Raw genomic sequence first — 56553 nt, forward strand, 5'->3', positions numbered from 1 at the left:
AGCACGAGCAGCGCGCGGGGAGTGAGCAGGGCGTTGGCGATGCCGAGGCGCTGCTTCATCCCGAGCGAGTACGCGTGCACCTTCTTGTCGGCCGCCGTGGTCAGTCCGACGCGCTCGAGCGCCTCCTCGACACGTCGACGGCGGGACGTGGATGCTGTGTGCCGGGCGGCCGCGTCGAACCGGTGCAGATTCTGCCTGCCGGTGAGGAACGGCGCGAACGCCGGACCCTCGACGAGTGCGCCGACCTGCGGAAGCACGGCGTGAAGTGCGTCGGGGACGGGCTGCCCCAGGACGCGGGCCTCACCCGCGGTCGGGCGGACGAGGCCGAGGAGCATCCGGATCGTCGTCGTCTTGCCCGATCCGTTCGGCCCGAGGAACCCGAAGACCGAACCGTGCGGCACGTCGAGCGCGACAGCATCCACCGCCGTCTGCGCGCCGAACCTCTTGGTCAGACCGGAGGTCTGGATCGCGAGATCAGCCACCGCGGGCTCAGTCGCCGGCCGCGACGTGGGCGAGGTGATCGGCGCTGACGGCACCTGCGAACACGCGTCCGTCGTCGGCGAAGTACACCGTCACGAGCGCCGTCTCGAGCACGCGGCCACCCGCGACCGGACGGGTCAGGCTCTCGAGTGTCGCCTGCTGCTCGCTTGTCGCACCCGAGGTGCTCGTGTCGGCCGGCGACAACTCGACGACGGCGGTCCAGCCTTGGCCATGCACGATCGGCTGATGCGCGGCATCCATCCCCGTATCGCCCTGGCCGGGCGTCGCTGCGTGGTCCGGGGCCGACAGCGTCTCGTTCTCGACGGTGTATCCCGAAGCGGGAGTGTACGTGAGCGTCGCGGGGTCGGGCGCCGAGAAAGAGACGTCCGTGAAGGCGACGTCGAACGCGGGCTGGTCGGCGCCGCGGGCGGTGATGGATGCTGCGAGCGCAGCGCCCGTCTCAACGTCGATCGCGAAGCGCACCTCGCCGACGAGGCTGGCGTCGTCGTTCGGCGCGAGCACGAGCTCGTACACGTCACGGCCTGCCACGCGCCCGTCGGTTCCTACCGAGATCTCGGTCGAGTCGCCGAGCTTGGTGAGAGCGTCGTCGAGCATCTGCTGCGGCGTGTGTGCGGTCGCGCCGGGCTGCTTCTGCGGAGCTGTCGTGTCGCCGCTCGCCGTGTAGTGAGTCGCAGTCTTGGTCTCGGAGTCGACGAACCAGCCCTCCCCTGCGGTCCGGTCGATGTACACGTCGCGCTCGGCGAGGCGATCGAGCACCTGCAGGCGCGACTTGTCGCCATCGAGATAGACCTTGGCGGTATGCGAACCGGTGAGGAGGTCGATGGCGTCGGAGGCGTCGGCGCTCGAATCCGCTGTGCCCGACGGGCCTGTCAGGCTCGACAGGTCAGGCAGGCCGAGATCCGACGTCTGCTCGATGGTTCCGGTCATCGCGGTGACATCGCTCGCGGCGGCGAACTCGAGGAGCTGGGCGGGAGTCTTGTCGGGAAGATTCACCCGGGCGTCGGCGGCTGCGGGAATGACCACGGCCGCGGTGACGGCCGCGGCCAAGACGAATGCGCCGGCGATCGGGAGCCGACGAACTGGTGACCGGCGCGGATGCCGCCTATCCATGGGGAAAGGCTACGCCTCGGCGCCGGCCCGCGGGCTGGGAGATGGATAGGAGAACGCGTACCCGCTCAGATCGGCAGGCGGCGCACCCGATAGCGCAGGTGAAGCACCCGGTTGCCCTGCACAACGACGTCGGGGTCTTCCAACAGGTGCTGCGAGTCGATGAAGCCGAAGTAGCGCTTGCCGGACCCGAGCACGACCGGTGCGACGTCCATGCGCACCTCGTCGACGAAACCCGCGGCGAGCATCTGCCCGCCGACGTCGCCGGCAGCGACCTCGACGCTGCGGCCATCGGCGAGCTCCTTCGCCTTGATCACCGCCGCCTCGATGCCGTCGACGAAGTGGAACGGCGCGTCGGGGTCCCAGCCGTCGGGTGCCGGTCGGTGCGTCACGACGACGACGTGGTCGATCCCGCTCGGAGGCTTCCCGTCCCAGCCGTCGGTGATGTCGAAGACGTGGCGGCCGGCGATCGTCACCCCGATCTCATCCCAGTACGGCCGGATGTGGTCGTAGGACGCTTGCGACACGTTCAGCACGCCGCTGTCGTCCAACGGCACGTCACCGCTGACCAGCCATTCGAACAGGGGACCGGGATCGTCGTTCTCGGCCGCGATGAAGCCGTCCACCGAGACCGATGCATTCATGACAACTTTTCCCATGCCGTCCTCCTCTGTTCGGAGTCCCCAGTCTCGTCGGTCGCGAATGCCCTCCACGCTGACATCATCGCCGACGTCACCCGGCATCCGCTCGCTACGATCGGCGGGTGGGATTCGAAGGACTCGATCGCGACGCCGTCTCGTTCTACGCCGAGCTTCGCGCTGACAACACGAAGACGTGGTGGACAGCCAACAAAGCGCGCTACGACGCGGTCGTCCGCGGACCGTTCGAGGAGCTCGGCGCAGAGCTCGAGCCCGAGTTCGGTGCGGTGAAGATCTTCCGCCCGTATCGCGACGTCCGCTTCAGCGCCGACAAGACCCCCTACAAGCTGCACATCGGCTTGGTCTCGCAGGCGCGGGTTGCGCACTACCTGCAGCTGAGCGAGGACGGCCTGATGCTGGGCGGCGGCGTGTATGACGTGCCGCCCGCGGCACTGGCCCGCTTCCGCGAAGCCGTCGACGATCCGCGCACCGCCGAAGATCTGGACGCGCTGCTCGCGGAACTGCACGGCGCGGGCTTCGAACTCATGCGCAGCGACGCCCTCAAGACCGCGCCGCGCGGCTACCGCGCCGACCACCCGCGCATCGAGCTGCTGCAGCTCAAGCGACTCGCGGTCGGCAGGCGCGAGCCTCCCGCCGACTGGATGTGGACGCCCGACGCGTACGACATCATCGCCGACGACTGGCGCACCGTCTCGACCTGGTGCGCCTGGCTGACCGAGACGCTCGGCCCCGAGCTGCTCGAGGCCGCCCAGTCGTCGAGGAGGGGTGGCGGCGACCGGAGGTGACGACCGGTTCGCGGCCGTCGCGCCGACGCGCGTGAGGATTAGCTGGGCAGGTCTTCGGCCACGCGCCCTGCCTCGCCGGGGGCGTTCGTCGCAGCCCAGCTCGCGAGGAGCTTGATGCGGTCCTCGTGAGGGGTGCCCGGCTCGGCGGTGTAGAGGTTAAGGGTCCGCGCCGCGCGGTTCGGGTTGGCGAGCTCGGCGGATTGATAGGTGAGCTCGAGGTTGCCGACGACGGGGTGGCGGAGGCGCTTGAGTCCTTCGTGGCGGCTGCGCACGTCGTGAGATGACCACAGCCGGGTGAAGTCGTGGCTGCGGGTGGAGAGCTCTCCGATGAGCTCGCGAAGCGCGCGGTCATTGGGTTCGCGCCCGGCTTCCGCTCGCAGCAGGGCGACCGTGGCGGATGCGCCCCCTTCCCAGTCGACGAAGAAGTCGCGAGCGGCGGGGTCGAGGAAGTGGAAGCGGGCGAAGTTCGCCCGGTCGCCGACGGCGGTGGGGCTCTCGAACATCGGGCCGTGAAGGGCGCGGGCCAGCGGGTTGGTCGCGAGGACGTCGAGCCGGCCGTTGCGGAGGAACACGGCAGACAGCGTCACGGAGTCGATCAGCCAGCGGACCGGGCCGTCGAGAGCCCCATCCTTGGGACGAGGCTCGCGCCGCACCGTGGGGCGGGCGGCCTTGGCGAGATCGAAGAGGTATTCGCGTTCGTCGTCGTTGAGCTCGAGAGCGCGCGCCACGGCCCCGAGGACCTCCTCCGAGACGCCGGTGATGTGTCCCTTCTCGAGGCGGGTGTACCACTCGGTGCTCACCCCGGACAGCACCGCGACTTCCTCGCGGCGCAGGCCCGGCACACGTCGGCGGCTGCCGGCGGGCAGCCCGACCTGCTCGGGGGCGATGCGTCCGCGCCGGCTGACGAGGAAGTCCCGGATGTCATCGCGGTTGCTCGGGCTCTCCATTCCCCCACGGTAACCCCGGGCGCGGCGCCGTAGGGGGTGGAGCCTGTACCCCCTATAAACCCGACCTCCCGCGCCCGCGAGCGCCGGGATGTGATGGATGCTGTCGCCGCGAGATCCGCGGACATCCGAAGGAGGCGCCACCGATGACCACCGACAGCATCCAGGCCGCCCGGCCGCGAGAGACCGCCCCGTCGACCGACCCGTCGCGGACGCGGCTGCCGCTCGTCGTGTACGTGCTCGCGGTGGGGACGTTCCTGATGCTGACGACGGAGTTCGTGGTTGCCGGCATCCTTCCCGAAGTCGCCACGGATCTGCAGATCTCACTCGCACAGGCGGGAAGCCTCATCACGGTCTTCGCCGCCGGGATGATCATCGGCGCCCCGCTGATGGCGCTGCTCACGATGCGAATGTCGAAGCGACTCACCCTGATCACCGCGATGCTGATCTTCGTCGCGGGGCACGTCGCCGTCGCCCTCACCTCAGACTTCGCCATCCTGCTCGGCGCCCGCTTCGTCACCGCGGTGGCGACCGGTGCGTTCTGGGCGGTCTCGGCTGTGGTGGCCACCCGCGCGGCCGGCGCGAGCGCGGGCGCCCGCGCCCTCGGCGTCGTCACCGCGGGCGGCGCACTGGCGACCGTCCTCGGCGTCCCCATCGGCGCGTTCATCGCACAGGCGGGCGGCTGGCGCACCACCTTCTGGGCGCTCGCGGTCGCCGCCGTCATCGCGACCGTTCTCGTCGCCCGTCTCGTGCCTTCCGACGATCCGGACCAACCTGTCTCGTCAGTCCGGCGCGAACTGGGCGGGCTTCGGTCAGGCAGCCTGTGGCTGGCGCTGCTGGCGTGCATCACCACGACCGGCGGCGTGCTGGCCGCATACTCCTACATCGCGCCGATCCTCACCGATCAGGGCGGCGTCGATGCGGGCTACGTCCCGCTCGTGCTCACCGGGTTCGGCATCGGGTCGTTCGTCGGCACGGTGCTGGGCGGCCGCTACGGCGACCGTCACCCCGGCCTCGTCACGATCCTCACTCCCGCCGTGACCACCGCGATCCTGGCGGCCATCAGCGTCACCGCGGGCGCCCCGCTCGTGATGACCGGGCTCGTGGTTCTGCTGGGCCTCTTCGGACTGAGCGCGAACGGCGTGCTCATCCATCTCGTCGTCCGCTCCGCCGGGCGAGCAGCGACCCTCGGCTCCGCGCTCGCGGTCTCCGCCTTCAACGCCGGTACCGCCATGGGCACCGCGATCGCCGGTGCCGCTCTGTCCAGCCCGCTCGGCACTCACGGGCCGGCGACCATCGGAGCAGTCATCGTCGCGCTCACCCTCATCCCGACCATCGCGCTCGCGGTTCTGCGTCATCGCAGCCCGGCGCACTCCTGAACCTCAACCGCGAAGGAAACACGAATATGCGTGCCACGCTCATGTACGGTGCCGGCGACGTCCGCATCGAGAACGTCCCCGACTCCCGCATCAAAAACCCCACGGACGCGCTCGTCCGGATCACTGCATCCTGCATCTGCGGGTCCGACCTGCACCCCTATCACTCGATGGATGCTGCGACCGCACCTGCCCGCATGGGTCATGAGTTCATCGGCGTCGTGGAAGAAGTCGGGTCCGACGTCGTGACTGTGAAGAAGGGCGACCTCGTCGTCTCGCCGTTCGCGATCTCCGACAATGTCTGCGAGATCTGCAGGGACAACCTGCAGACCTCCTGCCTCCACCACGAGGCGGGCTTCTGGGACGGCATCCCCGACGAAGGCGGCCAGGCCGAAGCGGTGCGTGTGCCGCTCGCGGACGGGACCCTCGTCAAGCTGCCTGTCGCCGCCGACTCGGCGCTGATCCCGTCGCTGCTCACGCTGTCGGACGTGTTCGGCACCGGGTACCACGCCGCGGTCGCCGGCGGCGTGAAGGCCGGCTCGTCGGTCACCGTGATCGGCGACGGCGCGGTCGGACTGCTCGGAGTCCTGTCGGCGAAGCGCCTCGGTGCGGAGCAGATCATCCTCATGGGCCGCCATCAGGTGCGCACCGACCTCGGCAGGGAGTTCGGCGCGACGGACGTGGTCTCCGCCCGAGGCGAGGAGGGCATCGCCCAGGTGCGCGAGCTCACCGGCGGACACGGCACCCATGTCGTGCTCGAAGCCGTCGGGTACATGTCCGCGTACGAGCAGGCGCTCGGTGTGGTCCGTCGCGGTGGCGTGATCAGCCGCGTCGGCGTGCCCCAGTACGAGGACGCACCGATCGGCTTCGGCAGCCTCTTCCGCCACAACATCCGCCTCGCCGGCGGCCCCGCACCCGTGCGCGCGTACATCGACGAGCTGATGCCCGACATCCTCGACGGGAAGATCAACCCCGGAAAGGTGTTCGACGCCACCACCGACCTCGAGGGCGTCCCGGCCGGATACCGCGACATGGACCAGCGCACCACGCTCAAGGTCCTCATCGCCCCGTGACCCCCGCTGCAGTAGTTCGCGGCTGGTATGTCGCTCGGGGCTCAGCGACTCCTGGTCGGGTGGCGCGGAACAGAACGAGATGCTCACGGTTCGCTCGCGCGCCGAGAATGGTGGGCAGGCGCGCGATCTCCTCGAATCCGAACGCCGCATGCAACCGCAGGGAGGCGAGGTTGTCTTCGTCGGTGAAGTAGAGGACGCCGTCGGCACGCGCCCACACCCACTCGATCCGCACTCGGGTCAGAGCCAGACCGATGCCCTCTCGGCGGTGGGAAGGATGCACGGCCAGTCCGCCAAGGTAGTACCCCTCTGGCGCACCGCCGTCGGGCGTCGACTGGTGGTGGGTCTTTGCGGCGGCGACGATCTTGCCGTCGGCGACGGCAACCACAATGAGCCGATCGTCCACGTCGTCCAGAACCGCGGAGTCCCAGGCTCGCCTGCCGCATGCTTCATGGACGGCGTTGATGTCCGCGAGGTCGTCGGCTGATGCCGGCCGGATGATCACGTCGTCGAGCGTAGTCCGCGAGCGGAGGTGTGTCCGGGAGGGGAACAGCTGACCTGCGAGACCAGCGTTCCCGAGCCCGCGGAACCCACGCAATCGCCTGCTTCCCGCGAGTTCCCGCACGCCTGACGCGGGCCAGACCCAGACCTACTCCCATCCCAGCCACGCCACTAGCCTGTGGGCATGCCGTTGCTCCGAGCCGTCGTCCTGCCGGGGTTCGTCGCGATCGCTGTGTTCGCTGCGGCTGGACGGACGATGCGGCTCCTCGGCGGCGACGACCCGCGCGAGGACCGGGCCGTGCGCGCGCTTCAGGACTCGTTCGGACACCGGCCGGACGACGGAGATGCCGCCGGCGCGACTGACCCCGCCGGCCCGACCGGGCCGCGCGAGACGATCGACCGGGTCACCGCGCCGCTCTCCTGGTACTCCGGCGTGCCGCAGACCATCGCCAACGGGGCGATCTGGTGCGGCATCACCTGGCTTCTGACGCGCGACCGTCGCTCAGCGATCGCTCCCGCAGCGGCGCTCGCCCTCGAGACCGCGTGCTTCGTCGCATCCGCGGCACTCGTGGGACGACCACGACCCGAGCGGGTGTGGCGCCCGGAGCAGCCGCACGCGACGTCGTCGTTCCCCTCCGGGCACACGGCGGCAGCCTTCGCCCTCCACGGCACGCTCGCCGACCTGCTCGAGCGCCACGGCGCGCGTGGCGCTCGGCTTCTCGGCCCCTTCCTGCGGTACGGAATTCCCGGGGCCATCGCGTTCTCGCGGGTGTACCGCGGCCAGCACCACATCTCCGACACCGTCGCGGGCGCCATCCTGGGACGGTGGGCCGCTGCGGTGGTGCGGCGGGAGCTGATCTCGTCCTAGCCGGACGGCGGTCGGACGCCGGCTGACCGGCTGCGCTTCGGCGCAGGTGCCGTCGAGCACCGGCGCCGACAGAACTCAGCGACCATCCTCCGGGGTCAGCCGGGCGCTGATCGATGAGTCTCTGATGCGGCCGAACGAGGCCGACGCCGGCGGCGTCCACAGCAGCACGATGACCGCGGCGGCCACGGCTGCGCTGGCCGCCGAAGTCCAGTCCCAGCGGTCGCTCCCGAGCAGCAGCAGCACGCTGAGCGCGGCCAGCAGTCCGAACCACACGGTCACCAGCAGGCGGGAGAACCCGCTGCCCCGGCGGAGTCCAGCGGCAGCGCTGAGCACGAGCAGCCCGAGCAGGATCAGTCCGGCGCCGGTGAGTGAGAAGACGGGAATCGTCGCAGCATCGGGCGCGTCGTAGCGAGCCAGCAACACGGCCGTTCCCAGCAGCACCGAAAGCAGGGCGCCCCCGTAGGCCAACACGGCGACCAGCGTGGTCACGACCAGGGCCCCGCGGGAGCGGTGGGGCGCGGGACCTGCTCGCCCCTCTGACTCGGCCGCCGTCGTCGCTCGGGTCAGGCGGCGATGCGCGTATCGCACGACTTCGATCGCCAGGATCATCACGATCGCGATTCCGGCGATCACGGGCGCGAGATCCTCGCCCGGGTCGACCAATTCGAAGAACGTCGTCGCCAGTGGAATCGTGAAGACGCCGATCAGAGCGATGAACATCGCTCCGATGATGAGCACCTTGTAGCGATTGAGCGGGCGCGACAAGACCGCCAGCACCCAGATGCCGACGACGGCCAGGATGATCGTCGCGCCGGTGCGCAGCTGCGGCTCGCTGACCCCCAGCCCATTCGCGACGAGGGTGTACCAGGTCAGGCCGAGCGCGATGACGATCCCGGACGGGATGGCGAAGATCAGCGACCGTCGCAGGAATCCCGGGACGTAGCGCTGCGCGTTCGGCATGAGCGCGAGGAAGAACGCCGGGATCCCGATGGTCAGGCCGTCAGTGATCGACAGCTGCCTCGGCAGGAACGGGAATTCCAGCACGAGCACGCCGAAGATGATCGCCAGCGCCGTGGCGTAGACGGTCTTGTTGAGGAACAGCATCGACACGCGTTCGATGTTGGCGATGGCCTGTCTTCCTTCGGCGACGACGTCCGGCAGGTGTGAGAACTGACCGTCGAGGAGCACCAATCGGGCCACTGCCTTCGTGGCGGCCGATCCTGAGTTCATCGCGATGCCGATGTCCGCCGTCTTGATCGCCAGCGCGTCGTTCACTCCGTCGCCCGTCATCGCGACCGTGTGCCCGCGGCTCTGCAGTGCGACCACCATCCGCTTCTTCTGCTCGGGGGTGACCCGTCCGAACACGGTCTCGTGCTCGAGCACGTCGGCCAGGGCGGAGTCCTCGTCGGGGAGCTGGCGGGCATCGAACCCGTCGGGCACGTCGAGCCCCACCTCGCGGGCGATGGCGGCGACGGTGCGGGGGTTGTCGCCGGAGATGATGCGGATGTCGACGCCCTGCTGACGGAAGTACTCGAGGGTCTGCGCGGCATCCGGTCGCACGGTCTCGCGGAATGTCAGCACCATCACCGGCGCGAGGCCGGACGGCAGCACTTCCGCCGCGACCTCCCGGTCAGTGAGCACCTCTGCAGACAGCGCCAGCACCAGCGTCCGCCGGCCCGACTCGGCGAGGCGGGTGACGGTTGTGCCGAGCTCGCCGGACGCCGAGGTCGCGGCATCCTCGAAGATCATCTCAGGCGCGCCCATCACCCAAGCGCCGGACTGATCATCGAGTGACACGGCGCTCCACTTTCGCGCCGACGAGAACGGGATATAACGGGATGCCTCGAGTGAGGGATCCGCGTACACGTCGCGCATCGCCCGCGCCGTTGCGTTCGCATCGGGCGCGGCCGCGTACCATCCGAGGACGCGATCGGCCGCTGAGCGAGCCGGCTCGGGAGCGTCGCTCAGCGGGACCGCGCGGTCGAACGCGATGTCGCCGATGGTGAGCGTTCCGGTCTTGTCGAGGCAGACGACATCCACCCTGGCCAGACCTTCGACGGCCGGAAGCTCGTTGACGAGCACCTGCTTGCCGGCGAGCTTCGCCGCCCCCACCGCGAAGGCGATGCTCGTCATCAGAACGAGACCGAGGGGGATCATCGCGGTCAGTGCGGCGATGGTGTTGACCACCGCCTGCACCCAGGAACCCGACGTGAACGCAGTCTCGTAGCCTCCGGCGACCATGATCTGCGCGTTGAAGACGAGCAGCCCGACGGGCCCGATGATCCAGCCCACCCACTTCAACACACGGTTGACCGATGACCGCAGTTCGCTCGCGACCAGTGAGAACCGCTTCGCTTCGCCCGCGAACCGGTTCGCGTAGGAGTCAGCACCCACCTTGTCGACACGGGCGTAACCCTCCCCGGCCACGACGATCGACCCCGACAGGGCCTCGTCGTCGGGGCGCTTGTCGACAGCATCCGACTCGCCCGTGAGCATCGACTCGTCGATCTGCAGGGTGCGCGCACCGAGAACGACAGCGTCTGCTGCAACCTGATCGCCGGCCCGCAGCACGAGCACGTCATCGACGACGACCTCCGACGGTGGGATGTCCCGCTCGACGCCGTTGCGCAGGACACGCGCCGACGATGCGTTGAGGAGTGCGAGCCGATCGAGCGCCGCTTTGGCGCGGAACTCCTGTATGCACCCGATGATCGAGTTCGCGAACGCCGCGAAGCCGAACAGCGCGTCCTGCCAGCGCCCTACGAGGAAGAGGACGAAGAAACACGCGAACACGATCCCGTTGAAGAGGGTGAACACGTTCGCTCGAACGATGTTCCCCGCGCTGCGACTCGAATCGGGGCGATAGAGGTTCGTTCGGCCGGCGGCGACTCGCTGCGCAACCTCGGCCTCGGTCAATCCGGTCGGCTGGGTGTCGAGCTCTACGGGCGGCACGGGTTCAGGGTAGCGGCGTTCCGCAGGGGGCCGCCGAGCAGTGGGGTTCTTTGATGCCTTGACGCCGAGAGGCAGTGGTCAGGTGTGGAGCGGACTGTCAGACTGACTCGCGTGGCGATCATCGAGGTCCGCGGGCTCCGCAAGACCTATGGCTCGACGGTCGCCGTGGACGCGATCGACCTCGAGGTCGATGAGGGCGAGATCTTCGGCATCCTGGGACCGAACGGGTCGGGCAAGACCACCACTGTGGAGTGCATCGCCGGTCTGCGCAAACCTGATGCCGGTGCCGTCCGGGTGGCCGGGTTCGATCCGGTGAGGAACCGGGACAGCACAACGAAGCTTGTCGGTGTCCAGCTCCAGCAGGCCGGGCTCCCGGCGAAGCAGACCGTGCGCGAAGCGATCTCCCTCTACGCGTCGTTCTACGACGACCCGATCGACGGCGTCGCCCTCGCCGACCGGCTCGGTCTCGGCCCGAAGCTCGATACCCGCTACGGCAACCTGTCCGGGGGCCAGCAGCAGCGCCTCGCCATCACGCTCGCGCTGGTCGGCCGACCACGGGTCGCGCTTCTCGACGAGCTCAGCACGGGTCTGGACCCGCGGTCCCGTCGCGAGGTGTGGGACATCGTCGACGAGGCCCGGAATGCCGGCACCACCATCGTTCTGGTCACGCATTTCATGGAGGAGGCCCGCCACCTGTGCGACAGGCTCGCGGTGATCGACCAGGGTCGCATCACCGCGCTCGACACCCCCGAGGGCGTGATCGGGGGGATCGGAGCTCCCACCGTGATGAGCTTCGCCACAACGGTCCCGGTGGATGCTCCGCTGCTCGAAGGAGTCTTGGGCGTCGCAGCCGTGCGCAGGCGCGAAGACGGGAGGGTGGAGCTGAGCCTCACGGACGAGGCCGTCCTCCCGGTGCTGCAGGTGCTCGCGGATCGCGGCGTGCATCCTGATCGCCTCCGCATCGTGGACGCGACGCTCGACGACGCCTTCCTCGACCTCACCAGCCGCGAGGGGCAGGAGTGACATGGCTTCGTCCACACTCGCACTGCTGAAGTCCGAGCTGCGACTGTTCTCGCGCGAGCCCGGCTACATCTTCTGGATCGTCGGGTTCCCGGCAGCGCTGATCGTCGCCCTCGGTTTCGTTCCGGTGCTTCGTGAGCCGTTGGGAGCGGGCGGGGTCAGCTTCCTCGCGCTGTATGTACCCGTCGCGGTGATCTTGGCGATGCTCATGGCGTCGTTGTCGGCGCTCCCGATCGTGCTCGCCGCATATCGGGAGCAGCGGATCCTGCGTCGCCTCGCCACAACGCCGGTGAAACCACGTAGCGCGCTTCAATCGCAGTATCTGATCTACGGTGCCGCAGCGATCGTGGGCGGTGCCTTGCCGATCCTCCTCGGGTTCTTCGTCTATGGGGTCGCGCTGCCGCGGAACGCGATCGGCTTCATCCTCGTCTACCTGCTGGTGCTCGCGTCGTGCCTGACTCTCGGCGGACTCGTCGGTGGCGTCGCCCGCACGGCGAAGGTCGCGACGGCGTTCGGGACGGCGCTGCTCTTCCCGACGATGTTCACCGCGGGCGTCTGGTTTCCGGTGCAGGCGATGCCCGGGCTGCTGGGCGACATCGTGGCGCTGACCCCGCTCGGCGCGGGAGCACTCGCCCTCGCTGCCACCACGGCAGGCGACTGGCCCAGTCTCAAGGACATCGTCGTCATGGTGGTGTGGACGGCGATCCTCGGCACCGCCGCCGTCCGCTTCTTCCGCTGGGAGTAGCTCAGCCCTCGACGTGAGCCGTCATCAGTATCGACACGCGGATGCCGGGCAACTCCGGCCCCAGCCTCGCGACCGCCCGCGCCGGCGGTGTCTGACCGATCACCTGCGCGTACGCCTCATTCATGCCGGCGAAATCCGAGGGGTCCGCGAGAAGCACAGTGACCATCGTCACGTCGTCGAGGGACGACCCACCAGCTTCGAGCACGATCTCGCAGTTTCGAATCGCTTGGCGAGTCTGGTCCTGGATCGATTCCGCCAGCACACCGGTCCTGGAATCGATCCCGACCATGCCCGACACCTGAATGGTCGAACCGGCCCGGATGCCTTGGCTGAAGAGCGGGGAACTCGGGGCGTCATCCGTCGCGATGATTACTCTCGCCATGCCGCGAAGCATACGCTCGCTGTTGCCGTGTGTCCCACAGCCGCCTGGACGCTCGTCGCGCACTCTGTCAGGCGAGCCTTGACGTCGTCACCGTTCGTTCTGCCGGGGGATCACGACCTGCCGGTAGATGATCAGGATGCTCGCCGCGATCGGGATCGCGACCAGCGCGCCGAGGATTCCCAGTAGCGCGCCGCCGGCGAGTGCGGCGATGACGACGACGGCGCCCGGCACGGATACGGCACGGTTCATGATGCGCGGGGAGATCACGTAGGCCTCGATCTGCATGTAGACGAGGTAGTAGATCGCCGCGATGATCCCGGTCGTCGGTGAACCGAGACCGGGCAGGAAGCAGACGCCCACGATCAGCACCGAGCCGGTCAGGGTGCCGACGAGCGGGATGATCGAGAACAGGAACGCGATGACGGCCAGCACCGCGGGGAACGGTGCACCGATGATGGTGAGGAAGATCGCGCTGAGCACGCCGTTGATCACGCCGAGGCTCACCTGGCCCATGACGAAGTAGCCGACGGAGTCGGTGATCTGCTCGCTCAACTCCATGAAGCGCGCCCGCTTCGACGCAGGAACCAGCTGGAACACCGCCCGCTTGAGGTTCGGGACGGCCGCGGTGAAGTAGATCGTCAGGATGACGACGATGAATGCCCCGGTGAGTCCGCCCAGAATGGTGGCCCCCACGGCGATGAGTCCCCCTCCGATGGACGCGTAGTCCAGCGAGCCCAGCCAGTCCTGCATGTACTTCGTGATCTCTTGCAGATCCACACCGGGAAAGACGCTCGTGATCCACCCTTCGATGCCATCCACGAGGGCACCGGACTGGACACCCTTCGTGATCGCCTTGACGAGCTGCCCGATCTGCTGGGAGATGATCGGCACGATCAGGAGCATCACCCCGGCCAGGAGGATGAGCACGGCCAGCAGCGTGACGAGAACGGCAACCCATCGGCGCAGTCCCCGCCCTTGCAGCCACGTGACGATGGGATCCAACCCCAACGAGAGGAACAGCGCGGTCCCTACGTACAGGAGGATCGTGGAGAGCGTCTGGATCCCCCCGATCACGAAGAGCCCCACCCCCACACCGAGCGTCGCGATCAGCGCCGTGCGAAAAGGCTGCTGGAGTTTCATGTCGGCCTCCTCAGTCCTCCGCCCGAGTCGACAGTATGTCGACGGCGTGGACCTCGCCCGGGATGGCAATCGCCTCCGATCAGGCGTATAAGGCGTGCACGACCACGAGGCCGGGCGGCGAGGATGAGGAACAGGAGGGAGACCCCCCGGCCCATCTGAGCGGACGCGAACGTACGATCAGTTGATGGACGACGAGGTCTCGGAGCTGGTCCACGGCGCAGCTCCCGCGCCGGTGCGGATCGCTCGCTTATGGTGGGTGGTTTCGGCGGCCGCCGCACTGCTGCTGGTCGTGCTGTTGGGCGCGCTGATCTTCTACCGTCAGGCCGACAAGCCCTTCGGTTTCGAAGTGGAGTGGATGTCCGAGTTGGTCGAGGCGCGCGCGCCGATCTTCACCGTCCCCGCCCTCGTCTTCAACTGGATCGGTGGCGGTATCAGCGGGATCGCGATCGTTCCCCTCGTCATCATCACCGGGCTCCTGGTCTGGCGAAGGCCGTGGGCGGCTCTCTACTTCGTCTGCGCCACAATCGCGAGCGAACTGGTCGTTCTCGTCATCAAGAATCTCGTGGGTCGCCCCCGACCCACCGATATTCTCGTCGTGTCCGACTTCGGCTCTTTTCCGTCCGGCCACAGCGCGAATGCCGCAGTGATCGCGACAACACTGGGGATCATCTTCTGGCGCACCTGGGTGTGGATCGTAGGTGCCGCCTACACGCTGCTGATGATGCTCAGCCGCACGTACCTCGGCGCGCACTGGATATCAGACACCATCGGCGGGATGCTCATCGGCGTCGGCGTGGCCGTCATCATCTGGGCACCTTTCGCGTACCTGCTCTACCGCGAGCGCAGAACCCCGCATCCGCCGATCTGGATCAAGGTCGCTCCGCCCGCCCCCACCGTCGAGAACCCGCCACCCGCGCCGCAGTGACCCGGGCGAGGGTTCGCCGAGCCGTCGGCTGGGAGAGCCGCTCTACCGGCTGTCAGCTGCCCTTCTTGCCGAGTTGGGCGGCTATGTCGGGAACGTAACGGAACTGCTCGATCGGTGGTCGCTCGTAGTCGTCCGCCTTCGGGCGGTCGGGAATCTCTATCTTCGGCCGGTCCAGGTGATGGTAGGGAATGCTCTCGAGGAGGTGGCTGATCGCGTTCAAGCGCGCGCTGCGCTTGTCGTCGCTCTCGACGACCCACCACGGCGAACCAGGGGTGTCGGTGGCGGCGAACATGGCGTCTTTCGCGCGGGAGTAGTCCTCCCACCGGCGAATCGACTCCAGGTCCGTCGGCGACAGCTTCCACAGTTTCATCGGATCTTCGCGCCGCGCGAGAAAGCGCGCCTGCTGCTCGTCATCCGAGACCGAGAACCAGTACTTGATCAGGATGATGCCGTCCTCGATGAGGTGCTGCTCCATGACCGGCACCTGCCGCAGGAACCTCTGGTACTGCTCATCCGTGCAGTACCCCATGACCCGCTCCACCCCGGCTCGGTTGTACCAGGACCGGTCCATCAGCACGATCTCACCTTTGGTGGGCAGGTGCTCGATGTACCGCTGGAAGTACCACTGGCCCCGCTCGCGCTTGGACGGCTTGGTGAGCGCGACCACGCGCGTATGCCGGGGATTGAGGTACTCGGTGACCCGTTTGATCGCTCCCCCCTTGCCTGCGGCGTCACGCCCTTCGAAGATCACGACGACGCGCGCGCCCGATTTCGCCACCCATCGCTGCATCTCGACCAACTCGATCTGAAGACGCTTCAACTCGGCCTTATACAGCCGTTTGGGCGCCTGCCGCACCGGCGTCTTCGTACTGCTCTTCTTCGCCACAGCTCCCCCTGCGTTCACCCGGCGACGATCACCGCGCTTTCTGCCGCGCATCATCCTGCCCGCCGACGTCAACGCCGGCCAGGGCTTGCGCAGCGCGCCGAGTTGAGGCAGGGCAGCGCGGTCGACCGCTCAGTACGGACGACTCCCGTGAGAATGCTGGTCAGCGTGTTGGTGTCGGTCTTCAGCGACGCGGGTTGCTGGATGCTGCCACGGCGACCGGGTCGGCCGCCGTGCGTCCGATCCGATCGCGGTGGCGCTCCGAACAACCGTCGAGCACACGGCTCGTGAACCGGGGGGTGCATCGTGGCAGAACGACGACCGCGCAAGTTCTTCGCACTCGCGGCGCTGGCCGGCGTGGTCAGCGCGGTCGTGTTCCTCGCGGTCTCGGAGCTGGTCGCGCTGCTGGTTGCTCGGGAGGCCAGCCCGATCCTGGCCGTCGGTTCCTTCGTGATCGACATCGTTCCCCAGCCGCTCAAGGAGCTCGCGATCGCCACCTTCGGCGAGTTCGACAAGATCGCTTTGCTGGCCGGGCTCGGGCTTGCGGTGGTGATCGCCTCCGCGATCGCCGGGGTTCTGCAGTTCCTGCGGCCGCCCCTCGGCGTTGTCGCACTCGGTGTCGCGGGGGCGCTCTCGGTCGCGGCGATCGTGACCCGAGCAGGTGTCACTCCGCTCGCATTCCTGCCACCGGTGATCGGAGCGATCGCGGGCTCGATCGTGCTCATCGTGCTGTGTCGGCGCCTTCGAGGCTGGCAGCGTTCGACCGCTGGACCGGAGCCCAGCGCTGCGGCGAACGGGAGCCCTGCGGGGATGGATCGGCGCCGGTTCTTCGTGCTCGCCGGTGTCACCGGCGCCGCCGCGGTGATCGTCGGCGTCACCGCGCGAGCGGTGAGCATGGCCACCTCGTCAGTGGAAGCAGTCCGGCGAGCATTGCGCCTGCCGGCGCCGCGGTCGACCGTGACGCTGCCCACGGGAGCCGAACTCGACATCCCGGGCGTCACTCCCCTGATCACCCCGAACGCGGACTTCTATCGGGTCGACACTGCCCTGACCGTTCCCACCGTGAACCCCGACACCTGGCGGCTGGTCATCGACGGCATGGTCGACCGAATCGTCGAGCTCAGCTTCGACGATCTGCTCACCATGGGGTTCGATGAGTACGCGATCACTCTCACATGTGTGTCCAACGTGGTCGGGGGCGAGCTCGTCGGAAACGCCATCTGGCTGGGTGTGCCGGTGCGCGACATCCTCCGCCTCGCGGGGCCGCAGTCCGGCGCCGACATGGTGCTCTCCCGCAGCATCGACGGGTACACGGCGAGCACCCCGCTGTCGGCCCTCACCGACGACGGGCTCGACGCGATCCTCGCCATCGGGATGAACGGTGAGCCGCTGCCACTGGAGCACGGATTCCCCGTCCGGATGGTGGTACCCGGTCTCTACGGCTATGTCTCCGCCACGAAGTGGTTGACCGGACTGAAGGTCACCACGTTCGCACAGGACCAGGCGTACTGGACCCCTCGCGGCTACAGCGAACAAGCGCCCATCAAGTTCTCCTCACGAATCGACACCCCCAAGATCGGAAAGACCGTCGCCGCGGGCCGGATCCCGATCGCCGGGGTCGCGTGGGCGCAATCCGTCGGCATCGAAGCCGTCGAAGTGCGCATCGACGACGGCGACTGGCAGCCGGCGACCCTATCGACCCCGATCAACACCGACACCTGGGTGCAATGGTTCGTGGAGTGGGATGCCACACCGGGCACCCACTACGTCTCGGTGCGAGCCGCAAACAAGAACGGCGAGCTGCAACTCGAGGAGGCCGCACCGATCGCACCCAACGGCTCCTCGGGCTGGCAGCGCTCCCTGATCTCGGTCGCCTAGCACCCGGCCCGCCCGCCTACGAGATCAGCTCCTGCCGCACCACGGCGGCGCTCCACCGTCCGAGGATGGCGCCCGCGACGGTGTCGGAGATGTGGTGCTGGCCGCGGTAGACCCGCGAGAACGCGATCGCCCCGGGAATCCCGTGCCGAAGGAGGGGGCCGCGGTGTGTCAGTAGTCGTCGCGCGCCGATTGTTCGGCCGAACGCTGTCAGAGCCATCCACGGAGGCGGAAGACGACGTACAGAACGGCCCCGAATCCCACCATGATGAAGATGGCGAAAGCGAAGCCCCACGGCGAAGACAGCCACGGCATGACCGTGAAATTCATGCCGTAGATGCCGGCGACCAATGACGGCGCAAAGATGATGGCGGCCCATCCGGAGATCTTCTTCGCCTGTTCGGTCTGCCGCAGGCTCGTCTCCGTGAGCAGTCGCATCTCATCGTTCTGCTGCTGGGCGACCAACGTCGTGTGCGTCATCAAGGCATTCGTGAGCGTCTGACGGAATTCTTCCGTCTTCTCGGTGATGCTCAAGACGTGGTCGAGGACGTCGCGGAAGGAACGCCTCAATTCCAACGCGTGCGGATCATCCCGCAACTCCGACTCGAGGTCATGACGCAGCGTTGTCAGGATGGCGGTCAGCGGCCGAATCGCGCGCTGCAACTCCATGACCTCGCCCGAAAGGTCATAGATCCGCTTCGTCACCGCGCGATCTCCCGAGAACAGCTGGAACTCGATCTCGTCGATGTCGGCCTGCAGCCCCTTGACCACTGGTTCATACTCGTCCACGACCTGGTCGACGATCGCATACAGCACGCCCAGCGGGCCGCGCTCGAGCAGTTCGGGCGAGCCTTCAAGCCGGGCCCGCACCCGGCGCAGATCGGGTGATTCCGCGTGACGGATCGCAATCATGAAGTTCCCGCCGACGAACAAGTGCACCTCGCCGAACTCGACGGTCTCGTCCTCGTCGATGTACCGAGCGGGGCGCAGCACCACAAATCTGGTGTCGGCATATCGGTCCAGTTTGGCGCGCTGATGGCCCGTCAAGGCATCTTCGACCGCCAGCTCATGCAGCCCGAACTCCGCCGCGGCGATGCCGAGCTCGCGCTCATCCGGGCGGTAGAGACCAATCCACGCGAAGCCACCCAGCTCGTCGAGTGCTTCGAGGGTGCCGGCGAGGCTGGCAGGACTCGCCACCCGACGACCTTGGACGTAGATCGCGTCATCAATCAACGTCACGCCGTCAGTCTCCCACCCGCAAACCGACGTCGGGAGAGCTGAGCATCAGCGGTCATCCAACCGTAAACATCGCGGCCACGTTGTTGTGCAGGGATGCTGCGCCCCCGCCTCCGTAGTCGCATACGTTGCACGATCGGCGCACGCGTCCCGAGAGGACTTCCGGATGACGTCGCGCCCTGGGAAGGCACGACGTCTCCGACACCCGGACGAGAGCTATCCTGCCGCCATGGCCGACCGCGCGAACAAGCCCGAACTGCACGTGGACACCGTCGCGGACTGGGAAGCCTGGCTCGACTCGGACCCTGACCCGAACGGGATCCGACTTCGGCTGCGGAAGACGACCACGACCCGACCCGGGATCACCTACGCCGAGGCGCTCGATATCGCGCTGTGCTTCGGGTGGATCGATGGGCAGAAGCAATCCCTCGACGCCGACTACTTCCTGCAGACCTTCACACCCCGACGACCGCGGAGCATCTGGTCGAAGGTCAACATCGGCCACGTGACCCGGCTGATCGAGGAAGGTCGCATGCGTCCCCAGGGTCAGCTCGAGATCGACCGCGCCAAGGCCGACGGGCGATGGGACCGCGCATATCGGCAGCGCGACGGCGACCTCCCCGCGGAGTTGCGCGAGGCCCTGGAGGCGGACCCGAAGATCGCGGAAGCCTTCGCATCTCAGTCGGCGCAGAACCGGTTCGCGATGGCCTTCCGCGTCGCCAACCTGAAGCGGCCCGCGTCGCGCGCTGCCCGCGTCGCCGAGTACGTCGAGATGCTGAAACGGGGCGAAACCCTCCACTGAGCTCGTCGAAACGCCGATCCGCGGCTCGAGTGAGTTCGAGCAAACCGACGCCCTTACATGGCGGTCTGCGCGCGCTCGGCAGCGCCGTGACCCGTCAGCCGGCGTCCGTGACCGCTAGCGCGGGCGGAGAGTGAGGGTTTGTTGCGCAGTGCCGAGCGTGTGAGGTAGTCCGAGACGCGCTTCTCCCAGCGCCGTGAGCGCGCTCTGCCGCTCACCGCGTGCGGTACGCGGTGACGCTATCAGACATTGGGACTGCTTCACCTGTGGCGTCGACAAGGGCCGGGTCTCCGAGCAGCACCTGGAGGTTCTCGTCGACACCCCACATCGCGGCGACCGGTGAATCGCTCGGGCCCGTCCAGCTCGCGCAACCCGACGAGACTTCGAGGTCGATGTCAGTCACCAGGGCAACGAAGCAGACATTCTCGAAATCGACGGATTGCGCGATGAAGATCGTGTAACCGTCGATGGTGCCGACGTTGCGGATCGTGGATGGCTCGATCGGCTGGGTGTTCGAGCTCATCCCGCCGGGGAGAAGGTCCTCTTCTGTCTGTGGCGCTGCGAACTCCGGGATATCGGCGTACGCCCGCGACTGCGATGCTTCGGCGACCGGCACCGGGATGGAGGTCTGCGGGGAGGAGAAGAACGCGAAGCCCGGGATGAACGCTACGCAGAGGTAAGTCACGATCGGCGCAGCAATGAGCACGCCGGTCCCGGCCTTGGCGAGGCGCAGCCAGCGGTCGCCGGCGATCGCCGCCACCACGGTTGCCGCGTAGACGAGCGCGACGGTCATCGTGGCGATCACCGCGACACCGGTTCGGTTCTCGGGGATGCAGTAGCTCGGCATCGGGTAGATCGCCGGGCACACCATCGGTCCCCAGGGAACGGCCGCCAGCCAGATGAGCGCGATGGTCGCACCGGCGAGCAGGGTTGCCGCGACCACGAGTCCCCACGGAGCACGGGTGGTCGTCGCTGTGGGACTGGCGAGCTGATCCTTCATCGACATGCGCATCCCGATCTGCCGGTGGTTCCTCGGATACTGGCACACCAGGTCCTTGGCGTGCGACAACCTTCGGAGCTCGTTCACTTTTCGCGGCGAGGGGTTGGGCAGGCTTCGCGGCGGGCTCAGTCGTCGCGGCGCGGCGCCCCGCGGTTGATTTATCCACAACTTGCTTGGTCCGACCCATCGGAGTGAGCCCGGCAGTTACTCTCCGTCGAGAGTCGCGGAGATTGGTTATCCACCCCTGCGCGCCCACGGCGCAACGGGACGGGCTCATGGCAACTGGGGAGCGTGGGAAGTCTAATGACGAGGAGCGCTGGGTCTTGAGAAGTGTGCGCAAGGTGGTTGGGTCCGTTGTATTGACGGGCGTGCTGGCATTGACGGGATGCGCATCTCCGGGCGGCGACACCGTCGAGGACGGGGCGGCCGCTCCGAGCCCGGAGCGAAGCACGATCCCCGCGCCGGCGTCGGCCTCCGTATCCAGTGATGTGACGGATGCCGAGACGTGTCTGGCGATGGGTGACATCGTGTCAATCCGATTCAATGCCGATGTCGCGGTGAGCGAAGGGCGCATGAGCACGCAGGAGCAAAGCGGCTGGTATCGGCTCGCGACGATCGTGCTCAGTCGCGTGCCCACGCGTGGTGAGGGGCCAGTGAGCGACTCCGTGTCTGCGCTCCAGTCGGCCGTCCCGCCGGTAGCGCTCGCGGCGTATGGTCGCGGGGAGATCGGGGCGAAGGACTTGGATCAGCAGTGGTCCGCGGTCTTGCAGTCCTGCACGGAAGCGGGATCCGAGATCGCGACGGTGGCATTCACGGGAGGCTAGGGTCGGACCTCGATGTGCGGATTCGGTCACCGCACAGTTATGGCCGACGGCTGAACCGTCACGGTGAACTCGCGGGTTTCGCCGAGCTCTTCGCCATCGACTTCGAGGAGTCGCGGCGAAGGGAGGGTCACCGCGAGTGTCTCGGCCCGCCCACGTTGAAGCGATTCCGAGCTGGACTCTGCGGTCTTCTCGGTCGTGCTCATGAGGCGTTTCAGCCCGTCGTCCCACACCATGGTCTTCACCGTGCTCAGCCACTGCGCGAGTCCCTCGGCGCTGAGCACGAGGAAGTCCAGTTCGCCATCGGACGGGTCAGCATCCGGCATGATCTTCAGGCCGCCTTGCAGGGTGCCGCAGTTGCCGATCAGCAGCGTGTGCCCCTTCTCGGTCCACGGTTCTCGGCCGTCCGCGGCAATTCCGAAGGACAGAACGTCGCTCCCGGATATTGCTCGTCCGAGCGATTCGACATAGGCGAGCCAGCCCGCCCGATCCTTGAGCTGCTCATCGGTCTCGGCGATCATCTGCGCATCGAGCCCGAACCCGACCATCACGACGAACCCGTGTCGCTCGGTGCCACCCTCCGTCGTCACCTCGATCCAACCCACGTCGACCGCCCGGCCCTCACCCTCCAACGCCCGCCGAAACGCCGCCGGAGCGTCGTCGATGGGCACGTCCAGGTTTCGAGCGAACAGGTTGCCGGTGCCCAACGGGATGATCGCCAGCTCGACCTCGGCCATCGATTCAGCCAGGTACTCGGCGACGGCACGGACCGTCCCATCACCGCCCGCGACGACGAGCACATCAGTCGGAGCCTCCAGAGCCCGCGTGGCAGCTCCCCGACCAGGATCATCTTCCGTCGTCTCGAACCAGCGGACGTCGGCGGTCGGCATCCCGTCGAGCGCGTCAGCGAGCGCCGTCTCGAGAGGTTCCTTCTCTGTTTTCGATGGATTCCAGACGATCGCGATGCGCATCGGTCCCCTTCTCTCCGCGGCGATCGAGCCGGCACCCCCAGGGGTGCATCGGCCGGCGCCATCCTCGTTCGTGCTACTTCTTGCCGCCAGTTCGGCGCATCTCGACCAACTCGATCTGCAGACGCGCCAACTCCGCCGTGTGCAGGCGCTTCGGGACCCGTTTGACAGACGACCTGTGCGTGGTCTTCTTCAACATCACACCCACAGAGTCCCCGCCGGATGCCGGTCATCGGCGCCGGCGCAGCTGCCGCAAGTATGCGGTTCGCTCGTGACCTCCGTCGATCGGTGGCGCACACAATCCCGGAGGCATAAAATGCGCGCCGCACACACCGGAGTCGGAACATCGCCGAACGGCGAGTCGAGCGCGCGTCCGCGCGCGAGCAAGCGCACGCGTGCGGCTGGGATGGGACCCGGTTGATCAACTCCGGACGGACTCGGTGCGGGCCCCTGCTGGCCCGCCGCGACCTGCGGTTGGCGACTGTGTCGACGTCGAGTTGCATCAGGAGCTCCTCCACGCCATCGGGCGCGGCGGCCGCCCGGAACTGTCAAGGGCACCTTGCGATGCGCACGCAGCGGCTACCGTCGGAGGGGCTGCCGCGGGCTCGGTCGTCGCGGCGAGGAGGAACCGATGGCAGAAGCGAACGCCGACAAGACGGCGCCGCTGCTCGACGGTCGCTATCGGCTGGGCGACCTCGTGGGCGAAGGCGGCATGGCCCGCGTCTACCGCGCGGAGGACGTGGTGCTGGGCCGCACGGTGGCGATCAAGCTCATCCGGCCCGGCATCGACGGCGCTTCGTCGGAGCGCGCGCGCAGCGAGATGACGGTGCTCGCTTCGCTGAACCACCCGTCGCTCGTCACGCTCTTCGATGCCCGCCTCGTGCCCGGTCAGCCCGAGTACCTCGCAATGGAGTTCGTCGACGGCCCCACACTCGGTGCACGATTGGCCTCGGGCGGCCTGCTACCACCTCACATCGTCGGCCACCTCGGGGCCGAACTCGCCGAGGCCCTGCACGTCGTTCACAAGGCCGACGTCGTGCACCGCGACATCAAACCCTCCAACGTGCTGCTGAGTCCGCCACAGATCCCGGGCGCGCGGCCGCGTGCGAAGCTCGCGGACTTCGGCATCGCCTACCTGCTCGACACGTCGCGCATCACCTCGCCGGGGCTGGTGATCGGAACGGTGGCCTACTTGGCTCCCGAGCAGCTCCGCGGTGATGCGCCCACACGCGCGGCAGACATCTACTCGCTGGGTCTCGTGTTCCTCGAGGCGCTCACCGGCGAGCGGGCGCACCCGCAAGGCGGCGGCATGGCCGCCGCGGTGGCTCGCCTCGAAAGCAGGCCCGAGATTCCCGCCTCGCTGGATCAGGCTTGGATCGATCTCTTGACACGGATGCTGCACCCCGACCCCGCGCAGCGACCGACCGCCGCCGAGGTCGCGGCAGCGACCGGCAACCTCTCACAGCGCACTCCCACTGCCGGCACGCTCGCCGCGACGACGGCGGCCACCGTCCCGTTCACCGCGCCGACGCTGATAGCCCCGGTCGGAGGCGTCACCACGGCCGCGTCCGTCCGGCCCGACGCGGCGGCGCTCGCGCCAGCCGCAGCCGCAGCCGCAGGCGGGCACAGCGCCCGACGCAGGCGCCGGATGGTCACCCTTGCGGGCGTGCTTGCGAGCATCGCTGTCCTCGTCGGAGCGGTCGTCGGGATCGCGGCGCTCAATCAGCCGCAACCCGCTCCCCCACCTATGGTGACGACCCCTGATCCGACCGTCACCCCGCCCGCTGAGGTGAACACCGGGACGGGGGGCGCCGGCGAGGACTCGGGTCTGACCGAAGAGCAGCGCAAGAAGGCTGAGCAGGAGCAGAAGCGACTCGGGCAGGAGAAGCGCAAGCAAGCGCAAGAGGAGGAGAAGCGGCTCAAAGAACAGCGGGGCGAGAACGAAGACGACTGATCGCTGCACCGATCCGCGCCACGGTCAACGAGCAGACCGGCGCCGCTCCCCTGAGTGCCCCGCATGGGAGCTCCGACGCGGAACGCGGGAGCTCTGACTGACGGCTGCCGGTGAGCCGAGGCCAGTTCAGCCGCGCTCGTCATCGATGAGTCTCTGAAGAGTGCGCATCGCCTGCTGGAAGAAGACGGCGTTGGTCTGCTCGTAGTAGTGCGCGCCACCGATCGCCATCTCGAAGGCCCAGCCCCGTCCGCGCTCTCGTGCGGAATCATCGAGGCCCATCGCAGTGAGGAACCGACTGCGTGCGGGTTCGTCGAACAGCACCCAGGCTGGTTGCAGGTCCGCGGCTGGGTCACCGAAAGCCGGCGGCGCGACATCCACCATCCCGGAGAGGCGACCGTCGTTCGCGAGAAAGTTGCCGGGCATGGGGTCGCCATGGATGCGCGCCGCGGGACCTTCGTGCGGGCACGCTGCGAGGGCTCTCTCCCAGATCGCCGTCGTCTTGCGGGGATCGATGAGGTGGGCCGATTTCCGGATGGACTCGCGCACCCACGGGGTGTCGGCGAGTGGCCGGCCCCCACGTCCCCTGCCATTCCACGTTTGCCCCGCTACCGGGAGCGCTTGCATCGCCAGGATGAGCTCGGCAAGGTCGGCTGCCAGACGCTCATCGTGAGCCACAGGAAGGAGGTCGAGCGAACGTCCTGGCAACCAGGTCCAGACAGACCAGACGCCCGGATACCCTTCGAACGGCTCGCCGACCCCGAGTGGTCTTGGCACCGCGACTCGGAGATGATCAGCCAGGACCAGCGCATCCGTCTGTGCGCGAAGAACACTCTCGCGTTCCGCATCCGAGTCGGTCGGCACCAGCGGCAATCGGGCGACAACGTCCGCGCCCACGCGAAACGGTGCGACGACGGTACCCGCAGACTCGACACGCATGATCGACAACCCCGCGAACTCGGGGAACTGCTCTGCGATCGCCGACGCCAGCGCGCCCGTGGCAACCTCGATCTGACCGTCGTGCATCACGGGACCAATTCTGTTCGAAGACGACGGAGTCCAGGAGTGACCCCGCTTCTTGGGAGTCGCCCGCGCCTGTGGGTGTCTACGAGTGGCCTTGTGGCCCGATTCCTCCGAGGTCAAAATGGTGTCGATTCGCGCGCCTCTTTCAGGTTTGAGGAGACAGCCATGGATGACGTGTCGGTGCCGTTCACGACGGATGACTACCGAGCACGCATGAAGGGAGCGGCGCAGGCCGCCGCGGCGGAAGGTCTTGACGGGCTACTCGTAACCCCCGGCCCGGATCTTCTCTGGCTCACCGGGTATCAACCGACGGCCATCACCGAGCGGCTGACGTTGCTCGTGCTCCGCGAGGATGCCGAGCCGCAGCTGTTGGTGCCGATTCTGGAGCATCCGGATGCCGAGTCAGCAGCCGGTGCCGGCGCCGTGACCATCACGGATTGGCGAGACGGCACAGACCCGTACACCGCGGCCACGCCCTTGCTCCGGTCCGATGGGGAGTACGCGATATCCGACTCGGCGTGGGCGATGCACCTTCTGGGTCTGCAGGCACACGCACCGAAGATCAGATACTCGTCGGTCACGGAACGACTTCCCATGCTGCGGGCGGTGAAGGACCCCGCGGAACTGGCCAGGTTGGAGGCGGCGGGCGCGGCAGCGGACGCCACCTTCCGTGAGATCGTGAAGGTGCCGTTCGCGGGGCGCAAGGAGACCGACGTCGCCGCCGATCTTGCGCGACTGCTGCGTGAGTTCGGGCACGAACAGGTCGACTTCACGGTCGTCGGGTCTGGGCCGAACGGCGCCAACCCGCACCATGAGGCGGGCGATCGCACGATCCTTGCCGGAGACATGGTCGTGCTGGACTTCGGCGGGCTGATGCACGGGTACGGCTCCGACACGACCCGGACGGTGTGCGTGGGTGAGCCAACCGCGGAGATGCGGGAAGTCCATGACGTCGTGCGCGCCGCTCAGCAGACTGCGTTCGAAGCCGTGCGCCCGGGCATCGCCTGCCAGGAGGTCGACCGCGTCGCTCGTCGGGTCATCACCGAGGCCGGATACGGCGACGACTTCATCCATCGCACCGGGCACGGGATCGGGATGACGACCCACGAACCGCCGTACATGGTCGAGGGTGAGTGGCGGCCCACGGTGCAGGGGATGTGCTTCTCGATCGAGCCGGGCATCTACCTCGCGGGCCGCTTCGGCGTCCGGATCGAAGACATCGTCACCGTGACCGAGGACGGCGGGCGTCGCTTCAACGACACCGACCACGGGCTCACCATCGTCGAGTGATGCCGTCGGTGGCTCGGGAACGGCAACCGGGCATTCGGGCGCCGTAGCCACCCTCGGCTAATGTGCCGCGCCCGCCCCCGAAGCGGTCGTGGGCAGCGTGTGCGTGTGTGCAGCGGCGGACGCCGCGACATCCTGAAGCGTTCCCACCGGCATCCGGTGCCGCCTCATGAGCACCGCCATCACCACACCGGCGAGGCTGAGTCCGGCCATGACCCACGAAGCGGTCGCCAAACCCGAAGCCAGTGCATTCGACATCGACTCGCCGGCCCCCGTCTGCCCCGAGATGACGGAGGCGTTGATGGTCGCCACGAGAGCGGTGGCGACCGCGGCGCCGATATATCGAGCCATATTGGAGACTCCCGACGCGGACCCGACCTGATCCTGAGGTACGCACGCGGTGGAAGCCGATGAGGACGGACCGTTCGACAGGCCCATGCCGATCGCGATCGCGAGCAGAGGCAGGACGAAGGCTGCGTAGTTCCACGAAGCGTGGACGAACCCGACCACGCCGAACCCGATCGCCGTGATCAGGAATCCGAGCGCGACGACTCGTCGCCCCCCGATCCGAGCGGCGAACTTCGGTACCAACGGGGCGACGATCACAAGGCCCACGGTGGCGGGCAGCATCGCCAGTCCTGCCTGGAACGGCGTGAGTCCGAGGGCGTCGGGGTTCTGGAAATAGAGGCTGAGCAGATACATCAGCCCATTGATCGTGCCGGAGCCGATCAGGATCGCGACGGTCGAGACGACCAGGACGACGTTGCGGAGTAGAGCGAGATCCAGCAGCGGAACAGCGACCCGCTTCTCGACCATCACGAACGCGATGGCGCTGAGCACCGTCACCACGATGCATGCGATCGTCGGCAGCGAGACCCACCCCCATTCGCTTCCGAGGCTCGTCGCCAGGATGACGGGGGTGAGCGTCAGCGCAACCAGCACCGCGCCGAGATAGTCGATCGACTTGGGTCGATTCTCATCGCGCGACTCGTCCACTCCGCGGGCCGTGATCAGGACACACCCGAGGGCAACGACCGCGTCGATCCAGAACAGGCCCTGCCAGCCCGTGATATCGACGAGCACACCGCCCAGCAGCGGGCCCACTGCCGCTCCCACGGCGGCCGCAGCACCCCACAGCGATACCGCGCGCAACTGCGCTTGACCCGTGTTCGCCACGGTCAGCAGACTCAACCCGCAAGCGAGGATCGTTGCTCCCGCGGCTCCCTGGATGATGCGACCCAGGATCACCTCGAGTCCCGTGCTGGACAGTGCGATGAAGACGCAGGAGGCGATGAACAGCAGCAGCCCGAGCTGGAACACCCGCTTGCGCCCGAAGACGTCGCCCAGTGCGCCCGACGTGACGATGATCGCCGCGCCCATCAGGGAGTAGCAGGTGACCGCCCATTGCAGCGTGTCTACCGATGTTCCGGTGTCTTCACTGATCGCCGGAAGGAGGATGGCGACGGCCGATGTGTTGGCGTTGACCACGAGCGTCGAGATGCATGTCGCGACGAGCACGGATGTCGCGCCGCGAGCGGCGACGGTCTTCGCGGCGGTCGGATCCTGCGTCATGCGGCAACCCTCCGTGTACCGGTTCGAGCACGGCCATGCTCCGCGCGACATTCTCGCGCCCCCGTCCCCACGTCCACCAGTGGTGCCCTACCGTCAAGGCCCCCTCAGCGCTATCTTCAGCACTGATCGGCTTCTGTTTCGGTATCTCGCCACGCGGAAAGGGACGTCCGATGGTTCACTCGCCTGATTTTCGAGTTGGCGCGCGATGAGCGGCGCGGAGTCGTCGAGCCGAGGACGTGACACGGTCCGTGCGCGTGCCGCGGCCGTGCCCGCACCGGTGTGGATCTCGTGGATCGCCCTCGCGCTCATGACCACCAGCTCGGTCGCCAGCCTGCGGCCGGCGCCGACGATGGCCGTGTACGGGCTGGCGGCGGTCTTCCTCTACCTGGTCCCGGCGGTCGTCTTCCTGCTGCCCACCTCGTTGGTGGCGGCGGAGCTCGCGTCCGGCTGGAAGGGAGGCGTCTACAAGTGGGTGTCCGAGGGCATCTCGAAGCCCATGGGGTTCCTGGCCATCTGGTGCCAGTTCGCGATGACGATCTTCTACTATCCGACGCTGCTCGGGTTCGTGGCATCCACCCTCGCGTACGTCATCAACCCGGCGCTGGCATCGAATGGCGTGTGGACCGCACTCGTGATCATGGTCTGCTACTGGGCCGGTGTCTTCGTGTCGTCGCGAGGCACCAAGGGCGTGGCGGGTCTCGCGAGCTGGGGCCTGATCATCGGCACGCTCATCCCCGGCGCGGTGCTGGTGATCCTCGGCGCGCTCTTCCTCGGGCAGGGCAACCCGTCGGCCGCGCCGATGACCGTCGACAACCTGCTCCCGCAGTGGGCCGGCCTTGCCAGCCTCGTGCTCATCGTGAACAACTTCCTCTCCTACAGCGGCATGGAGATGAACGCGGTGCACGTGTCGTCGCTGAAGAACCCGGGTAAGGAGTACCCGAAGGCGATCTTCCTCGCCATGGGGCTCGTGCTGCTGATCTTCATCCTCCCCGCGCTCGCGATCAGCTGGGTCGTCCCGGCCGAGCAGATCTCGCTGACGGCCGGCATCATGCAGGCGTTCGAGGCCGTGTTCGCGACGTTCGACATCTCCTGGCTGACCCCGATCGTCGGGATCATGCTCGTCGCGGCCTCGCTGGGTGGCATGCTCACGTGGCTGGCGGGCCCGTCGAAGGGCCTGCTGCTCATCTCGCGCGAGGAGGGCTACCTGCCGCCGTTCCTGCAGAAGCTCAACAAGAACGGCGTGCAGCAGAACCTCCTGGTCACCCAGGGCGTCGTCACCTCGATCATCGCGCTGGGGTACGCGCTCATCCCGAACGTGTCCAGCGCGTATTGGATCTTCTCCGTCATCACGACGCAGGTCTACCTGATCATGTACCTGCTCATGTTCGTCGCCGCGGTCCGCTTGCGCAGGCTGCATCCCGACCACCCGCGCGGCTACCGCGCCCCGATGCTGGTCGCGCTCTGCGGGGTCGGCTTCGCCGCGTCGCTCGCCGCACTCCTGGTCGGCTTCATCCCGCCGTCGCAGTTCGGCGACCAAAGCCCGTGGATCTATCTCGTGATCGTCGGCGGCGGCGCGCTCGGCCTGGGGCTGCTCGTGCCATTCCTCTTCTACCGGTTCCGCAAGCCCTCCTGGAAGCAGCCGGCCGCAGCATCCGGAAGTGAATCATGAGCACGGATGCTGAGACCCAGAGCAAACGCGAGCGCTCGGTGATCGCCACCGTCGCGATCATCGTGCTGGTCGCGCTCGCCGTCATCGCGACCATCATGTTCGTCGGGGCCCGGCAGCAGGCCAAGGATGTCGACAAGGCGCAGGAACTGCTCGACGCGTTCGCCGACGCGGGTATCGCGGTCAGCTTCACACCGGAGCAGGTCGCATCGGTGCTCGGCGACGACGGCGGTGCGACCTGCGCCGACCCGAACTCTGCGCTGGCACGGTCGACGCTGCTCGCCGGCTTGTCCAACGGCGCCGGAGGCCCGGGGCTGCGCCCGACGCTGGTGGAGTCGAGGCTGCTGCAGGGCCAGCTTCTGATCATCCAGACGTACTGCCCGGATGAGGCGAAGGAGTTCCAGGAGTTCGTGGACAGCCTCAACACGGTCGACGGCGACGGCTCGTGAGCGACGACATCCGCGCACGGATCAGCGCGATGATGCCCGCTGCTCGCGGCGAGCTCGCCGAGCTCGTCGCAATCCCCTCCGTCGCCGACCCCCGTCAATACCCACCGGAGGAGTGCGCCAAAGCGGCCGAGTGGGTGCGCGGACGATTTGCGGCGCTCGGTTTCGATGACGCCAGGCTGGAGCGCACACCCGATGGCAGCGACGCCGTCGTCGGCAGCCGGCAAGCGGCCGACCCGGACGCGCCGACGGTCCTGTTGTATGCCCACTACGACGTGCAGCCTCCCCTCGAGGAGTCCGCGTGGCGGACACCGCCGTTCGTGCTCACCGACGTCGACGGGCGTTGGGCGGGCCGGGGCGCCGCGGACTGCAAGGGAAACATCCTGATGCACCTCCTTGCGCTGCGCGCCCTGCAGGACGAGATCCCCGTCCACCTGAAACTCGTGGTCGAGGGCAGCGAAGAGCAAGGCACGGGAGGGCTGGAACGGTTCGTCGAGGCGAATCCGGACGTGCTCGCCGCGGACGTGATCCTCGTATGCGACACAGGAAACGCCGCGGTCGGGCGCCCTGCGGCGACCGTCTCGCTGCGTGGTTTCGCGAACGTCGTCGTGCGGGTCGAAGCGCTCGCGTCGGAGATCCATTCCGGCATGTTCGGCGGCCCGGCGCCCGATGCGCTGGCCGCGCTCGTCGCCGTACTCGCCTCGTTGCGCGACGATGCCGGCAGCACGACGGTCGACGGGCTTCCCCACGACGGCACGTGGACCGGCGAACCCTATGACGCCGGGCAGTTCCGCGCCGACGCCGGGGTCCTCGACGGGGTCGGACTCCTGGGTGACGGTTCCGTGGCGGATGAGCTCTGGTCGCGGCCGGCGCTCACTGTGCTGGGCATCGACTGTCCGCCGGTGGTCGGCTCATCAGCATCCATCGTTCCGCGTGCAGCGGCGCGTCTGAACCTGCGAGTCCCGCCAGGCATCAGCGCGCAGGACGCACACGACGCCCTGGTGGCGCACCTTCAGGCCCATGCCCCGTGGGGTGTGCGGATGGATGTCGAGACTGAGGCAGTGGGAGAGCCGTTCCGGACCGCCACCGACGGCCCCGCGTTCCGTGCGTTCGCAGACGCGATGCACACGGCCTACGGGGTCGAACTGACGAAGCTGGGTCAGGGTGGGTCGATCCCGCTCTGCAACGTCTTCGCCGACACCTACCCGAATGCCGAGATCATCCTGATGGGCGTCGAAGAGCCACTCGCTCTCATCCACGCGCCCAATGAGAGCGTCGATCCCACCGAGATCCAGAACCTCGCGATCGCCGAAGCGCTGTTCCTCCGGTCCTACGCGAAGGCGACCTGACCGCGCGAACGATCAACCCGACTGCTCGCCGGTGTCGTCCATCCAGTCGGCAGCAGGCGCACTGCGGAAACCCCGAGCCGAACCCGACGCGACCAGCCCCAGCAGCACACCCAACGCGATCGACACCATCGTGGCGATCGTCGTGACGATCGCGTTGGTCCCCGTCGCCGCCCCGTCCAGAAAGCTCGCCACGCCGATGAGCCCGAGCGCGCCGGGCACGAGCAGCCAGAACGCCGGCAGGAAGCTCACCAGCGCCGGCGGCCCGGTCCGCTGGCGCGCGACGACCACCGCGACCGGCGTCATCACCGCAGCACCGACGAGTGCCGAAAGGACGCCGTCGAAGAACACGTCGCCGAGCACCTGGGCGCCGTACGCGACGTACAGCACGACCAAGATCCAGCCGATCGAGGAGGGGCGCGCGCACTGGTAGACACTGATGCCGACGCCGAACACGGCGACGGCCACCCACGGCGCAGCGGGCCCCAACGGCCATTGCGTCGCGGTGATCGCAGGAACCCCGATGAGCGCGCCGGCCGCGACGATGCCGGTCGCGAGCAGAAGCAACCGGATGGCCCCGGCAGCCAGACGAGCGGCTCCCGATACGATGTGCCCCGTCGCGAGCTCGATCACACCGATCGTCAGCAGGCCGCCAGGCAGCAGCATGATCAGTGGAGCGACGATCGCGGGGAGCACGCCGGGATCGACCAGATGCGCGACGGCGAGCATGACCAGGCCCACTCCGAGAGATGCGGCGACCACCACGAGGGCTTGATACGCCGCTTCGAGGCGTTCCGTTCCCAGCAGCAGCGCACCGACACCGATGCCGAGCGCACCCGCGGCGATCACACCGGGCCACGAGGAGCCGAGCAGCACACTGAGCGCGGCCGACAGCAGTCCATACGCCCCGATTCGCTGCACCCTCGTGAACGGCTGGGGCAGTCCTTTGACGCGAGGGAGTTGCCGGCGCACCCAACTTGCGCCGTTCGACCGGGTGCGCGCCACGCCCGCGATGCGATCCACAGCATCGACCTGGTAGAGCAGCGCGGTGCTGTCGCCCGCAGCCACCGCGCGCGTCTGAACTGAACCGGCATCTCCCGACGAGACGAGGATGGATGTCGGGAACACAACGGCTTCGGCAGACGGCAGGCCGTTCACCTTCGCCATGTCGTCCAGCGCGCTTCGGACCTGGCCCACCGGGTAGCCGCTGTCGATCATCGCGGTGCCCAACGACGCCATCGCATCGAGCACGGCGGGTGCTGACTCGGTGCCGACCAGCGCCGCGCCCGCGGCGGTGCTGGTCGGCGGCGGTTCGCGACGTGCGAGGAGCCACAACAGCACGCCGGCGGCGATGAGCACGCCGAGTGCCAGTAATACGGTCGGCAGCGTGGTCGTCGATTCCGATGCCGCGGGCGGGATGGCCGGAACGGGCGTGGCTGTCGTCGCTGGTGTCGTCGTCGGTTCCGGCGTGCTCGTGGTGGGCGTGGGGGTCGGATCGGGAGAGTCGGTCGGCTCTGGTGAGGGCGTGGGAGTGATCGTCGACGTCGGTGACGGGGTCGGCGTAGGCGTCGGATCAAGAGTCGGCGACGGGGATGGCGCCGGCGAATCGGGAACCGCGGATGAGAGGTGCGCGATGCCGCTCGCGGATGCCGGGATGGCCGATGTGAAGCCGGCTGCGCCGAGCAGCAGCATAAGGAGGGCCATAGTCGAAACGGCGCGCGGGACAGTCGTGCGCCGCCGGCGCCTCGGTCTCGTACGCATCCACGCCATCAAGCACTCATGTTGGCATCGCGAAAGCCGCGAGGCGATAGGGCACCGCTGACAGCCGACTCCCCTCACGCGCTCCCGCGAAAGGACGAGGGAGTCGGATCGATGGTTGCAGGTGAGCCGCAGCGACGCGGTTCCACGTTTCGCGATGCGTCGCGGGTGCAGCCGGGCGTCATTGGCCGCCGCGCACGATGCGCGGGGGCTTCCCGCGACGAAAACGGATAGTGCCCAGCGCCGACCACGGCACTGCGTTGCGGTTGCCTTGACGATCCCCGAGCGAGCGGCGCACGACAACGGAAGGTTCATCGTCTATTTCGGTGCTTTGCGGGCCTGCCCTGTGATGACGAGCGATCGCCACATCGAGCCCAGTTCACCGAGTACGATCGCGCCATGCACGCGCACGTGCGTCCGACACCGGCCTTGGCGGGTGAAGGACGCCGAAATCTCGTGTCCCTGGGCGTCGCCGCGGTCGTCGCGGTCATCGCCCTGCTCGCCTTCAACGCGCTCTGGCCGATTCGATTCACCACCGACGCCGTCGTCCTCACGGTCTTCGTCTTCTGGATCGCCTACTCGCTGTCGTTCCTGGCCCTTACCCAGTACACGTTCGGCCGTGTGGATGCCCCGACGCTGCGGGCCTGGCTGTCGGCGACGAACTCCCCGAGCCGCAGCCTCGCGCTCCCGGCAAGCGCGGTGCAATGGGCGGTGCTCGCGCTCGTATCCGTGATCCTCGTGCTGATCCTGCCGGGCCTGCTCGACAGCCCGCTCGCCAATGCGCTCAGCTTCGTCGTCGTGATCACGGCTTGGTTGGTGACCGTCACCGCTTACGCGATGCACTACGCCCGACTGGATTCGCAGGAGGAGTCGTTCGAACTCCCCGGCAAGAAGGGCGACGCCCCCGTCTTCGCGGACTACTACTACCTCGCCGCGCAGATCGCGACGACCTTCTCGTCGGCCGACATCAACGTGCTCACGACCCGAGCGCGATCGATCGTCACCGGGCAGACATATATCGCCTTCGCCTTCAGCACCTTCATCATCGCCCTGCTTATCAGCGTTCTCTTCCTCACCACCTGACGGCAGGAAGTGCTCGGATTCCCGAGTCGCTGCTTCCTCGTCGCCGATTGGGTCCCGTAGCGTGCGACGGGCGAAAGCCGGACGACCGTCGCGCATCAGCCATCTGGCGATGTCGATTGGGTCAAGCGCTTCACGTATGCCGCAAGCCGAGAGTTGGTCTGGACCCACACGGCCTCATCGCTGGCGATGATGTCGCCGCCTTGGACGCCGCTCGGTGCGGCATCGCGATTGGAGTTCGCTCGTGTCTCGATGTGATTCCGCGGTCCTCAGGTTCCGAGGTGGGGGAACGCGTCCTTCACAATGACCTTGAGGTGGGCGAGGGCTTCCTGCCCGTCCATCTTGTCGAGGCCCTCGATGAGGGGCACGTCGGTGTTCAGGCCGTGGAGGAGTTCGGCGGATCCGCCGACGAAGGCTTTCGCGAGCGGTGACAGCGGAGCGTCGAGCGGGATCATCGATTCGTCGAAGGGCGGGACCGGTTGCGGGTGCACGGCCGGCCACTCCGCCGGCTGCCGTGGTTCATCCCGGGTGAGGATCGCGGCGAGATCGGGCGCGTCGGCGTCGCGGGCGGTGAGCGGGTCGCCGAGGTTCCAGCGCTCCCGCAGCGTGCGGATCACCGAGGTGTGGTGGTGCACGCCGTTGATGACGGTGCGTTCATCGATCCACGGTGAGATGGCGATCGCGGGCAGCCGGATACCGAGCCTGTCGAACGGGAACTCGTACTGGCCGGTGCGGGCCAGGGCGGGCGCTGCCGCCAGGGGTGGCGGCACGTGGTCGTAGGTTCCGCCGTGCTCATCGAAGACGACCATCAACAGCGTGTTGGACCAGTTCGAACCCTCTTCGCTGGCCCCGTCCCGGATGGCCTCGTACACCTTGGCGAGGAGCGCCTCGCCTCCCAGCAACGACGAGGGGGCGTCGAACGACAGTCCGGGCATGAGCATCGACACCGGCGGGTGCATGTCGTTGTGACCGTGGAACAGGTTGGGTTCGATGAACGAGTACGTCGGAAGGTCGCCGCCTGCGGCGTCCGCGTAGAACTGGTCGGTGGTGAAGAAGTTCGTCGCGAACCGCTCCTTGAGCCGCGGGCCGTGGATGAGGGCGGTGAAGGATGCCGGGGCGGCCGGGTCGACGTACACGCGCCAGGTGAGGCTCTTCGCCTCGAGGCGCTCGAAGATCGTCTCGGCATCGTTCTTGCCGGGGAAGGTGCCGTAGGGTGCGTTGACGACGAAGCCGGACGCGGTCGCCGCGTGGAAGAAGGACCGGTTCGTGAACGTCTGCGACGGCACCTCGGCGAACCAGTGGTCGAAGGTCGCGAAGCCGCGTGCCAGCGCGGAGATCACAGGCATCTGCTGGGGCGTGTACCCCTGCATGATCTGGGCGTACTCGTCGTAGGTGGGTTGCCTGCCCATCTCGGCGGTGAACGCGCTGATGTAGTCGGTGACGAACCCGCTCATCGGCGGCGGCGACAGCGTGTCGGCGGGCGCGTTGTAGGGCGCGGTCATCTTCTCGGCCAGCACACCGCGATTGCTGGGCGGGTCGATCTGCCCCCACAGCTGCGTGTTGACGTGCTGGTACTCCTCCCCGGGGTCGGGGTTGGGGGTATCCATTGTCTTCGCGATCCCGTAGGAGATCGAGCCGTGCTCGGCACCGTGCTCGGCCCAGTCCGGGATCGGGTTCGACAGGTCCTTGCCGATCACCCCCTCGAAGGATTCCACCTCACCCGGTTCGTAGAGCCGTCCGAGCAGGTTGTCGAAGGAGCGGTTCTCGAACATGATCGCGACGACATGGTCGAGGGCGTTCCGACGGTTCGGGCTGGACACGATTCTCCGTTCGGCGAGGGTGGAGGTCACGACTTCGTGGGGTCGGCGGGCTCCGTATACAGGTCGCCCTGGGCGGCAGCGGAGCCACTGCGGCCGCCGCCGTACCCACGGAGCACGAACGCGAGCAGCACCGCGATGGCCGCGCCCGCGATCGGGCCGGCGACGTACACCCAGTAATCGGTGAAGTCCAGACCGGCCAGGTCGGGGCCGAACGTGCGGGCCGGATTCATCGACGTCCCGGAGATCGGGCTGCCCCACAGCCCGGCCAGCGCGATGTAGGAGCCGACACCGACGGCGCCGATGACACCGATGTTCTGGGCCCCGGACGCGGTGCCCAGGATGACGCTGACAAGCCCGAGCGTGAGCAGGGTCTCCATCCAGAACGCCTGGAGCGACGTGTAGCCCTCGGCCGGGTAGTTCGACCCATACGTCGCCGATACCCCGATCACGGCCTGCAGCATCCACGCCGCGAGGGTCGCACCGATGAGCTGCACGAGGATGTAGCCGGGCACCCGGAGCCAGGGGAAGTCGCCGCGTGCCGCGAATGCGAGTGTCACCGCCGGGTTCAGATGCGCGCCGGACACCTTCCCCATGAACAGGATGATCCCCATCACCATCAGCCCGGGTGCGACCACGGCGGCCGTGCGGCTGATCTGGCCCGGAAACGCCTGCCCCATCATCCCGCCCCCGGCCGCGACGACAACCAGCAGGAAGGTGCCGTACAGCTCGGAGAACAGCCGACGCCACTCCTGCCGCGGGTTCTTGAAGTCCGCCATCGGCTCGACCACCTCGAGCTCGAACCAGCGCTCGAACCGGGAGCCGCTGGCCCCACGCGATTGCTCCACCATGGCTCTCCTCGACCCACGACGCACGACAAGCGCTCGCACGTGCCGGGCGAGCGGCTCGGCACGGACGATATACCCACATCCCACCCCACCGAAAGACTCCGCGATGCACCGCCCCCATACCGGTTCGTCGACACGGCACACCGAGACACACGGATCGCCACGCCGGAGTGCCCGCGCACGGATCGATCGTCGTCAGCGAATCTGCATCACCACGGTCCCCGCCGTCGGCACAATCGGCCTCACCTTCGCCGTCGGCGCCTGGGACGGATTCGTGACTCGCAAGCCGACTGAAGATCCGCAGTCGTCGGGTCGGCGCGTCAGTCGCCCGATACGGGCGTGGCGAGCCTTGGCCGTATGCCCGCCCACACCTGTTCCAGCGCGCCCCGCAGGTCGGCCCGATCCACACCGGCCATGTACTGCAGAACGATGCCGTCGAGTGCCGCGAAGGTGGCGCGCGCGATCGCGTCCGTGTCCCCTTCGACGCCATGCTGTCGAAGACTCTCGGCCACGACCGCGTGATAGCGGGCGTACAGCCGGGCCACGGGCGCCCGGTACAGCTCGTTCCGCCGGGCCTCGAGAATCATCTCGTACTGGAACGCCTGCAGCTCGGGGCGCACCGAAATCGCCTGCAGGAGTGTGTCGGCGAACGCCTTCTCTGACGCGAGCTCCAGCAGGTCGGTGGTCTCGATCGACTGCTCCACCGCCCAGTCGAGAGCCGCAGCAAGCAAGGCCTCCCGCGTCCCGAAATGATGCGCGATCAGGGAGTTGTTGACGCCAGCACGCTCGGCGATGGCTCGGAACGTGAGGCCGCGTAAGCCCTTGTCCGCGACGACGTCGACGGTCGCGGAGACCAGCAGGTCTCGCCCCTCGCCGTATGCCACACGTCCCACGCCTTCATGCTACTCACCGCAAGTTGCCTCTTGCGCAGAGAACTAAGCATTTGCTTAAATCTCCTCAGCGCACCGCAGCGCCCCACTGTCGAGGAGGACAACCCATGTCTGAGCAGTTCACAATCGCCGGCACGATCGACCGCACCGCCGCTGAGCCTTTCCAGGTCGGCGTCGTGCAGTGGGTGCGCCGCCCCGGTGAGGGCGGGCGGGAGCAGCTGTCCGCCGGGTACTGGTTCGTGTCCCCGGATGAGACGCCCGGTCCGATGCTCGTCGTCGGCCACGCGGACGAGACGGTGCACATCGTCGAGGGCCGGGTGCGCATCGAGCCGGAGGGCGGCGAGGCGATCGAGCTCACCGCCGGCGGCTCCGCATCGCTCAACAAGGGCGTCCCGGCGACCTGGACCGTGCTCGAGCCGACCGTCGAGTTCTTCGTCTACTCCTGAGTGGACGGGCAGATCACCATGGACAACACGTACGACGTCATCGTCATCGGCGCCGGCTTCGCCGGCCTCACCGCGGCCCGCGAGCTCGCTCACGCCGGCAAGCGGGTGGCGGTCCTCGAGGCCCGTGACCGCATCGGCGGGCGCACCTGGCTCGACGAGCGGATGGGACTGAACCTCGAGCTCGGCGGCACCTGGGTGCACTGGACGCAGCCGCACGTGTGGGCCGAGCTGCGCCGCTACGGCATCGGCCTGGCACCGAGCCCCGTGCCGCAGAACGCGTACTGGTGGAACGGCGTGCGCACCGTCGCAGGCAGCCCGGACGAACTCTTCGAGCTCCTCGACCGCCCCAACGAGCTGCTCGCGGCCCGCTCGCGCGAGGTGTTCCCGCAGCCGTTCGCCCCGCTGGACTCGGCACTTCTCGCCGACTTCGACGGCGTCTCGCTCCTCGACGAAATCGACCTCCTGCCCATCCCCGCCGAGCAGCGCGCGCTGCTCGAGTCGTTCTGGACGCTGAACTTCAACGGCCGCATCGAGGATGCCGCGTTCACCCAGGCGCTGCGCTGGGTCGCCATCACCAACGGCGACTGGAAGGTGATGTTCGAGGCCTGCGCGACCTACAAGATCGCTGGCGGCACCAAGGCCCTCGCGGAGGCGATCCAGGCAGACACGGCCGCGGACTTCCGCTTCTGCGCCGACGTGCGCAGCATCCGTCAGGATGACGACGGTGCGGTGGTCGCCACCGCCGACGGCACCGAGTACCAGGCGCACAGTGTGATGGTCGCGGTCCCCATCCAGACGCTTCCGCGTATCGCATTCACCCCTGCGCTCCCTGTCGCCGTGCAGATCGCAGCCGAACAGGGACAGCTCGGCTTGGGCACCAAGGTGTGGTTCACCATCGAGGGCGAGCACCCCGCGTTCGTCGCACTCGGCGGCGCCGACTGGCCGCTCAACTTCTTCCAGTCCGAATACGTCGCCGACGGGAAGACGTTCGTGATCGGATTCGGACCCGACGCCCACGCCATCGACCCCGCAGACACCGCCGCGGTCCAGGAGCTGCTGAACCGGCTCGTTCCGGACGCGAAGGTCGTCGAGAGCGTCGGCCACAGCTGGGTCGACGACGAATACGCCCAGGAGACCTGGCCGATGCATCGCATCGGGTTCCTGACCGAGTCTCTCCCTGCCCTCCAGCAGCCCCACGGCCGGATCCGCATCGCCGGATCCGATGTCGCCGACGGCTGGGGCGGCTTCATCGACGGTGCGATCGACAGCGGCCTGAAAGCCGCTCGCGCCATCCTCACCACCGCGCAACCCGTCGCGGTCTGACATCCCACGCACTACGAGATCAAGGACGATCCTCATGTCGCTCAAGCAATCCAGCCCCGTCCCGACCACCGCATCCACCGACCTGCGCAAGGGCGCCGTCGGGGTGCTCGGCATCCTCTTCTTCGTGCTGTCGGCGCAAGCCCCGCTCACCGGCATCGCCGGTGCGCTCCCCCTCACGATCCTTCTCGGCAACGGCGCGGGCGCGCCCGGCGCCTACCTCGTCATCGGCGTCATCATCGTCATCTTCGCCATCGGGTTCATCGCGATGAGTCGCCGCGTCGACGGCAAGGGCGCCTTCTACGCCTATGTCGGCGCAGGTCTGGGAAAGCGAACCGGCACCGGGTCGGCTTGGCTGGCGCTGGTCGCCTATGGCACGGTCCAGGCCGCGATGTACGGGCTGTACGGCGCGAGCGTCAGCGGCCTGCTCGCCGCGCTCGGCGTGAACATCCCCTGGTGGGTGCCGGTCATCATCACGATCGTCGTCATCCAGCTCCTCGGCTCGCTCAACATCGAGCTCGGCGCGAAAGTCCTCGCGGTACTGGTCGGGCTCGAGGTCGCCATCCTCCTCGCCTTCGCGCTCGGCGCGCTGTTCACCGGCGGCGGCGGCCCGGAGGGCAGCATCGACTTCGCCGCGAGCTTCTCCCCCAGCGCCATCATGGCCGGCGCCCCCGGCGTCGCCCTGATGTTCGCGGTCGCCTCGATGTTCGGCTTCGAGTCCACTGCCATCTACTCGGGAGAGGCGAAGGACCCCCAGCGCACGGTCCCCCGCGCCACTTACCTCTCGGTCGGTGTGATCGCGATCTTCTTCTCGTTCGTGTCGTGGATGTTCATCTCCTACTACGGCGCCGAAAACGCCGTCGCCGCGGCCGAGACCGCGGTCATGTCGGGCGACTCGACGCAATTCGTGTTCCAGGCTCTCGACGGCGTTCTGGGCAGCTGGTCCGGGGTGGTCGCGAACATCCTGCTCGTCACCTCGCTGTTCGCCGGGATCCTGGCGTTCCACAACGGCATCAACCGTTACCTGCACGCGCTCGGCAGCCAGAAGTCGCTGCCGCAGCGGCTCTCGCACACGAACCGGCATCAGGCCCCGCACGCCGCCGCCTGGGTGCAGTCGATAACAGCGGTGCTGCTCATCGCCCCGTTCGCGATCCTGAACCTCGACCCGATCCTGACGCTATTCTCCTGGTTCAGCGGCCTGGCCGTGGCTGCGCTCGTGACGCTGTACGTGCTGTGCTCGATCGCCGTCGTCGTCTACGCGGTGCGCACCCACGCCACCGACCCGTGGCAGACCCGCGTCGCTCCCGCCATCGCGGCACTGCTGCTCATCGGCGTACTGGTGCTCGTCGTCGCCAACTTCACGTCACTGATCGGCGGCGAGGTCATCACCGCCGTCATCCTCCTGGCGTTCGTCCCGATCGCCTTCCTGGTCGGTTTCATCACCGAACGCCGGCCCGACCAGTTCGTCAGCGCCGAGTAACCCGAGAACGGAGCATCCGTCATGACTGCCACCACGACCATCCTCGAATCGATCACCGTCCCCGAAGCCGAGGGGCGGGCGATCCCCGACGCCGCCACCCGCGACACCATCGGGTACGCGCCCGTCCACACCGTGACCGACCTCGAGGCCACCATCGCCGCCGCACGCGCCGCCCAGCCGGCATGGAACGCGCTCGGCCACGCCGAACGCTCCCGCATCCTGAACGCGATCGCCGATGACCTCGAAGCGAACTCCGAGGAGCTGGCCACCATCCTCTCCCGCGAGCAGGGCAAGCCGCTGGACGGCCCGAACGCACGCTTCGAAGTGGGCGCCTGCGCGGCCTGGACCCGCAACGCCGCCGACACGGTCCTTGAGCCGGAAGTCGTGTTCGAGGACGGACCGGCCCGCGCCGAAATCCACTACGACGCGCTGGGTGTCGTCGGCGCCATCGGGCCGTGGAACTGGCCGATGATGATCTCGGTATGGCAGATCGCCCCGTCGCTGCGCATGGGAAACACCGTGGTCGTGAAGCCGAGCAGCTACACGCCGCTCTCCGTACTCGCCCTCGTCGAGGTGTTCAACCTGCACCTGCCCGACGGGGTGCTCACGGTCGTCTCCGGCAACCGTGAAGTAGGGGCGGTGATGGCCTCCCACCCGGGCCTCGACAAGATCATGTTCACCGGCTCCACGGAGGCAGGCCGTCGCATCGTCGAATCCTCCGCGAGGAACCTCGCTCGCCTCACCCTCGAACTCGGCGGCAACGACCCCGGGATCGTCCTGCCGGGCACCGACGTGTCGGCGATCGCCGAGAACCTCTTCTGGGGATGCTTCATCAACACCGGTCAGACCTGCGCGGCGCTGAAGCGACTGTACGTGCACGACTCCGTCTACGACGAGGTCGTCGACACCCTCGCCGGCCTGGCAAAGGCCATGCCGATGGGCCGCGGGCTCGACGCAGGCAACGTGCTCGGACCGCTGCAGAACCAGAACCAGTTCGACATCGTCCGCGACCTGGTCGATGACGCCCGCACACGTGGCGCCCGCATCGTCGCCGGCGGCGAACCCGCCCGCGACCTCGGACCCCTGTTCTACCGCACCACCATCGTCGCCGACATCGACGACGGCGCGCGACTCGTCGACGAAGAACAGTTCGGCCCCGCCATCCCTGTGATCAGATACACCGACCTCGATGACGCGGTCCGCCGCGCGAACGCCTCCGAGCAGGGGCTTGGTGCATCCGTGTGGGCCAGCGATACCGACGCTGCGATGGACGTCGCCAAGCGCATCCAGGCCGGCACGGTGTGGATCAACCAGCACGGCGCCCTCAACCCGGTCGTGCCGTTCGGCGGCACCAAGCAGTCGGGCTACGGCCAGGAATTCGGCGTCGCAGGCCTCAAGGCGGTGGCCGCACCCAAGGTCATCAGCCGCTGAACACACGTCCGATCCGAGTGACTCCCGGGTCGGCCAGAGGGGCCGTGGTGGGGACCACGGTCCCTCACCCCTTGGCGTCGCGGCGGCAACGGCCTCGGGGGCATGCGATCCACCGCGCGGCAGGGGTCGCGCCGACCTGGATCCCATGGCGGGCGATGAACGAGGGCCGAGCGATGAGCGTGCATCAGGACGACCGGCGCTCCGCGACGACCTGAGCTTCGGACAACGAATCCAACGATCGAGGCTTGACCAAGGGCACGGCGCAGCGCGGAAGCCGGGCCTCCTGCGTGCGTCCGCCTCTCCGTCAATGCAAGCGGATCCTGTTAGCTCCGGTACACGGCGGGCGGCTGCCAGGAGCCGTCGAGGATGCTGTCTTCCGGCCAGTACGCGCGCAGGTACAGCGTGAACTCGTCCGCGGGTGCGGGGAGCCAGTTCGCCAGCCGGGTCGGATCTGCCGGCGCGTTGCCGCCGACGGTGAGGGTCAGGCTGCCGTCGTCGCCGAGGGTGAGGTTCTTGTTCTTGGTGCCCAGCGAGTACCGGTCCAGCTCATTGGGGTGGAAGAAGTGGTGCTTGTTGTAGACCGTCAGCGACCAGAAGCCCTGCACCGGCGGGATCTGGTCGGCGTCGAAGCGAACCGTGTACGTGTTCGTGCCGTCCAGGCGGTTCCCGGCGGCGTCGAGGTCGAGGTAGAAGTACGAGGTCTCATTGGGGGTGTTGACGAAGATGTTCGACTTCCCCACCGCGGTGCGCATCAGGTAGTCCGTGCCGAACCTGGCTCCAACCCGCTGCGTGGTCCAGTTCGCCGCGAGCGGGATACCGTAATTGCGGAACTCGAACAGGTCCTTCACGGTCGCATCGGCATCGAGCGCGGCCTGCTTCAGCGCGGCCGCGACCTCCGGATCGGTCGTCGCCGCGTCGAGCACCTCACGGATCCAGGCGTAGAACGCCTCCTCACCGGCACGGGCGGGGATCTCGTCGAGCACCGTCGGGAGCTCGGCGAAGAACGTGGTCGGGTCGACCCACTGCGTCTCCTCCTCACCGTCCGTGGCATCGGCGCTGCCGAACGAAGGCACCTGCGAGTAGTCGAGGGTCTTCATGCTGCCGTCGAAGTCGGCCAGCGGGTAGACGAGGATCTGATTCACCACCGGCTGCACCGCGGCACGGTCCTCGGCGGTGTCGTCCTGGAACACCCGCGGGATCACGATCGCGATCCGGGTGTCGTACCGGAACACCCCGGCGATGCCGTCCGGCACCTCGCCGTCCCAGCCCTCGTGCGCGAGGAGGTAATGGCCCGGCTGGGTGCCGTACATCTTGCCGAGCTCGACGAACGAGTCGGTGCGCTGGTTCACGACCTGATACACCCAGAACCGGTCACCGAAGTCGGGCACCTGCACGACTGCGGGTCCGCGCTCGGCGTCCAGCGCCCCGAATCCGTACACGACGTCCTGGTTCGGGCACGCCACGACCCGCTCCTCGGGGCGGATGTAGTCGTGCAGCATGCCGATGTGGTTCGGCGGCCCGGCCGGGACGATGCCTTTGAGCAGTCCCGGCTCCGGTACCTGTTCCATGATGCTGAGCCGGTTGCGCATGTTGACCAGCGGCCAACCCCACACGTACGCCGCACGTCCCACCTCGGAGGCGTACGACACGGCAACCTTCTGACCCGAACCAGACACCCGAACCTCCGCTCAACCAGCCACTCCTCGCGACACTAGCGGTATCTCTCCAGCGCTCGCCAACGCGGACCCGCCGCTATCCACGCTCGCGCACCCGAGGTGGCCGAGGATCCCCTTGCGAGCGAGGAACGAATGCCGGGCCGTGTCCGCGCAACTCGGCTCGATCATGCCCATCGACGACTAATCGTCGGTACCGGAAACCAACGATCGATCATCGATCCCTTTGCGTGCGATGCCCGGTGAAGGGGATTTGTCCGCGCGCGGCGGGCTTACTCCCCGGGCGCCGAAAGCTGTCGTGTCCTGCCCACGGTGGGGGTCAACTCGCGGTTGTGGAAGTAACCGCGGGGCTCTCACTACCCGCGTCGCCGGTAGCGAGGCGGCGGCGGGCAAGCAGCCAGGCCACGATGATGGCCAGCAGAAGGACAACGGTGGCGTAGATGCTGCCCTCGGTGCCGAAGCTTCCGCCCGAGAGCAGGTCTCGCCCAGGGACAGGCTCGAAGTGGATGAGACTGTTCTCGCGTCCTTCGCCCGATACCGCGATGCCAAGCACGTTGCCCTGAACGAAGTTCCAGCCGGCGTGGATGCCGATGACCAGCCAGATCGAGTTCTGCCAGATCACGATGACCGCGGCGAGCACGCCGAACAGCGCGACGTTGAGCTTTCCGATGCCCCAGGCGCCGGGGTGGACGGCGGCGAACACGACGCTGGTGACGGCGATGGCCAGCCACGTCGGCCAGGAGTAGAGGCTGCGCTGCAGGAGGAAACCGCGGAAGATGATCTCCTCGGATCCGCCCTGGATGATCCAGATCGGGATGGTTGCGAGCACGATGCCCAACACGGCGAGCCCGCCCGGGTTCGAGGAAGCGTCGGCGTCGCTGACCACGACGTCACCGGCGATGATCGCAGGTGCGGCAGCAAGTGCGATGAGTGCTCCACCGACCACAACACCGAGGAGCATGACGAGCCAGCCGCGACCGCCGCGGAGCCCAAGCGAGCTCACCCGACGTCGCTCGAACCACGCCACCCAGGCGAAGATGATCAGGATCGGCACGAGGTCGGTTACGCCCTCGATCAACTGCGAAAAGAAGCTCGATACGTCCTTCTCGGTGCCGGTCGCGACACGAATCCCCGCACCGACGATGATCTGGACGGCCAGCACCGCCACGAGCACCGCGAAAAGGTACGCGATGACGATCGGGGTCTTCCGCTTGCCGGTGTCAATCTCCCGGACGAAACTCAGGTCGCGAACACGCATCTGGGCTTGAGCCTTTCACCGCTCGCACCGAGGGTGGTGGACCTCATCCGTGGTGCGAGGAAACACGGACGCTCCTTCAAAGTATCGGATTCGCCGAACGCGACTCGCGGTGGGCGAAAATCGGTTCTCGCGGTGGACCACGAGGCAGGTCTGCACGATCCCCATGCGGGCATCCGCATGGGGACGGTCGCCGCGCATCTCGGCAGGTGAGCGCGAGACCCCCTCGAGATGAGCAGCGGACACCGCGGCTCATCTCTCTTCCAACACCGCGCCGGAGGGGTACCGCTACGGGCGATCAGCTCGCTGAGTACCGGAGTGCTCTCTCCCACTTCCGGATGGGGTGCTCCAGACTCCTCGTCGCGGGCAATGCCGCTGCGGTGGTGTCGCAGCGTGCAGTGCAGTGCGCGGTCGATCGTCGCCGTAGGGCGCTACTTTGCATATGTGATCGACAATCCGGTCCCCGACATCTGGGAGATCGCGGCTACTGCGGCCGTGCATCTTGGTCTGCCTCTTGCCGGAGGGCTGTCTCTGCTCGTGGTGGTCGGGGTCGTCGGTTACATCCAGCTCGGGCTGAAGACTGCCAAGCTGTCCCGTGAGACGGCGGGCCGCATCAGCGTGATGTACGTCTCGTTCGCCGCGCAGTATCGGGGTCGGCTCGTGATCCTGGCGGCGGCGTGGCTAAGCGTCATCGTCACCGTGTACATCTGTGCCCGCAATAGCAGGTGGTTCCTGTTCCGGGAGCCACGGGAACGCAGGCCCGATGAGGGCGCTGCCGATTGGTTCGTGTTCGTGCTGACGCCGGTGGGGCCGGACACCGTGGAGGCGGCTATCGGATCGGTCGCGCTGGTCGTCACGACCCTGCTGGCGATCGCAACGATCTTCCACCTGCCGATCCTGTTCCATGTGGCCTTTTGGCTCTGCGGAGGACCCATGATCCTCGTCGGTTCCCTCGCCGCTCTGGTTGCGCTCGTCAGCCTGCTGGGGGTGATATTTGGCCTGCTGAGTCCGACAGGACTGTTTGGCGTGGGACCCGCCGGCGAAGCGACGGGCATCGTCGGGGGCTGGATGGTGCCGCTCATTCTCTCGGCGAGCGTCGTCGCTGCGGCTGCGAGCCTCTGGTGGTTGACCAGCCACTCAGACACCATCTATTCAGCCATCGGCGAGATCCGCTCCGCCAAGTCCTGAACCAACGTTTGCGGTGCCGGTCTTAGTGCAGCACGAGAGATCACCGCCATGCTGGCGACGCGGAATGGTCCTTGCGGCCCCCGGATCCATAAACGGGCACGGGGCGGTTGAGGGGGCTCATCGTGTGGTCAATCCGTCATAGCCGCTAGATTCACGAGCATGAACCGAGCAGCCAAGGTCACCACGGTCGTCGTCGCCTGCGCGGCAGCCGTCGTGGGGATCGGTTTCGGCGCAGCAGCCATCACGTCGGGCATCGGCTTCGCGCCGGACGCAACCGCGGCTGGCGACTCGATCGACACCCAGGGCACGAAGAACAAGACGAGCGTCGTGGCCGCCGGGCCGGAGTCCGCGGTCGTCGCTGACGAAGCACTGTGCGCCTCCCGCGCCCACATTCCTTGGGTGCAGAGCGAGTTCCCAGCGCTGGTCGGCACGCTGGTCGACAACGGCCCGACGGAGCTCGCCGACGGGCCGGTCGGCTACGACGCCGAAGGACAGATCGCGACCTACACAGTGCAACCCGGCGACGCCGGCGAGTCGATCGGTAACCGCTTCTGCATCGACTTCCTCTCCCTGGCGAGCTACAACGGCCGCAACGGCCCGAAGGTGATCCAGCCCGGCGATGTCCTCGTGCTGCACCCGACCAAGGAAGACTGGGCTGAGCGCTCCGCCGCACTCGTCGCCGCCTACGATGCCGCCGTCGCCGCGTGGGGACGTTCACTGCCGACTGGCTACACGTGGCCCACTGCTACGGACCGGATAGCCAGCGTGGAGAGCGCGCCGCGGACGGTCGTCTACGACTGGCTCTGCGCGACCGCTGACGCTGCCGCACGCGGCGACGCTGCGGCTGCCGCTGCGCTCGTTGAGCACCGCAATGCCCTCGTAGTTGAGTTCGCCGACGTCGGCGCGGACATCGACGAGGGCGACTTCCGCGCACTCCAGCGGCACTTCGCCATACCTGTCGAGATGCGCCCGTAGCTGCCTTCATTCAACGGTCGGGCCTTCAGCCTGTGGACCCGCCCGTCGGAGCGGTACGCGCCGCCTGACCCTCGACCACAGGAAACGGGATAGCAGTAACAGCACACCACGGGAGTTGATCGGCGCCGTGCGGAGATCATCCCTCTGCGGGCAAGGAACGAAAGCGGGGCCGGCAGCGCGCAGTTGGCGTTGTCGCGATCGCCGAGCGTGGGACCTCCGGCCACGGGAGTCCCTCGAGCTGTTCAGGTCGGTTCGGAAGTCTTGCGCGAATGGGCGCGTCTGCGCGCGGCTGGACGACGGGTGCGGGGTTTCGATCTGCCACTCATCGCCCGTGTCGACTGGAGAGGCAGGGAAGTCGGGGCCGCCCGTGTCGGCGGGGAGTACAGCGTTGGTCAGTCGGAAACTGCCGGTCGGCGGACCACATGCGCGTCGATGGACGTTGGGTGTGATCATCGGGTCGAGATCGAGATCACTGAGGCGATGAAGGCGGCGAGAGCGGCCAACGTGGCTATGGCGATCAGGACCCGCCCGATCAGGATCCCGATCCTCGACGCACGCGCACCAAGCACCGACGGAAGCAGACGGGGAAACACAAGCACCACGACCCCCGCGAAGGCGAGGAGGATTCCCAGCGGCCACAGCACAACGGCCGGGAGCAACGGGGCGGACGTCGCCGGCCAGTTGCGTCGCGACATCAGCGCGAGGCTTCGACTCAACCGTCCCGCGACGGCAGTGAGGAACGTGCCTTGGAGAACGGCGAGCCCGGCGAAGAGGAGGACCGCCATCCATCCAGGTCCGACGATGTCGAAGTCGATGTTGTCGGCGCGCAGCGGATCGACGAAGGGGGACACGGTCACCAGCAGCAGAGCACCGAAACTCGGGCCGCGCAGTCGACCCGGAGGGAGCCAGGGTTCCACGATCAAGTAGAGCGCCGCCGAGGCGAACGCGAACGGCATCGCTCCGAAGAGAAAGTAGCCGAGCGTTCCTTCCAAGGTGATGAATCCGACGAGCTCACCCGCTTCGGTCAGACGCCCCCTGGCTTGCGGTGATGTGACCGCAAGAAGGCGCATGATGAGCCGCCCGCCCGCACCGGTGACGAGGATGCTCGAGCCCGTGGCCACAACGAGGAAGAGCGAGATCCACCACACGTAGTAGCGCAAGCCGATGCGATGAATCCGTTGGGGTGCGTCCGCCCCCGGAAACGCCGGCACGGTCAGCCGCTCGCCGTTCCACAAGATTGCGAGCACCAGCCCGGCGGTCAGCAGCACCCCACACACGATCACCAGGATCATCAGACCCCCGCCTCACACGCACCGAACGGCTACCGCGAAGCTACAGCCGAGCATCCCGCCGCCGGTAGGGCCCTCCCCCGGACCGCGGCGCGCGCGACGTCGTGAACGATCCCATGCGAGCGAGGAACGAAGGCGGGGCGGTCAGCGCGCATCCCGTCGATTGCTGACCCACGCTGAGCAACCGTCGGTACCGGAGACCAACGCTCGGTCTTCGATCGCGCGCGGGCGTGAGCGCGCGCGTTTGGCATTACGGACCCCCGCCACAGCGCCCGTCGCGGATGCCCGGGCTCCGCGGCCGGCGTGCACTGCGTCTACCCTGGAAACAGGAGGAGGTGACATGTCGATGATCGTGCTGGCGCAACGCCTGCGCCCGGGCTCCCGCGGGCTGGGCAGCTCGCTGCTGCTGCTCATCGCTGTCACCGCGGCGATCATCGCCGGACTGCTCGCAATGCACTCGTTGAGCAGTCACACCGAGCCCGCCGCGCTGGCGGCCGCGTCCTCAGGGCACGAGCACGGCGTCGCCGTCGATGAACACGCCGCTGCCGCGGTCGTCGGGCCCGGCACGGTGCAACCGGTCACGGACGGTGAGTGCGCAGACTGTGGCTGGCTCGCCAGCATGTTGGCGATGGGCTGCGTCCTCGCGCTCCTGATCGTCTCGCTGCTGGTCTTCCTTCCGCGTGTCGGCATCAGCTGGGGCGCCGCGCTCCGCGCCGGCCCCGCCCTGATCAGCCGCGCCGCTCTACTTCCGCAACCTCCTTCTCTTCGGGTTCTCTGCATCAGTCGTACCTGAACAGTGCTCCCCGACCGACCCCTCGCGGGTGGGCAGAGCACACGCGCGCCCGGGCACCGGCTCGTGCGCCTCACACATGACTGAGGAGAACCCAATGAAGAACCGCGCTGCGGCGACCGCCGCGATCACCCTGACCGCCCTTCTTGCCCTCGCCGGTTGCGCCGGCACCACCAACAGTGGCGGGATGGACAACATGCCCGGAATGGGCTCATCCGCATCGGCATCGCCTGCCGCCGACGTAAACAACGTCGACGTGCAGTTCACGATGATGATGATCCCGCACCACGAACAAGCCGTCGAGATGGCCGACATGGTCCTCGCCAAGGACGGCATCGACGAGCGTGTCACCGCCCTCGCCGAGCAGATCAAGGCCGCCCAGGGCCCGGAGATCGAGCTGATGGAATCCTGGCTTGATGACTGGGGCACCCCGATGGGCGACATGGATGGGATGGACCACGGCGGGATGATGTCCGACACCGACATGGCAGCCCTCGAGGCCGCCACGGGCGTTGAGGCATCCCGCCTGTTCCTGGAGCAGATGATCGTTCACCACGAAGGTGCGATCGAGATGGCCCAAGACGAGGTCGACAACGGGCAGAACGCCGATGTGATCGCCCTGGCGGAGAACATCATCGCCTCCCAGACCACCGAGATCACCACCATGGGGGACTTCCTCGCGACACTCTGACCGGCAGGGGCCGGCCGCACCCGACGGCCGGCCCACTGTCCGCGGAGACCGCGCGGTCACCACGATGAATGTCGAGGAACTTGTCGCCCACGGGGATGGAACCTTCCGCGCGATGATCACAAGCAACACCGTCAAGGGCAAGTATTCGATCGAGCGGCGATCCTGGCCTTCACGACGGCTGTGGAGTTCTCCGGCCGGCGCAAGATGTCACCCGGTGATCCGACTGCATACTTCCCCGGTGAAACCCCGGGGAGGTCACCTTCCTAGCCCCGGAGCAGCCTGTAGCCCATCCGCATACGGGCGGGAGACGGAAGCCCCCCCCATCGCGCATTCGGCCTGAGCCGGGACGGGTCGGCCCCTTCAGCCAAATGGCTCAGTCGGAGCCGCCTTCGCCCCCGGCGCTCGATGCGGTCCCTTCTTCGAGCGATCGTCGGTAGCGGCGTCGAAGCGACCCGCGAGTGGCCGGGACGGTCGATCGCGTGGCCGGCCGGCGGCGACCGCGCCAGCGTCGACAACTGGGCAGGGTGATGTCTCCCCACGAGGCCGCCTTGAAGAGCATGTAGCCGACCCAACCCAGCAGGAGGGCTCCCGAGAGCCACGGCCCTACGCCGGTCAGCCCTGGGGTGTGGACGATGTTGTTGGACTCGTCGCTGATGATCGCGGTGGGCTGATAGCTGGCCCGCGTAGTGCCCGTATCGTCGGTCCAACCGTCCAAGTAGACCTCGCGCTTGACGATGTCTCCGTCGTCGCTGACCCACGTCCCGACCGGACGACAGTCACCGCGCGGTCGCGGCTCGCAGTCCGTCTGCGTGAACGTGCCCCAGATCCGTGGCTGCGCGAGGTCAAGCACGCTGGCAACAAAGAGCGCCGCGACGATGACCGCCAAGCATCCGCCGAGCACGTAGCCCAGGACCTGACCGAGCCGACGCCACCGCGCGCCCCATCGACGCTGCCGCTCCATGTAAAGGTCGTAAGCTGCGTGCGGATCCGGCGCACGCGTTTCAGTCACGGACGCGACTCTAGCCGGAGCTGGCCCCGCACCCCACCGCGTGTGGGAAGCACCGCGCAAAACCCGAGTTCGCCGAAGCCGTAAAGGCGGGAGTTGTCTCGAGGACGCCGCCGCGGCTGCAAGTCGCAGTTCCGCATCTACCAGCGAGACTTCAGCCGCGACGAGAGCGATGGCGATCCCCAAGCGGGCACGGAACGAGAGCGCAACGCCTGTCGAGCGGCCGCTCCCGCCGGGACAGCGGAGGGATGAGACTAACAGTTAGCCCGCGTAGGTGGGTTCGTGGAGCCGGAACGGCTCTCGCGTCCATACACCTACCCGTGACGGCTCGATTGCGTACCACTTCCGAGAGAGCCGCCGTATCGCGTCCTCGCGGTCATCGAAGGCGTCTCGCGCGTGGACCATTGCTAGGTTATCGACTACCAGGCAGTCGCCGGGCGCCAACTCCTCGGACTTCGCCGACGACGCGACTGTCCGCGTGAAGTCACCGAACCATGAGGCCACTTCGGCGCTCGGGGTGATGGCGTATTCGCCGCCGTCCCCGCGAAAGTGCGCCGCCGGAATTCCGCTTTCGTCGATGTAGAACAGCGGGCCCGTGACGCTTACGTGCTGCTTTCCTGCGAGACGTGTCACGGTGAGCGCGTCAGGCTGCGTGGCGTCAACGAAGCGATCCCAATGCGTGTCTGCGAGCAAGAGGCCGTGCGCGAGAACGTTCGAATAGAGCTGCCGTCCTCCCGCCCGGGGTCCAGCGTCCAAGCACATCGCGACGTATCGGATTGAGCCCGCCGAGCCGAGGCCGTCCTGGTGGAAGGGCATCGCTTCGGAGCTGAGGGCCACACCAGATGAGGGCACAACCCGGACAGTCATCACCGACTTGTACAGCTGCGATTCATCTCGAGGATCTAGCTCGAGCGGATGCTCGATTTCCTCGCCAAGCTGCAGAACGCCGTCAGCGGCTCGTAGTGCGTTCACCATGGGATGAACTTGACCGAGTGCTGTCTCGGCCATTTCGACATGGAACCGGAAGCGACCTGTAGGGGATCGCAGGGCCGATGCCGCAGCCAGAAGTTCATTCGGCGCTTCAAGATCGTACGCCGATGACGATGTGCCGTCCTCGAGCCAAGGGGTGATTTCGGCGGGTCTCGACAGCGCGTAGGTAGTGAGAATCCTCTCGAGGACCAACTCGGCGATCGATTCCCTCTGGCGGCGACCCGTGCTCATAGAGGTGCCCCCGCTAGTTTGTCCAGCAACGTCGCGCGATCGATATACCACACGACATTGCTAGAGCTGTGGATGGGCTTCATGCCGGTCTTTTTCATTAGCATCTCACCGTCATGGGTTGCCGGTCTCGCCAGAAGCATAGAAGGCGATTCAGCGGTCGAGAAGAGTTCGCGTAGTCGTTCAATTGTCGTGGCGATCATTGCCCGCCTGGCGACGGGATCCGAGCCGTAGAGCATCGTGATGTAGGCAGCCGCGGGAGCGTCAGTGACAAGGTCGTCGTCTTGAAGGTCGAGCGCCGATCGGTATTCGCCGGTGAGAAATCGCGCCAACGCCTCGGCCGACAGCGTCCAACAGGCCAGATAGCCGACGACTTCGTCGCTCACTCGCGCGCGGTTGGATCGACGGACTAGCACATGGACGCCGTCGGGACATCTGGCCAGACGGTCCCTCATCGTATCGGCGTTGGCATGACCGTCGCCCATTACCGAGCGACCAATGTCTACGACGCGTTCGATATAGGAGCCACGCAAAATGGCGCGCTTGGGTACCAACGACTGGACGGCACGCCGCCGCATCCAAAGTCTGACGGGCCACTCGGTCAGAAGTAGGAGCAGCGCGCCGACCGCAATCCAGAAGAGGATTTGCCCGATGGTTGAGTTGGTGCTCCACGGTGACAGCTGCCACAAAGTGGCAGCTACGCCAACCGACGTCGCGAGGACGATTCGAAGCACGCGGGTCGACTTCGCCGTCAGCCACTCCGCGGCCGCCCCCGTCCATTCCCTCGCGCTCACCAACACTCCTGCCGAATTCGATGGCTGGGGCGCGTACGGGTATCGCGTTGAGTGCTGGCTGACTCCGCTTCCCCAGAATGACGGCCGGCCAGGCGACCAAACTATCGCATGGACACATGAAGTTCGGCACCCAGAAACTCCTATTTCGCGTTCCCACCGCCGCGGCTCGCCTATAGGAATGGCTCAATCGAGTTCATGAACTCTCGCCGAAAGCTCGCCAGCTTGACCCGCGTCCTATCGGGGTGAACCCGGTTGGTGAGCAGAACGGCCGCCCAGCCCGCGTCTGGATCCGCGATCCACATGGTTCCGGTGAATCCGGTGTGCCCAAAACCGCGTGCAGAACCGATCGACGCCGCATCGCCTATGCGCACTCCCAAACCATGATCGAACGCGGCGCCATGGCTAGGGCGAAGCGATGGCGACGTCATCTCTTGCAGAGCCCGCCCCGAGAGAAGTCCGGGAGCAAGGAAGCTCTCTGCGAACTTGAGGACTTCCTCTACTGGTGCGAAGAGGCCCGCGTTCCCGGTTCTACCGCCTAAATACCAGCTCAGTTCGTCATGTACTTCTCCGCGGACGAGCCCGCGGCCGACATGATGCTCGTACTCAGTTGCGACCGCCATGCTCCGTGGGACAGGGCCAAATGCGGTGCGCTTGGCCCCAAGCGGCGTTAGGACTTCGGCTTGGAGGACCTGTGAAAGCGGCGCGGCCGTCGCGGCTTCAATCACCGCGCCGACGGCCACATAGCCCGGGCATGAGTATGTGAACCTCGTATCTGGTGCTGCTTCCAGGCGTGACCTAAGCAGGTCACGCATGCGGTGCCCGGGGGCAACTTCTGCGTCCCGCCATATCTCGGAGATAGCCGGCAGACCGGATGTATGACGAAGGAGCATGCGCAGTGTGATTCGATCAGCCCCGGGACCGACGCCGATTGGAAGGATGTCAGCCACCGGGGAATCCAAGTCCATCGTGCCTCGGTCAGCAAGCGCGACGGTGGCGGCAGCGACATATGTCTTCGTTAGTGATGCGAGATCGAAGAGACTGGACGCTGTTATCGCCCCGGACTCGCCGAAAGCGGGTGTTCCGACTGTGGCGATAACGCGATCACTTTCACACCGAACGCCGACTGCGGCCGCGCTGAATAGGCGCGCATCCAACCCCGAACGAAGCACCGCGTGAATCGTCGCCTCGAGTGTCGCCACGAGCATCCGTTCGGGTCGATCGTCGCAAGTACCCTAGCCCACCTAAGGTGACTTTCCGCATACGCGCCCCCAGCAGATGTGTCACATGCTGCTGGCCGACATCGACGGGCGCACTAGCACGACGCACCTAGCCAGGATCCTCTAGCGAGCAGTGGCGCGGGGAGGGACCTCCGCCGGGCATACGACTCACCTTTGGGCCGCGCGTCCTCGAAGGTCCAGAACCCGGCGCGGCGGATTCGCGTGCCGTTAGTGTGCGCAAGGGTCGCCCTCGTGTGCAATGAACCCATGACATCGCACGGGCAGAGCGTGGTGGACGAGCTGAAACGCCTCGTCGCGGACGGGCACATCTCGGCAGATGCCCTGCACGTCATCACCGGCATCCCCGCCGACAGCGTGCGCGCGCTGCTCGGCGAGGCTCCTCTCGTGTCGGCGGGACTCAGCCCGAAGTCGGCGGCTCTTGCGGCCGATGAGGACAGGCGACTCTCGATCCTCGCCGCGCAACTCACGGACGGAATGCAGATCGGTGACGACGAGCGATTGAAGGGCATCTTGGAGTCCCTGACGATCGAGTGCCACCTCATACTCGAGAACATCGCCGGGCTGACCGGACTCGACGTCCACGACCTCGAGCTCGCGTTGCGAGCCCCGCAGGCGCTCTCTGCAGATAAGAAGTACGCCCTCGCGCTCAAGAGCTCATACCTGATCAACGCCATCAATCAAGCTCGTGGGTGACGATCCACATGCGGGCGCTGACCGCAAGAGGGACCCGACGTGCGCATCCGGTTTCCGAAGGCGACCAATGGCGCCGCTGATATGGTGGTTGAGTGGCCCGATGCTGCCGCGCGCAGCCGCGCGATAGGGGACGGCCGGCGTTTAAGCGCTTTCTCACGCGTAACTAGGCCGAGCGCCGGCTTTGTACCAGATATCACTCGGCTCCAACCCCGTAAAGGCCAGGTCTTCGATCTGCGGTTCCACTCGAGCCCAGATCTGTTCCAGCGTGCGGGCCGGTGGAAGAATTGCCTCTGGCGCGAGCGACGGATCCTGCTCAATGAGTTGCGCATAGTTTGCTGCGTAAAAGTCATAAACGACCTTCGCGCGGAGCTCGAAGGACGGGTGGGTGGAGGACGTCGGCGGCTCGAGTCCCAGGACCCGGAGTCCGTCGTCCACCAATTCATGGACCTTCATCGCCATTACGGCAGCGCTAAGGGCGATGTTCGGTGGAACTGAATCGAGCAGGGCAGCAGACTCAGAAACGATCCATGCACCGACGATGTCTGCCCGCAGTTCCTTCTCTTGGGGGCTCACGACTTTGGGTGGGATGCCGGCGATCGTGTACCCAAACTGGTCGATAAGAGCGTGCGCGTACTCGTGTGCGAGAACAAACCGCTCAGAGAAATCTATGAGATGCGCGAGGTGGGGTCGGTATTTCGGCTCTGGCGCCCGCGTGCTGTTTGGATGTGGCTCTCCTTCAAAGAGCCACGAGATAAGGCATGCGGATGCGGTTTCGACTCCCGCGGGGTCACGGTCAAGCACCTTCTCGACCGAAGCTGGGCGGGG

Annotated in this window: 53 protein-coding genes (2 of these 53 cut by a window edge); 26 read left to right on the plus strand and 27 right to left on the minus strand. The window is 67.3% G+C overall.

Annotated elements, in window-relative coordinates; all coding sequences use genetic code 11:
* The 3 genes from ACLBXX_RS00260 to ACLBXX_RS00270 all read right to left on the minus strand — a co-directional run.
* Nucleotides 1–482 carry the 5' portion of an ATP-binding cassette domain-containing protein gene (locus ACLBXX_RS00260; RefSeq protein WP_447656316.1) on the minus strand. Its footprint begins 460 nt before the window's first position, so the window shows 482 of its 942 coding nt (coding positions 1–482); it begins with the start codon at nucleotides 480–482; its stop codon lies off the left edge, out of view.
* A 7-nt stretch (nucleotides 483–489) separates the two neighbouring features.
* Nucleotides 490–1611: a LolA family protein gene (locus ACLBXX_RS00265; protein ID WP_447656317.1), complete on the minus strand. Its 1122-nt coding sequence runs from the start codon at nucleotides 1609–1611 to the stop codon at nucleotides 490–492.
* Between the two features lie 65 nt (nucleotides 1612–1676).
* A complete protein-coding gene (locus ACLBXX_RS00270; protein WP_447656318.1) occupies nucleotides 1677–2267 on the minus strand; it encodes a dihydrofolate reductase family protein in 591 nt (196 codons plus the stop codon).
* 104 nt (nucleotides 2268–2371) lie between these two features.
* Between ACLBXX_RS00270 and ACLBXX_RS00275 the strand changes: the two genes are divergently transcribed.
* Nucleotides 2372–3052 (plus strand): DUF2461 domain-containing protein, encoded by a 681-nt coding sequence (locus ACLBXX_RS00275; protein WP_447656320.1) that lies wholly within the window; start codon nucleotides 2372–2374, stop codon nucleotides 3050–3052.
* A gap of 38 nt (nucleotides 3053–3090) precedes the next feature.
* On the opposite strand, the gene ACLBXX_RS00280 is transcribed toward ACLBXX_RS00275, so the two are convergent.
* Nucleotides 3091–4140: a helix-turn-helix transcriptional regulator gene (locus ACLBXX_RS00280; protein ID WP_447656321.1), complete on the minus strand. Its 1050-nt coding sequence runs from the start codon at nucleotides 4138–4140 to the stop codon at nucleotides 3091–3093.
* A 2-nt stretch (nucleotides 4141–4142) separates the two neighbouring features.
* On the opposite strand from ACLBXX_RS00280, the gene ACLBXX_RS00285 reads away from it, so the two are divergent.
* Nucleotides 4143–5375: an MFS transporter gene (locus ACLBXX_RS00285; RefSeq protein WP_447656322.1), complete on the plus strand. Its 1233-nt coding sequence runs from the start codon at nucleotides 4143–4145 to the stop codon at nucleotides 5373–5375.
* A 26-nt stretch (nucleotides 5376–5401) separates the two neighbouring features.
* Nucleotides 5402–6445, plus strand: coding sequence for a zinc-dependent alcohol dehydrogenase family protein (locus ACLBXX_RS00290; protein WP_447656323.1), 1044 nt, complete (start codon nucleotides 5402–5404; stop codon nucleotides 6443–6445).
* Here ACLBXX_RS00290 and ACLBXX_RS00295 read toward each other — a convergent pair.
* On the minus strand, nucleotides 6432–6947 hold the full coding sequence (locus ACLBXX_RS00295; protein ID WP_447656324.1) for a GNAT family N-acetyltransferase: 516 nt from the start codon (nucleotides 6945–6947) through the stop codon (nucleotides 6432–6434). The genes ACLBXX_RS00290 and ACLBXX_RS00295 overlap by 14 nt on opposite strands.
* A gap of 180 nt (nucleotides 6948–7127) precedes the next feature.
* Here ACLBXX_RS00295 and ACLBXX_RS00300 point away from each other — a divergent pair, with 180 nt between their 5' ends.
* Nucleotides 7128–7811, plus strand: a complete 684-nt coding sequence (locus tag ACLBXX_RS00300; RefSeq protein ID WP_447656325.1) for a phosphatase PAP2 family protein — start codon at nucleotides 7128–7130, stop codon at nucleotides 7809–7811.
* Nucleotides 7812–7886: 75 nt separating this feature from the next.
* Here ACLBXX_RS00300 and ACLBXX_RS00305 read toward each other — a convergent pair whose 3' ends face one another.
* The gene (locus tag ACLBXX_RS00305; RefSeq protein WP_447656326.1) at nucleotides 7887–10763 is read right to left on the minus strand and encodes an HAD-IC family P-type ATPase; all 2877 of its coding nucleotides are present in this window, start codon (nucleotides 10761–10763) and stop codon (nucleotides 7887–7889) included.
* A gap of 111 nt (nucleotides 10764–10874) precedes the next feature.
* Here ACLBXX_RS00305 and ACLBXX_RS00310 point away from each other — a divergent pair, with 111 nt between their 5' ends.
* On the plus strand, nucleotides 10875–11786 hold the full coding sequence (locus ACLBXX_RS00310) for an ABC transporter ATP-binding protein (RefSeq protein WP_447656327.1): 912 nt from the start codon (nucleotides 10875–10877) through the stop codon (nucleotides 11784–11786).
* 1 nt (nucleotide 11787) lies between these two features.
* Nucleotides 11788–12528, plus strand: a complete 741-nt coding sequence (locus tag ACLBXX_RS00315) for an ABC transporter permease (protein ID WP_447656328.1) — start codon at nucleotides 11788–11790, stop codon at nucleotides 12526–12528.
* 1 nt (nucleotide 12529) lies between these two features.
* Here ACLBXX_RS00315 and ACLBXX_RS00320 read toward each other — a convergent pair whose 3' ends face one another.
* A complete protein-coding gene (locus ACLBXX_RS00320) occupies nucleotides 12530–12910 on the minus strand; it encodes a RidA family protein (RefSeq protein WP_447656329.1) in 381 nt (126 codons plus the stop codon).
* Between the two features lie 87 nt (nucleotides 12911–12997).
* Nucleotides 12998–14050, minus strand: coding sequence for an AI-2E family transporter (locus tag ACLBXX_RS00325; RefSeq protein ID WP_447656330.1), 1053 nt, complete (start codon nucleotides 14048–14050; stop codon nucleotides 12998–13000).
* Nucleotides 14051–14234: 184 nt separating this feature from the next.
* Between ACLBXX_RS00325 and ACLBXX_RS00330 the strand changes: the two genes are divergently transcribed.
* Complete coding sequence (locus tag ACLBXX_RS00330) at nucleotides 14235–14975, plus strand: phosphatase PAP2 family protein (protein ID WP_447656331.1); 741 nt, start codon at nucleotides 14235–14237, stop codon at nucleotides 14973–14975.
* Between the two features lie 52 nt (nucleotides 14976–15027).
* On the opposite strand, the gene ppk2 is transcribed toward ACLBXX_RS00330, so the two are convergent.
* A complete protein-coding gene (gene ppk2 / locus ACLBXX_RS00335) occupies nucleotides 15028–15861 on the minus strand; it encodes a polyphosphate kinase 2 (protein ID WP_447656332.1) in 834 nt (277 codons plus the stop codon).
* Nucleotides 15862–16164: 303 nt separating this feature from the next.
* On the opposite strand from ppk2, the gene ACLBXX_RS00340 reads away from it, so the two are divergent.
* Complete coding sequence (locus ACLBXX_RS00340) at nucleotides 16165–17736, plus strand: molybdopterin-dependent oxidoreductase (RefSeq protein WP_447656333.1); 1572 nt, start codon at nucleotides 16165–16167, stop codon at nucleotides 17734–17736.
* 16 nt (nucleotides 17737–17752) lie between these two features.
* On the opposite strand, the gene ACLBXX_RS00345 is transcribed toward ACLBXX_RS00340, so the two are convergent.
* Together ACLBXX_RS00345 and ACLBXX_RS00350 are read right to left on the minus strand one after the other, a co-directional pair.
* Entirely contained in the window at nucleotides 17753–17953 is a 201-nt protein-coding gene (locus tag ACLBXX_RS00345) for a phosphatase PAP2 family protein (RefSeq protein WP_447656334.1), read from the minus strand.
* Complete coding sequence (locus ACLBXX_RS00350; RefSeq protein ID WP_447656335.1) at nucleotides 17944–18972, minus strand: magnesium and cobalt transport protein CorA; 1029 nt, start codon at nucleotides 18970–18972, stop codon at nucleotides 17944–17946. Before ACLBXX_RS00350 ends, ACLBXX_RS00345 begins: the two co-directional genes overlap by 10 nt.
* A 226-nt stretch (nucleotides 18973–19198) precedes the next feature.
* Between ACLBXX_RS00350 and ACLBXX_RS00355 the strand changes: the two genes are divergently transcribed.
* On the plus strand, nucleotides 19199–19771 hold the full coding sequence (locus tag ACLBXX_RS00355) for a YdeI/OmpD-associated family protein (protein ID WP_447656336.1): 573 nt from the start codon (nucleotides 19199–19201) through the stop codon (nucleotides 19769–19771).
* 211 nt (nucleotides 19772–19982) lie between these two features.
* Here ACLBXX_RS00355 and ACLBXX_RS00360 read toward each other — a convergent pair whose 3' ends face one another.
* A complete protein-coding gene (locus ACLBXX_RS00360) occupies nucleotides 19983–20837 on the minus strand; it encodes a hypothetical protein (RefSeq protein ID WP_447656337.1) in 855 nt (284 codons plus the stop codon).
* A gap of 446 nt (nucleotides 20838–21283) precedes the next feature.
* On the opposite strand from ACLBXX_RS00360, the gene ACLBXX_RS00365 reads away from it, so the two are divergent.
* Nucleotides 21284–21592: a hypothetical protein gene (locus ACLBXX_RS00365; RefSeq protein ID WP_447656338.1), complete on the plus strand. Its 309-nt coding sequence runs from the start codon at nucleotides 21284–21286 to the stop codon at nucleotides 21590–21592.
* Nucleotides 21593–21618: 26 nt separating this feature from the next.
* Here ACLBXX_RS00365 and ACLBXX_RS00370 read toward each other — a convergent pair whose 3' ends face one another.
* Nucleotides 21619–22560 carry a diacylglycerol/lipid kinase family protein gene (locus ACLBXX_RS00370; protein WP_447656340.1) on the minus strand — a complete coding sequence of 314 codons (942 nt, stop codon included), beginning with the start codon at nucleotides 22558–22560 and terminating at the stop codon, nucleotides 21619–21621.
* Nucleotides 22561–23188: 628 nt separating this feature from the next.
* Here ACLBXX_RS00370 and ACLBXX_RS00375 point away from each other — a divergent pair.
* Nucleotides 23189–24511, plus strand: coding sequence for a protein kinase domain-containing protein (locus tag ACLBXX_RS00375; protein WP_447656341.1), 1323 nt, complete (start codon nucleotides 23189–23191; stop codon nucleotides 24509–24511).
* Nucleotides 24512–24637: 126 nt separating this feature from the next.
* On the opposite strand, the gene ACLBXX_RS00380 is transcribed toward ACLBXX_RS00375, so the two are convergent.
* The gene (locus tag ACLBXX_RS00380) at nucleotides 24638–25534 is read right to left on the minus strand and encodes a phosphotransferase (protein WP_447656450.1); all 897 of its coding nucleotides are present in this window, start codon (nucleotides 25532–25534) and stop codon (nucleotides 24638–24640) included.
* 162 nt (nucleotides 25535–25696) lie between these two features.
* Here ACLBXX_RS00380 and ACLBXX_RS00385 point away from each other — a divergent pair, with 162 nt between their 5' ends.
* Complete coding sequence (locus ACLBXX_RS00385) at nucleotides 25697–26821, plus strand: M24 family metallopeptidase (protein WP_447656451.1); 1125 nt, start codon at nucleotides 25697–25699, stop codon at nucleotides 26819–26821.
* 57 nt (nucleotides 26822–26878) lie between these two features.
* Here the strand turns inward: ACLBXX_RS00385 and ACLBXX_RS00390 are convergent, their stop codons facing one another.
* Nucleotides 26879–28390: an MFS transporter gene (locus ACLBXX_RS00390; protein ID WP_447656342.1), complete on the minus strand. Its 1512-nt coding sequence runs from the start codon at nucleotides 28388–28390 to the stop codon at nucleotides 26879–26881.
* Nucleotides 28391–28595: 205 nt separating this feature from the next.
* Here ACLBXX_RS00390 and ACLBXX_RS00395 point away from each other — a divergent pair, with 205 nt between their 5' ends.
* The 3 genes from ACLBXX_RS00395 to ACLBXX_RS00405 are packed head-to-tail and all read left to right on the plus strand — an operon-like array spanning nucleotide 28596 to nucleotide 31851.
* Complete coding sequence (locus tag ACLBXX_RS00395; RefSeq protein ID WP_447656343.1) at nucleotides 28596–30059, plus strand: APC family permease; 1464 nt, start codon at nucleotides 28596–28598, stop codon at nucleotides 30057–30059.
* Nucleotides 30056–30505 carry a hypothetical protein gene (locus tag ACLBXX_RS00400; protein WP_447656344.1) on the plus strand — a complete coding sequence of 150 codons (450 nt, stop codon included), beginning with the start codon at nucleotides 30056–30058 and terminating at the stop codon, nucleotides 30503–30505. The genes ACLBXX_RS00395 and ACLBXX_RS00400 overlap by 4 nt, the downstream gene beginning before the upstream one ends.
* Nucleotides 30502–31851 carry a M20/M25/M40 family metallo-hydrolase gene (locus ACLBXX_RS00405; protein ID WP_447656345.1) on the plus strand — a complete coding sequence of 450 codons (1350 nt, stop codon included), beginning with the start codon at nucleotides 30502–30504 and terminating at the stop codon, nucleotides 31849–31851. Before ACLBXX_RS00400 ends, ACLBXX_RS00405 begins: the two co-directional genes overlap by 4 nt.
* A gap of 12 nt (nucleotides 31852–31863) precedes the next feature.
* On the opposite strand, the gene ACLBXX_RS00410 is transcribed toward ACLBXX_RS00405, so the two are convergent.
* The gene (locus tag ACLBXX_RS00410) at nucleotides 31864–33207 is read right to left on the minus strand and encodes a threonine/serine ThrE exporter family protein (protein WP_447656346.1); all 1344 of its coding nucleotides are present in this window, start codon (nucleotides 33205–33207) and stop codon (nucleotides 31864–31866) included.
* Nucleotides 33208–33235: 28 nt separating this feature from the next.
* Here ACLBXX_RS00410 and ACLBXX_RS00415 point away from each other — a divergent pair, with 28 nt between their 5' ends.
* Nucleotides 33236–33670 (plus strand): hypothetical protein, encoded by a 435-nt coding sequence (locus ACLBXX_RS00415; protein WP_447656347.1) that lies wholly within the window; start codon nucleotides 33236–33238, stop codon nucleotides 33668–33670.
* Nucleotides 33671–34005: 335 nt separating this feature from the next.
* Nucleotides 34006–34689, plus strand: a complete 684-nt coding sequence (locus ACLBXX_RS00420; RefSeq protein WP_447656348.1) for a DUF1345 domain-containing protein — start codon at nucleotides 34006–34008, stop codon at nucleotides 34687–34689.
* A 266-nt stretch (nucleotides 34690–34955) separates the two neighbouring features.
* Here ACLBXX_RS00420 and ACLBXX_RS00425 read toward each other — a convergent pair whose 3' ends face one another.
* The 3 genes from ACLBXX_RS00425 to ACLBXX_RS00435 form a co-directional block, all read right to left on the minus strand.
* On the minus strand, nucleotides 34956–36506 hold the full coding sequence (locus ACLBXX_RS00425; RefSeq protein ID WP_447656349.1) for an alkaline phosphatase family protein: 1551 nt from the start codon (nucleotides 36504–36506) through the stop codon (nucleotides 34956–34958).
* A 26-nt stretch (nucleotides 36507–36532) separates the two neighbouring features.
* Complete coding sequence (locus tag ACLBXX_RS00430) at nucleotides 36533–37354, minus strand: MIP/aquaporin family protein (RefSeq protein WP_447656350.1); 822 nt, start codon at nucleotides 37352–37354, stop codon at nucleotides 36533–36535.
* A gap of 317 nt (nucleotides 37355–37671) precedes the next feature.
* Nucleotides 37672–38244: a TetR/AcrR family transcriptional regulator gene (locus ACLBXX_RS00435; RefSeq protein ID WP_447656351.1), complete on the minus strand. Its 573-nt coding sequence runs from the start codon at nucleotides 38242–38244 to the stop codon at nucleotides 37672–37674.
* A 104-nt stretch (nucleotides 38245–38348) separates the two neighbouring features.
* Here ACLBXX_RS00435 and ACLBXX_RS00440 point away from each other — a divergent pair, with 104 nt between their 5' ends.
* Genes ACLBXX_RS00440 through ACLBXX_RS00455 form a run of 4 tightly spaced genes read left to right on the plus strand, consistent with a single transcriptional unit; the run spans nucleotide 38349 to nucleotide 42918 of the window.
* A complete protein-coding gene (locus ACLBXX_RS00440) occupies nucleotides 38349–38687 on the plus strand; it encodes a cupin domain-containing protein (protein ID WP_447656352.1) in 339 nt (112 codons plus the stop codon).
* Complete coding sequence (locus tag ACLBXX_RS00445; protein WP_447656353.1) at nucleotides 38688–40010, plus strand: flavin monoamine oxidase family protein; 1323 nt, start codon at nucleotides 38688–38690, stop codon at nucleotides 40008–40010.
* A 34-nt stretch (nucleotides 40011–40044) separates the two neighbouring features.
* Entirely contained in the window at nucleotides 40045–41487 is a 1443-nt protein-coding gene (locus tag ACLBXX_RS00450; RefSeq protein WP_447656354.1) for an APC family permease, read from the plus strand.
* A 21-nt stretch (nucleotides 41488–41508) separates the two neighbouring features.
* Nucleotides 41509–42918, plus strand: a complete 1410-nt coding sequence (locus tag ACLBXX_RS00455; protein WP_447656355.1) for an aldehyde dehydrogenase family protein — start codon at nucleotides 41509–41511, stop codon at nucleotides 42916–42918.
* Nucleotides 42919–43241: 323 nt separating this feature from the next.
* Here ACLBXX_RS00455 and ACLBXX_RS00460 read toward each other — a convergent pair whose 3' ends face one another.
* Both ACLBXX_RS00460 and ACLBXX_RS00465 read right to left on the minus strand, forming a co-directional pair.
* Nucleotides 43242–44567 carry a DUF1254 domain-containing protein gene (locus ACLBXX_RS00460; RefSeq protein ID WP_447656356.1) on the minus strand — a complete coding sequence of 442 codons (1326 nt, stop codon included), beginning with the start codon at nucleotides 44565–44567 and terminating at the stop codon, nucleotides 43242–43244.
* 343 nt (nucleotides 44568–44910) lie between these two features.
* The gene (locus ACLBXX_RS00465) at nucleotides 44911–45849 is read right to left on the minus strand and encodes a CPBP family intramembrane glutamic endopeptidase (protein ID WP_447656357.1); all 939 of its coding nucleotides are present in this window, start codon (nucleotides 45847–45849) and stop codon (nucleotides 44911–44913) included.
* A gap of 441 nt (nucleotides 45850–46290) precedes the next feature.
* Between ACLBXX_RS00465 and ACLBXX_RS00470 the strand changes: the two genes are divergently transcribed.
* The gene (locus ACLBXX_RS00470; RefSeq protein ID WP_447656358.1) at nucleotides 46291–47034 is read left to right on the plus strand and encodes a hypothetical protein; all 744 of its coding nucleotides are present in this window, start codon (nucleotides 46291–46293) and stop codon (nucleotides 47032–47034) included.
* Nucleotides 47035–47193: 159 nt separating this feature from the next.
* Entirely contained in the window at nucleotides 47194–48009 is an 816-nt protein-coding gene (locus tag ACLBXX_RS00475) for a LysM peptidoglycan-binding domain-containing protein (protein ID WP_447656359.1), read from the plus strand.
* A gap of 449 nt (nucleotides 48010–48458) precedes the next feature.
* Here ACLBXX_RS00475 and ACLBXX_RS00480 read toward each other — a convergent pair whose 3' ends face one another.
* The gene (locus ACLBXX_RS00480; protein WP_447656360.1) at nucleotides 48459–49301 is read right to left on the minus strand and encodes a hypothetical protein; all 843 of its coding nucleotides are present in this window, start codon (nucleotides 49299–49301) and stop codon (nucleotides 48459–48461) included.
* A gap of 337 nt (nucleotides 49302–49638) precedes the next feature.
* Here ACLBXX_RS00480 and ACLBXX_RS00485 point away from each other — a divergent pair, with 337 nt between their 5' ends.
* Entirely contained in the window at nucleotides 49639–50091 is a 453-nt protein-coding gene (locus ACLBXX_RS00485; RefSeq protein WP_447656361.1) for a DUF6153 family protein, read from the plus strand.
* Nucleotides 50092–50185: 94 nt separating this feature from the next.
* The gene (locus tag ACLBXX_RS00490; RefSeq protein WP_447656362.1) at nucleotides 50186–50779 is read left to right on the plus strand and encodes a DUF305 domain-containing protein; all 594 of its coding nucleotides are present in this window, start codon (nucleotides 50186–50188) and stop codon (nucleotides 50777–50779) included.
* Nucleotides 50780–51152: 373 nt separating this feature from the next.
* On the opposite strand, the gene ACLBXX_RS00495 is transcribed toward ACLBXX_RS00490, so the two are convergent.
* From ACLBXX_RS00495 to ACLBXX_RS00510, 4 genes are all read right to left on the minus strand, one after another.
* Nucleotides 51153–51788, minus strand: coding sequence for a hypothetical protein (locus tag ACLBXX_RS00495; RefSeq protein WP_447656363.1), 636 nt, complete (start codon nucleotides 51786–51788; stop codon nucleotides 51153–51155).
* A gap of 258 nt (nucleotides 51789–52046) precedes the next feature.
* The gene (locus ACLBXX_RS00500) at nucleotides 52047–53006 is read right to left on the minus strand and encodes a TauD/TfdA family dioxygenase (protein ID WP_447656364.1); all 960 of its coding nucleotides are present in this window, start codon (nucleotides 53004–53006) and stop codon (nucleotides 52047–52049) included.
* The gene (locus ACLBXX_RS00505; RefSeq protein WP_447656365.1) at nucleotides 53003–53797 is read right to left on the minus strand and encodes a hypothetical protein; all 795 of its coding nucleotides are present in this window, start codon (nucleotides 53795–53797) and stop codon (nucleotides 53003–53005) included. Before ACLBXX_RS00505 ends, ACLBXX_RS00500 begins: the two co-directional genes overlap by 4 nt.
* Nucleotides 53798–53967: 170 nt before the next feature.
* Complete coding sequence (locus ACLBXX_RS00510) at nucleotides 53968–55002, minus strand: serine hydrolase domain-containing protein (protein WP_447656366.1); 1035 nt, start codon at nucleotides 55000–55002, stop codon at nucleotides 53968–53970.
* Between the two features lie 279 nt (nucleotides 55003–55281).
* On the opposite strand from ACLBXX_RS00510, the gene ACLBXX_RS00515 reads away from it, so the two are divergent.
* Nucleotides 55282–55728: an HTH domain-containing protein gene (locus tag ACLBXX_RS00515; protein WP_447656367.1), complete on the plus strand. Its 447-nt coding sequence runs from the start codon at nucleotides 55282–55284 to the stop codon at nucleotides 55726–55728.
* Nucleotides 55729–55881: 153 nt separating this feature from the next.
* Here ACLBXX_RS00515 and ACLBXX_RS00520 read toward each other — a convergent pair whose 3' ends face one another.
* On the minus strand, nucleotides 55882–56553 hold the 3' portion of the coding sequence (locus tag ACLBXX_RS00520) for a hypothetical protein (protein WP_447656368.1). Its footprint extends 540 nt past the window's final position; the window shows 672 of its 1212 coding nt (coding positions 541–1212); its start codon lies beyond the right edge, outside the window; its stop codon occupies nucleotides 55882–55884.

The organism is Microbacterium sp. C23T, assembly GCF_053345975.1.

Bases quoted from the DNA above. Each gene is read 5' to 3' on its own strand.
- ACLBXX_RS00265 (WP_447656317.1), bottom strand. From the start codon at position 1,611: ATGGATAGGCGGCATCCGCGCCGGTCACCAGTTCGTCGGCTCCCGATC.
- ACLBXX_RS00270 (WP_447656318.1), bottom strand. From the start codon at position 2,267: ATGGGAAAAGTTGTCATGAATGCATCGGTCTCGGTGGACGGCTTCATC.
- ACLBXX_RS00285 (WP_447656322.1), top strand. From the start codon at position 4,143: ATGACCACCGACAGCATCCAGGCCGCCCGGCCGCGAGAGACCGCCCCG.
- ACLBXX_RS00290 (WP_447656323.1), top strand. From the start codon at position 5,402: ATGCGTGCCACGCTCATGTACGGTGCCGGCGACGTCCGCATCGAGAAC.
- ACLBXX_RS00300 (WP_447656325.1), top strand. From the start codon at position 7,128: ATGCCGTTGCTCCGAGCCGTCGTCCTGCCGGGGTTCGTCGCGATCGCT.
- ACLBXX_RS00315 (WP_447656328.1), top strand. From the start codon at position 11,788: ATGGCTTCGTCCACACTCGCACTGCTGAAGTCCGAGCTGCGACTGTTC.
- ACLBXX_RS00320 (WP_447656329.1), bottom strand. From the start codon at position 12,910: ATGGCGAGAGTAATCATCGCGACGGATGACGCCCCGAGTTCCCCGCTC.
- ACLBXX_RS00325 (WP_447656330.1), bottom strand. From the start codon at position 14,050: ATGAAACTCCAGCAGCCTTTTCGCACGGCGCTGATCGCGACGCTCGGT.
- ACLBXX_RS00330 (WP_447656331.1), top strand. From the start codon at position 14,235: ATGGACGACGAGGTCTCGGAGCTGGTCCACGGCGCAGCTCCCGCGCCG.
- ACLBXX_RS00345 (WP_447656334.1), bottom strand. From the start codon at position 17,953: ATGGCTCTGACAGCGTTCGGCCGAACAATCGGCGCGCGACGACTACTG.
- ACLBXX_RS00355 (WP_447656336.1), top strand. From the start codon at position 19,199: ATGGCCGACCGCGCGAACAAGCCCGAACTGCACGTGGACACCGTCGCG.
- ACLBXX_RS00365 (WP_447656338.1), top strand. From the start codon at position 21,284: ATGGGTGACATCGTGTCAATCCGATTCAATGCCGATGTCGCGGTGAGC.
- ACLBXX_RS00370 (WP_447656340.1), bottom strand. From the start codon at position 22,560: ATGCGCATCGCGATCGTCTGGAATCCATCGAAAACAGAGAAGGAACCT.
- ACLBXX_RS00375 (WP_447656341.1), top strand. From the start codon at position 23,189: ATGGCAGAAGCGAACGCCGACAAGACGGCGCCGCTGCTCGACGGTCGC.
- ACLBXX_RS00380 (WP_447656450.1), bottom strand. From the start codon at position 25,534: ATGCACGACGGTCAGATCGAGGTTGCCACGGGCGCGCTGGCGTCGGCG.
- ACLBXX_RS00385 (WP_447656451.1), top strand. From the start codon at position 25,697: ATGGATGACGTGTCGGTGCCGTTCACGACGGATGACTACCGAGCACGC.
- ACLBXX_RS00390 (WP_447656342.1), bottom strand. From the start codon at position 28,390: ATGACGCAGGATCCGACCGCCGCGAAGACCGTCGCCGCTCGCGGCGCG.
- ACLBXX_RS00395 (WP_447656343.1), top strand. From the start codon at position 28,596: ATGAGCGGCGCGGAGTCGTCGAGCCGAGGACGTGACACGGTCCGTGCG.
- ACLBXX_RS00400 (WP_447656344.1), top strand. From the start codon at position 30,056: ATGAGCACGGATGCTGAGACCCAGAGCAAACGCGAGCGCTCGGTGATC.
- ACLBXX_RS00420 (WP_447656348.1), top strand. From the start codon at position 34,006: ATGCACGCGCACGTGCGTCCGACACCGGCCTTGGCGGGTGAAGGACGC.
- ACLBXX_RS00430 (WP_447656350.1), bottom strand. From the start codon at position 37,354: ATGGTGGAGCAATCGCGTGGGGCCAGCGGCTCCCGGTTCGAGCGCTGG.
- ACLBXX_RS00440 (WP_447656352.1), top strand. From the start codon at position 38,349: ATGTCTGAGCAGTTCACAATCGCCGGCACGATCGACCGCACCGCCGCT.
- ACLBXX_RS00450 (WP_447656354.1), top strand. From the start codon at position 40,045: ATGTCGCTCAAGCAATCCAGCCCCGTCCCGACCACCGCATCCACCGAC.
- ACLBXX_RS00455 (WP_447656355.1), top strand. From the start codon at position 41,509: ATGACTGCCACCACGACCATCCTCGAATCGATCACCGTCCCCGAAGCC.
- ACLBXX_RS00465 (WP_447656357.1), bottom strand. From the start codon at position 45,849: ATGCGTGTTCGCGACCTGAGTTTCGTCCGGGAGATTGACACCGGCAAG.
- ACLBXX_RS00475 (WP_447656359.1), top strand. From the start codon at position 47,194: ATGAACCGAGCAGCCAAGGTCACCACGGTCGTCGTCGCCTGCGCGGCA.
- ACLBXX_RS00480 (WP_447656360.1), bottom strand. From the start codon at position 49,301: ATGATCCTGGTGATCGTGTGTGGGGTGCTGCTGACCGCCGGGCTGGTG.
- ACLBXX_RS00485 (WP_447656361.1), top strand. From the start codon at position 49,639: ATGTCGATGATCGTGCTGGCGCAACGCCTGCGCCCGGGCTCCCGCGGG.
- ACLBXX_RS00490 (WP_447656362.1), top strand. From the start codon at position 50,186: ATGAAGAACCGCGCTGCGGCGACCGCCGCGATCACCCTGACCGCCCTT.
- ACLBXX_RS00500 (WP_447656364.1), bottom strand. From the start codon at position 53,006: ATGAGCACGGGTCGCCGCCAGAGGGAATCGATCGCCGAGTTGGTCCTC.
- ACLBXX_RS00510 (WP_447656366.1), bottom strand. From the start codon at position 55,002: ATGCTCGTGGCGACACTCGAGGCGACGATTCACGCGGTGCTTCGTTCG.
- ACLBXX_RS00515 (WP_447656367.1), top strand. From the start codon at position 55,282: ATGACATCGCACGGGCAGAGCGTGGTGGACGAGCTGAAACGCCTCGTC.